Source organism: Shimia marina, from assembly GCF_001458175.1.
GTDB classification, from domain to species: domain Bacteria; phylum Pseudomonadota; class Alphaproteobacteria; order Rhodobacterales; family Rhodobacteraceae; genus Shimia; species Shimia marina.
Genome location: NZ_CYPW01000011.1, coordinates 1 through 57671, shown reverse-complemented (window position 1 = coordinate 57671; position 57671 = coordinate 1). Strand labels below are relative to the sequence as shown.

The following is a 57671-nucleotide window of genomic DNA, read 5'->3' as shown; positions in this document are numbered from 1 at the left end:
CAGCTTCCACCGACGCAACAAAGTCGGAATAGCTGGCGTCACGGCTTTGCAGAGACGATCCATCCCCGCTGAACAGATTGAACAGAGCTAGGATCAGCAAAAACAGCACGACCCAAAAAGCTACATTTCTTGCATTGCCCAAGGCAAGTCTCCCTCTCAGAACGCCTGTGACCTATCACGTAGGCGCAAACAGTTAAATAGAGATCGCTGACGCGTAATCAATGCGGTATTTGGCATTCTCTCTTGCAAGCTGTGACAAATGCCACGGATTTTCAGACCAAGCTTACTTTCCACCCATTTTTCAGCCCCGCCAGAGGGGCGGCAATCAAAGTGTCTCCACACCAGACCGCAGGCGAGGACAGCAAGCTTTGACGCGGTAGGCCAGGACTTGGCGGCGCTTCCATTTGGCGCAGCCCCTGCGCGGACAGCGCGCCAATATGCAGGCCTTCCACATCCGCACCCTCAGGCGGCTGTATCTGCCATCTGCCATCCCATATCTCTGTTACGCAGCAGCGTAGGTTTTGGATGGCCGCCCACTCCCGCGTAATGCGGAGTCCTGTCGGAGCGGGCAGGATCAAACAGCCATGCAACGACATAGGCCGCTCCGCCTGCATCGCGGCTTGCACCGCACGAAACCGGGGCCGGTATGCCGCACCGGACACCTTTGAAAGACTCTCTGCCAGCAACCGGGTCAGAAGCGCAGCTGGCAGAGTATCTGCGATGGCGCGCCGCAAAATTACGTCCCCCGCATCATGGGTCACACAGGTGTCTCGCGCCATGATCAACGCCCAACCCGCAACCTCTTTTTCACGCGCCATATGGTCTGCGGTCTGCACCAATCGATCCACTGTCAGCCCGAGCGTTCCAAGCGTGCTTAACATCTGCCGCGCCTTCACACGATCAAAGCGAGGGTCTTCATTGCTGGGATCATCGGCCCATGTGATGTACTGCTCGCGAAGATATACACGCAGGCTCTCCCGCCCGACCTCCAGCAGAGGGCGCACCCATGTGATCCCCGCCTGCTCATAGCGCGGCGCCATTGCCGCCAGACCATCAACACCCGACCCGCGCGCCAGACGCATCAAGAAAGTTTCCGCCTGATCGTCTTTTGTATGCCCCAAGGCGACGCAGCAAATGCCCTGCTCTTTGGCCCACTGAGCAATGGCTATGCGGCGCCCGTCTCTCGCGGCCTGTTGGAGATTGCCAACACCGTCCCAGGCCCATGTCAGACTGTCGTGGGACAGACCATGATCCGCCGCATAGGCCGCCACAAGGGCCAGCTCTTCTGCCGCCTCTGCCCGCAGGCCATGGTTGACGCTCACCACCTTCAGATGCGCGCCGCCCCAGCGTCGCAACATATCAAGCAATGCCAGAGAATCGCCCCCGCCGCTCACGGCCACGCCCAGCACATCGGGAGGATTCGCGCCAAAAATGTGGTCTAGCGCATGCTGTAACGCCTCTTCAGGCGGACTTAGGAACACTGCAGACTGGCCATTTCCGTCTGTGCTTCCGTCACAAATGCCCCACCTGGAAAGCGCACACCAACTTCGTTGAGTGTCACGCAGGCTTCATTGACCTGTCCCAGAACGCCAAGCGACTTGCCAAGACGGTACAGCGATTCAGGCGCTGTGCCTGCTAGCGGAGCCCCTGAGTAAGCCTCCAGAAACGCACGGGCCGCACCTGTCATATCCGCCTGCCCCTCAAGGGCCTGACCACGCCGCAGATGCGCCTCCGCCTCAAGCGGGCTACCGGGATAGGTTTGCACAAATGTGGCAAATTGATCTGCCGCTGCGCCAAATTCCCCTTCATCCAGCGCGGTCATGGCACGGCCAAAATCGGTCTCCTCGCCCACAGCAAGCTCGGCAGGCGCACCGTCACCGGAGCCGTCATCCGTTGCCCCATCCGCCAGCGAGGGCACCGCGGCTACATCGCCGCCCAGCGTGGTCGTTTCCGCCAGCTGGCTCAGGTCGCCGCCCTCCAGCTCAACAAGACGGAACTCAAGATCGCCGATCCGATTGGTGCCATCCTCTACAATGCGCTCCACCCGATACTGAAGCTGTTCGGTTTTCCCTGTGAGCACCTGAAGCTGCTTTTCGATCACATCGACCCGTTCCAGCGTCGTGGCCCCGGCCACCGCTGTGCCCGGCGCCCCTGTCGTGGACAACTCACGCTTCAGCTTTTGAATTTCCACATAGAGAACAGAAAGTTGCTGGCGCACATCTGCCAGTGTTTCCTCGCGCGTCTGCGCCTGCCCCATGATCGGAGCCATCACCAGCGCCAAAGCGCTCAGACCTGCAAAAACCTGCGCCCGCATTTTCTCTTATCCCGTCACATTGGCTGTCAACACCGTCACCGCCCTGCGGTTCTCGGCATAACAGCTCTCCTCAGAGCACACCTCAAGTGGCCGCTCTTTACCAAAGCTCACCGTGCGAATGCGATTGCCTGCAACACCCTGCGCAATCAACAGCTCCTGCACCGCGCTGGCACGGCGTGCGCCAAGCGCAAGGTTGTATTCGCGGGTGCCCTGTTCATCGGCATGGCCTTCGATCACAGCGATGTAATCCGTATTGGCGAGCAACCAATTGGCCTGCGCCAAAACCACAAGACGGCCCTCTTCACTCAGCGTGGATTGATCCACGGCAAAGAGCACCCGATCACCAACCGCTTCCTGAAAATACGCAATGGAACTCGGATCCGCACTGCTGCCCAGCCCCTCGCTGCCACTATTGGTGCCAGAGCCATAGCTGCTATCTGTGCCAAAACGATCTGCATCCGTACAGGCGCCAAGCGCCACCGCACAGCTCAGAACTGCCGCTGTTGTCCATTTCTTCATGAAATTGCCTCGCCTCTCAAACCGACTGTCTTTTTGACGTCCTTGTGCCTGTTGGGGCTCCTTTTATCACAGGAGCCCCAACAAGAAAACTTTGCCTTCCCTGACCTGCAGATCAGCATCACTGAAGCGGAGACCAACTCGGGTCTGAGCCACCACCAGAGATTTTCACAGGTTTCAGATTGCGCCCGGATACATCCACGGAATAAAGCGTGGCCGCCCCGCCCGCGCCGCGCGTTTCTCGCGTGAACATGATCACCCGCCCATTGGGCGACCATGTCGGCCCCTCATCAAGGAAGGAGGCCGTCAACAGCCGCTCTTCGCTGCCATCAGTGCGCATCACGCCAATGTGGAATCGCCCATTATGTTGTTTTGTAAAGGCAATCAGATCCCCCCGCGGACTCCAGACCGGCGTGCCATAGCGCCCTTTGCCAAAGCTGATCCGCGTCGCCTCTCCGCCCGCAGCGTTCATGATATAGAGCTGCTGCGTGCCGGAGCGATCGCTCTCAAACACAATCTTGCTGCCATCCGGGCTGTAGCTTGGCGCGGTTTCAATCGACGGTGTCGAGGTCAGACGCTGCCGTCGCCCACTGCCAATATCCATCTGATAAAGATCCGTATTGCCCGCCTCTGTCACCGACATCACAACACTTTTACCATCCGGCGAGAACCGTGGCGCAAAACTCATGGTGCCACTTTCATTGGACAGAACCTTACGCCGCACCGATCCCACATCCAGCACATAGACCTGCGGAAAGCCCGTTTCATAACTCGTGTAAAGCACCCGGTCCCCGGTTGGGGAGAACCGCGGCGCAAGCACAATGGCGCTGCTGTCGGTCAGATACTGCAAATTGGCCCCATCATAATCCATCACGGCAAGCCGTTTTTTGCGGTCGTTCTTGGGGCCGGTTTCCGCCACATAGACAACGCGGCTGTCAAAATAGCCGCCCTCGCCCGTGATCCGCGAATAAACGGCATCTGCCACTTTATGGGCCATCCGACGCCAGCCATCGACCGTGCCTTTGAAGCGCAGCCCATTGCCCAGCTCTGTGCCTGCAAAAACGTCATAAACACGGAATTTCACTTCCAGCTCATTGCCACGCACCGCAACGCCACCGGTGATCAGAGCCTGCGCATTGATGGCTTTCCAGTCGGCATATTGTACCGGACTGCCAAAATTTGTGATCGAAGAGATATGCGCCTTGGCAGGTATCTCCCGAAACAGCCCCGTGCCGTTCAAATCTTCCGCAATCACCCGGCTGATATCCTTGGCGACCTGATTGGAGCCCTGCGTTTCGGCCACAAATTCCGGCACCGCATAGGGCAAAGGCTCAATCACCCCATCCGTGATCTCGATACGCAGAGGCGTATTTTGCGCCTGCGCAGGCGCAAGCCATGGGCCAAGCGTTAGGAGTGCCATGGTCAGGGTCACAAGAAGTCTGCTCATCTGCGCCTCATATTTTCTGGATTAAATGTTATCTCAACATCCCGCCAATGGTCATATTTTTCCACTGGAAGATCATAGCCTGTCTTCTGACAGCGCAAAACTGCTCGTCTGGCGGACTGAAAGGCGGTTTGCACAGCAGTGTCATCACCGCCCTGCGCGCTCAACAGCCGCACATCGCCCTGAACTTTGCCGTCCTGATCCAACGACACGCCCACCACAACGGTCACATCCGCCGCGCGCGATCCCACATCGACAATCCAGCACTGTTGCACGGCAACGCGCAGCCCGTCTTTCTCCCCCCGTGTGAGCGGCGGACCTGACGGCCCGCGCGGCGTCTCACTGGTTTGCGTCGTAGCCGCATTGGCCTCAGCCAAAGCCGCCGCGATGGCATCTTCTGTCGCCGCAGGGCTGGGCGTGGGGGTCACTTGTGTTGGGCGCAGACGCGGGCGCAACGATCGGCTGGGTGCCGCGCTGGCAACCTCGTCTTGCTTCGGTTCAGTTGCGATCTCTGCGGAGGCGGCCTCCGGCGCGGTTTCTTCCTGCGCCTCTTCGGTTGCGGGGCCCGCTTCATCCGGTGTGGTTGCCTCCTGCACCACATCCGCAATGGCCACATCCGGCTCCGGCGGCGCAACAGGCTCTGGCGCCACACGATCTGCGGGGCGCGTCACAGGCCGCACTGGTGTGTCAGGGATCACCACCGCGGACTCAACCTCTGGCGTTGGCAATTGCGGGGTTTCCTGCGCCACATCCTGCGGCGTCACCGGCACGGGCGGCGCAACCTCTACCGTTTCAGGTACCGTGTCAGGCACAACGGGTTCCGTTTCGGCCGGCGTCACCTGTTCTGGGGTCACATCGGGCTCCGATACCAGATCAGGGGCCACCGGCACCTCCTCTGGCGGGTTGGGCAAAGCCAACTCGGTGGCCGCATCCGGCGCGGCTTGCGCCTGCAGCAGCGCCTCAAAGTCTGCCGCCGAAATCACCGACACATCCGTCACCTCCATAGGAGGCGGATCGGAGCTGAAGAACCCGCCAAGCAGGACCCAGCCGATCAGACCGGTGTGGGCCGCGCCCGAGATATAATGGCCGATATGCACCCGCGCGCCCTAGTTTTCCGTTGTTGCCATGCCATCCAATGTTGGCCCGCCCACATCCGTCACAAGCCCCACATCAGAGAAACCACCTGCATTCAGCGCGCCCATCACCTGCACCACAGCCTCATAGGGGATGGCCCCATCCGCGCGCAAATACACCCGCTGGGAATCCCGCTCCGCCGCCACTGCGCGCAGCTTGGGCACCAGCTCATCGGCGGCCACTGGTGTGGTCATAATGGTGATGCCCAGCTCCGCATCAATGGTCACGGTCAAAGGCTCTTCTTGCTCTCCCGGCAAAGGGTTGGCCGCTGTTTTGGGCAATTCCACAGGCACACCCACCGTCAACAGCGGCGCCGCCACCATAAAGATGATCAGCAGCACCAACATCACATCCACAAAAGGCGTGACGTTGATCTCACTCATTGGGGGGCTGCTGCGACGATTGCGGCGACGGCGTTTGCCGCCTCCACCGCCCGATTTTATCACACCCGCGCCCATCTCTCAGGCGTCCAGCTGGCGGCTGAGAATGGTGGCAAATTCATCGGCAAAAGCCTCATAGCCTGCCACAATCCGATCACTGTCTGCACTGAGCTTGTTGTAAAAAATCACCGCCGGGATCGCGGCAAGCAGCCCCAGACCAGTGGCAAGCAGCGCCTCAGCAATCCCCGGTGCCACAACCGCAAGATTGGTGTTCTGCTGTGCCGCAATCTCGATAAAAGCGTTCATGATGCCCCAGACCGTGCCAAACAAGCCAACAAAAGGCGCTGTGGAGCCAACGGTCGCAAGGATCGGCAAGCCATTTTGAAGCTCATCTGCCTCCTTGGCGATGGCCACATCCATCGACCGGTCAATCCGGCTTGTGGCATTGGCAATCAACCCGCCATCCTGACGATGGCTGCGTTGCCACTCGACCATACCGGCGGCAAACACCCGTTCAGAGCGCCCACCGGGTTCAGGCCCAAGCTCTTCAAAAAGCTGATCCAGCGGCTCACCCGACCAGAACGCCCGATCAAACCGCGCCGCTTCGCGCCGGGCCTTGCGATACATGATCTGCTTCTGAACAATCACCGACCAAGACCAGAAGGATGCCACGATCAGCATCACCATCACCAGTTTTACGGTCAGAGTTGCGCGCGCAAAAAGCGCCCACATCGAAAAATCGACTGCTGCGTGTTCCATATTGCCTGCTCTGCTTTGCGGCCCTCTTATGGGGCCTTGTTTGAGAGCAAACCTAGCCGGTTTCTATAGAGAAAGCCAATAAATTGCCGCGGCTCGCGGAAATTTGCCCGCTCAATGCACCATTTGGCGGATATTTGCCGGCAAACGCACCGGTTGCCCCGCTTCATTCATGCAGACCACCGTAACCATGGCGTGGAACAACACCTCTTCGCCGCGCAGCACCCGCTGCTCCATCACCAGCCGGGCGGCGGTGACATTGGCCACTTCGGTTTCCACAATCAGCTCATCGTCCAAAACGGCCGAGCCAAGATAATCCGCCTCCACACGGCGGACCGCAAACACCACACCCTCAGCCTTCATTTCCAGCTGATCCATGCCAATCTCACGCACCCATTCGCTGCGCCCGCGCTCGATAAACTTCAGATAATTGGCATAATAAACAATGCCCGCCATGTCGGTGTCTTCATAATAGACGCGGATCGGCAGGGTATAGGTCATTGGGCTTTCTCCGGTAGATGAGGTTCAGGCTCTGCTGCCATGGGTAGGCAAGCGCTAGATCTTTTGCAACTGTGCCGCGCTCAGTTTCCGTCCTGATCCAGCCGCAACCGCGCAAACAGGCGCAACGCATGGCTCGCATCCGCCGCCGCTGGCGGCATCATCCGATCATAGGCCGCAGCGATCACCGCCGCAATTTCAGGCCGCAACACGGTCGCCCCACTGTCCGGCACGATGGCCAAAGGAGATGTATCAGCAAAGGCCTGCGGCCCCCAGGTCACAATCGTCTGCACCGCCTCACCCAGCGCCAAGGCCTCCGCCGGGATCTGTGCCATTTCCTTGTTCATGCGCAAAAACACAAAGGCCGCCTGAATGGCCCCCGCATTGTCAAACCGAAACGCGCGGTACTGTGTGGCATCCGCCGCTTTCAGACGCGCCACCAAAGGCGCGAGATCCGGGATCAAACGCTCCAGATCCGGCACCGCCAGCAATTCATCCCATTCACGGAAGAAAAACATCATCAGATTGCTGCCCAGCTCCGGATCCGTCTCCGCCATCTGATGCCCGACAAGGGTCACCACGGCCTCCAGCGCGCCTTTCACCGTGCGCAACGTGGCCTCTTCCACGCCAAAAACCACCGGCGCAATGGGCCGTCCCCACCGGGCAAACCCATAGCTGCCATCTGCACGAATAAAGAGCTTTTCAACGTCCTGCGGTGTCATACGCGCCTCCTGAAACACTGCGCGCTTCATGCCGCCCTTCTGACGCCAAGGCAAGCCTTTCACTGCCCGGCCCACCTCACCCTCCTACATCGCTTCTTCTGACGGAAAATACTCCGGGGGTATGGGGGCTGGCCCCCATTTTAAATACGCGTATGGGGGCTGGCCCCCATTTAAACCTGCGTATGGGGGCTGACCCCCAGCTATGCAAGCTCACGCGCCCAAGGCGGATTGGCCCCGGCCCGCGCCACGGTCACCGCCGCCACTTTGGCCCCAAACAACAGCGCGTCTCTCGCATTCTCAGGTGACAGACTGCTGATGCGGTCCTTGCGCAGGGCGCCCAGCTCAGACAACCGCGCCAAGACACCGCTGTTGAATGTGTCCCCGGCCCCTACCGTATCCACCACCGTTGCGGGCTGTGCGGGCACCGCGACCTGTTCACCGCTTGTCAGAAAGCCCTGCGCACCCTTTGAACCACAGGTCACGATCACAAAGGCGGGCCCTTTCTGGAGAAGTTTTTGCGCACGCGCCTCAAAGCCTGCAACATCCGGCATCAACCAGCTCAGATCCTCATCAGAGACTTTCACCACATCCGCCTGTGCAAACATCCGGTCCAAACGCGCACGATAGCGCGACACGTCACGGATAAATCCGGGGCGAATATTTGGGTCGATCATCACCACCCGGCGCGCCCCCTCACGTTGCAAAACATCAGCATAGGTATTGGCACAGGGCTCCACCGCAAGGCTAATGCCGCCAAAAAACAGCGCCTCAACCTCCTCGCCGATCGGTGCCACATCCGCAGATGCCATCATGCGTCCGGCAGTATTTTCATCATAAAACGTATAGCTGGCATGCCCATCCTCAAGCTGCACAAAAGCCATGGTTGTGGGGCGCGCAGAGCGCACCAACGCGCTGGTGTCCACATGACTTTCCCTCAGGTGTGTCTCAAGCCGTGCGCCAAACTGATCCGTCGAAACACCGCTGAGCAGACCAACCTGCGTGCCCAATCGCCCAAGCCCCACCGCCGTGTTGAACACCGCGCCCCCCACATGGGGCACAAAGCCCTCGCCCCCTGCAACAGTCGGTTCAGGGATCATATCAATCAGAGCTTCGCCACAACACAGGATCATCGCGCGTTACCCCAACCACTTGGTGTAATCACTGACCAGAAGATGCATCGGCGCCACGTCTTCTTCAATCTCGGCAAAACGCCCAATGGGCGCGCGGAAAACATTGTCAGTCTCATCATCATTGACGGTGGAGACTTCCCCGATCAGCACATCCCCGCCTTCTCCCCAAAAGGCATGCCAATCCCCCGGCATCAATGTCAGGCTCTCGCCGGGTGCAAACTTTAGCTTTTCTCCGGGTGCAAAACTGCGGGCGATGCCATCACACATCACCACACCGCCGCGATCTTCGGCAAAACTTCCCACATCATCGGAGCCATAAAGCTCAACCACCAAGGTCGCACCACCCCGATTGATGATATCCTCGGCCTTGATCACATGGGTGTGCATCGGCGAGAGCTGATCCTGACGTGAAATCAACAGCTTTTCCGCATAGCACATCCCCCCGCCCCGTTGCAGATCCGCCAGGCGTCCATTACGCAGAGTGAACAGAAACAGCCCCATTTCATCAAAACGGCCATCACCATAGTCCGTGATGTCCCAACCACAGCGCGCCTCAATCAGGGCTTTGGCCTGCGTTTTCTGCGCCACAAACATGTCAGGTGTCCAATAGGCAAAAGGCGGCAGTTTGAACCCGTAAGAGCGGATCATGTCATCCGCCGCCTGCATGATCTCATTGATGGTGGAACGCTTCATCTTATCCTCCCTGCGCGCCCCTGTCCTCCACAGAATAGGCGCCAGCAAATCTGTTGTTGTACCTCAACTCACGGCAGGTGCCGCAATCCAATCTGTGCCAGCACGCCGGTGTCTGCGCCAGCGTGCTGGCCCGCCCCAAAACATGCTCAGAACTGGCGTACGTCCGTGATGGTTTCTGCTCCAAACCCGGCGCTGAGAATATGCGCCGTGATCTTATCGGCTGTATCTTGTGCCTGCGCCAACGCACCGTCGTCTTTCATGGCCTTGAACTGGTCCAAAATGGAAAAATCTTCCTCCGACGTGGCGCGGATCGTGGCCTGCATACCCGTGTCAATCACACCCGGCGCAATGCTTTCAACCTTCAATGCCGCCACTTCGTCCTCCACCATCGCGCGCGCATGCATATCCAGCGCCGCTTTGGTGGCGCAATACACGCTCCAACCGGTATAGGCATTGCGCCCTGCTCCGCTGGAAATATGGGCCACCCGACGGTCCGCCGCCCCTTGAGTGGCAGCCACAAAGGCATTGGTCAACAACAAGGGCCCCGTGATGTTCACAGCAATCGCCCGCGCCACAAGACTGGCGTCCTGTCGGCCAATCGGTGCGATGGGCTCCACAATCCCTGCATTGTTGATCAATACGGCTTCCGTCGCACCCGCCAGAAACCGCGCGAAATCCTCCCCAGACGCAAACGCAGACACAGCTGCCTCATCTGCCAGATCAAGCGCCACTTCGCTCAGCTTGCCATGGGTCGTGCTAAGCGCGCTGCGCGACACGCCAAGCACATCAAACCCGGCATGGATCAGGCTCTGTACCAGCCCCGCGCCAAGCCCTTTGGAATGCCCCGTTACAATTGCCTTTTTCATGCCAATTCCCTCGCATGCAGCGAACACAGCCCTGCGCCGTATCTTCGCGCTCTTTATCAGATGCCGCAGCAGGCGACGCAATCATCCCGTGATCAAAATGGCCCGAAAGTCATTCACATTTGTCAGCGTCGGCCCTGGCACCACCTGCGCACCAATGCGTCCAAAGAAACCATGCGCATCGTTGATCGCAAGCGCGGCCTGCGCATCTGCATCCATTTTCTCCGCCTTGGCAAGCGTGTCCGGGCCAATGATCGCGCCGGCCACCTCGGCGGCCCCATCCACACCATCCGTGTCACAGGCAATCGCGTAAATCCCGGCCATGCCATTCAACGCCACGGCCAGCGCCAGCGCGAACTCGGCATTGGGTCCACCCACACCGTCACCACGCCGCGTCACCGTGAGCTCCCCGCCTGACAACAAAACCAAAGGTCCATCGGCGCTGTGTTTGCGCGCCAGATCAGCCTGCACTGCGGCCACATCGCGCGCCTCACCCTCCAACGCATCGTCCAGAATTTCCACCCGGCACCCGGCCTCTTCCGCCACACGCCGCGCCGCCTCAAGCGATTGGCGCGGCGAGGCAAAGAGAATGTTCTCCGTTGTGGACAGGCGGGCATCCCCCGGGGCCAAAACCCCGCCATGCGCTTGAGCAGCAGCGACGATATGTTCTGGCAACTGTACGCCATACTCTGCCAGCGCAGCCAAAGCACTCTGCAGATCGCGCGGTTCGCCCACCGTGGGGCCAGACCCGATCATGCCCGGTTCATCCCCCGGGACATCGGAGATCAGATAAGAAACCACTTTGGCCGGGTAAGCCGCCGCTGCCAATTGCCCGCCTTTGGCCTGGCACAGATGTTTGCGCAGCGCGTTCATAAGCGAAATCGGCGCACCTGAGGCGAGCAGATCCGCATTGACCTGCTGCAATTCTTCCAGCGTGACCCCGGGCACAGGCACGGTCAGCAGAGAAGAGGCGCCACCGGAAATCAGACAGATCACTGTGTCCTCGGCACTCAGCCCCTGCACCAGCGCAAGCATCTCAAGCGTCGCCGCCGCGCCTGCCGCATCCGGCACCGGGTGCGCCGCAGAGGCAATGCGGATCCCATCACAGGGCCGCTCGTAACCATAACGCGTGATCACCAGCCCCTCACAAGGCCCCCATGCACTTTCAAGCGCTTCGGCCATGCGGGCACTGGCCTTTCCAGCGCCAACAACCAACACACGGCCTTTGGGTTTCTCGCCCAAAACACCCGGAAGGGCCACCATAGGATCCGCCACGGCGACAGCCTGATCAAAAAGATTTCGCAGAAAACGCTCAGGATCTTGCATCATCGTCTCTCTCCTCAGAGGGTCCCGCTTGAGGCGCGCACCATCAATTCTACTGGGGTTCGCAGCTCGCGGGCCGGTGCCGGACCATTTTGCAGCCACTCCAGCAACTGCCCGCTGATGGTATTGGCGAACTCTGGAATTCGGCAACACACAGAGCTCAGCGATGGCGCACTGTGTTGGCATTCGGCGATGTCATCGACCCCCACAATGCGCAGCCTGTGCCCCACATCACGCCCCATGGCCACGCTGGCGCTCAACAGGCCCAGCGCAACAAGGTCGTTGAAACACACAACTCCATCCACCTCGGGATACTGCGACGCCAAAACCGCGGCCTGGTCCTGGCCAAACTGACGTGTCGCTGCACCGGTGAGCATGATAGGCTCCTGCCCCTGCTCCCGCATCAGCGCAAGATCCCCCGAGGCCCGCTCCTGCGTGACCGGCCGTCCCTCAAGCCCTCCGACGAAGGCAATGCGCCGACCCCCGCGCGCGCGCAGATGCGCCACCGCCAGTCGCCCCCCCTCTTTGTAATCCGGTGCCGCAAAGGGAAATTTGTCACCGCGCATATCGCCCTGTCGAAACACCTGCATCGCAGGCAAACCCGCGCGCGCAATCTCTTCAAAGGCCGCACCGCTGTCATCATAGGTCGGGCTGATGACAAAGCCTGATACCCCATGTTCGATCAGCGCCTTGATCATCTTGTGCTGCAGAACAGGATCTTCATTGGTGTTAGCGAGAACCGCAACATAATCCTGCTGCGACAGGCTTTCCTGCAAGCACGCTGCCAATTCGGAGAAAAACGGATTGCGCAGATCGTTGATCACAAGCCCAATCAAGCCCGTGGAGCCAGAGCGCAATTTGGCGGCAGACCGATTATACACATACCCGATCCGCGCCATCACATTTTGCACATGCTCACGGGTCTGCGACTTCACAAGGGCACTGCCCTGCAACACGAGGCTCACGGTGGATTTTGACACCCCGGCCTCACGTGCCACATCTTTGATTGTCGGTCTGCGTTCCATAGCGCCTAGGTGTCAGATACCATGCAATGAAAGCAAGGCCTTCATGCGGTTTTCGGCCAGTTCTGGCGCTGCCAGCAACCCGGCCGTATCTGCCAGCCTAAAGACTTCTGCATAATGGGTGATATCGCGGCTGGCTTGAAATCCTCCGGGCATGATGAAGTGGCTCTGTGATCCATTCAGCCAGGACAGGAAGGCAATCCCAGCCTTGTAAAACCGCGTCGGCGCCCGAAAAATCTCCCGCGAAAGCGGCACGGTTGGCGACAGCAGCGCATGGTAACGATCCGTTTCTCCCAATGCGAGCGCCTCAAGCGCTTGGCTGGCGGCGGGGGCAATGGCGGCAAAAATCCCCAACAGGGCATGGGAATACTGCTCTCCATTTCCCTCAATCAACGCCGCATAATTAAAATCATCCCCGGTATAAAGCCGCACGCCTTCAGGCAGGCGGGCCCGGAAAGCTTCTTCGTGGGCCTGATCCAACAGAGAAATCTTGATGCCATCCACCTGCGCCGGGTTCTCGGCAATCAGCTCCAGCACAAAATCACTGGCCTCGGCCACATTTGCACATCCCCAATATCCGGTCAGAGCCGGATCAAACATGTCCCCCAGCCAATGCAACACAACAGGCTCCGCAGCGCCATCAATCAAGCGGCGGTAGACCTGACGATAGATCGTCTTATCCGCGCCAATCGCCGGCAAGGCCCGCGTGGCCATCAGAATCAACTGCCCCCCGGCGGCCTCAATCACTTCGGCCTGATGTTCATAAGCGGCAATAATGGCCTCTGCTGAGGTCAGCTCTGAGGGATCAACATGATCCGTGCCAGCGCCACAGGCCACGCGTGGCGCCAGCGGATGTGCTTTGGCATCGACCATGGTCCGCTCGATCAGTTCGCGCGCCGTGTCCCAATCCACGCCCATGCCACGCTGTGCTGTATCCATGGCTTCTGCCAGTCCCAGCCCCTGATCCCAAAGCCCGTGACGGAAAGCCAGAGTGGCCTCCCAATCCACCGCCGGACGCCCGGTCCAGGGATCCCGTTCAGCCAGCGGATCTGACACCACATGGGCTGCGGCAAAAGCCGTGCGCGTCAGCGCCACCTTGGGCGCACGCGGCACCAGTGGGGTGCCGCTTAACGTATAGGATTCCAAACGCCCGTCTGCAGTTGGCAAAGTCAGCATGTCATCAATCCTCTCTGCAAAACCCGTTACGCCTCGATGTCCAACACCAGCACACCGTCAAGGCCGCCCTCCGCATGGGCGACGATCTCCGCCCCCCAGCGTTTGTGTTCGGCATCGGCGGAATAGGTCGCCAGATCGTCAAAGCTGTCAAAATCAATCGAAAAGCCGTGCATATAGCCGCGTTCGATCTTTTCCGGGCTGGTCGATCGCCCGCCATGAAACCCTGTTGCGCCCTCAAGACGCTCTGTCACCCGCGCCAGACCGGCGTAGATTTCCGTGATCGTCGCTTCAGAGACATCCGCCCGAAACCGTGTGAGAACAATATGTTTGATCATGCTGTAAGTCCCTGATCTTCTTTGATCATATCGGCGGCTTTCTCGCCGATCATGATCGATGGTGCATTGGTGTTGGAAGAGTTCACCGTCGGCATGATCGAGGCATCCGCAATCCGCAGCCCCTCAAGCCCGTTGAACCGCAGCCGGATGTCCACAACCGCGCCCGCATCTACCCCCATGCGACAGGTGCCCGCACAATGATGGCTGGTTTTGGAGTGCTGACAGATGAACGCGAAAGCCTCCTGCTCGGTCTGAACCGTCGGCCCCGGCAGGCGTTCTGCCAGAATATAAGGTTTGAGCGCATCCTGAGCGAGAATGTCACGCACAAGCTGCAAACCACGCAGGGACATCTCCCGGTCATAAGGATCTGCCAGATAATTCGGGTCGATCAGCGGGGCTTTCTTTGGGTCCGCCGATTGCAGCCGCACAGTGCCGCGCGAGCGGGGCCGCAGGAAGCAGGCGTTCAACGTCACGCCTCCATTGGGCATGGCCGCAACACCCGCCTCAATGCCAGTACCCAGCCCCAAATGCATCTGAATATCGGGGGAACGCGCGGTTTCATCAGCATACCAAAAGCCGCCGGTTTCAAACAGGCTGCTGGCGACCGGCCCCTTGCGCGCCAAAAGATATTGCAGCCCGGCAAGAGCGCTCATATGCAACTTGGCAAAACGATCATAGGTATGCGGGCCGCTCACCTCACATATGGCATATAGATCAAGGTGATCTTGCAGGTTCGCCCCGACATTGGGCTGATCCAGCTGCACGTCGATGCCCAGCGCGGCAAGCTGATCCGCAGGCCCAATGCCCGACAGCTGCAACAGGCGCGGCGATCCAATTGCGCCGGAGGACAAGACCACCTCCCGCGCCGCGCGCAGCTCTGTACCATCCATCAGATCCACACCAATCACGCGCCCATTCTCCAGCGCCAGACGCCGCACCTGCGCGCCCATACGCACCGTCAGGTTCTTGCGATCGCGATTTGGTGCCAGAAAGGCCATCGCTGCCGAAGACCGCCGCGCATTGCGTTGAGTGAGCTGGTAATAGCCAACACCATCCTGTTTTTCGCCATTCACATCCTTGGTGGCCGGAATGCCCAATTGGCCACCGGCGGCAATGAAGGCATCACAAATCGGCAAAGGTGCACTTGGCTGGCTCACGCCCAGCGGGCCACCCTTGCCATGATAGCGTCCCTCATAGGTGTCATTGTCCTCAGATTTGCGGAAATACGGCAGCACATCCTCATAGCTCCAGCCCTCACAGCCCATCTGGCGCCAATCGTCATAATCCTGCGCCGCACCTCGGGTGTAAATCTGCGCATTGATCGCCGAGCCACCGCCAATCACCTTGGCCTGCGTATAGGGAAACACCTTATTTTGCATGTGTTTCTGTGGCACTGTTGTCCAGCCCCAGCTGCCGATGCCCTTGGTCATCTTGGCAAAGCCCGCAGGCAGGTGGAAAAACGGATGACGATCACTGCCGCCCGCTTCCAACAGCAACACCGACACATCAGCCACCTCGCTCAGGCGCGACGCAATGACCGATCCGGCCGATCCGCCGCCCACGACGATAAAATCAAATTCCGTCTGCATATCCGTTCCTCACAGCCGCGCAATCGACAGACCACCGTCCGCCCGGATCACCGACCCGCTGCAATAAGCCATCTGTCCCTGCGCCAGTGGCACCATCATTTGTCCGATATCTTCCGGCTGCCCCCAGCGCCCCGCTGGCACCAGCCCCTCCGCAATCCTTGCGTCATATGTCTCTTTCACACCGGCGGTCATCTCGGTGGCAATCACGCCGGGACGCAGCTCAAACACGCCAATGTTGGCCGCCGCCAGCCGCAGCGCAAACAGCTGCGTCATCATCGCCGCGCCTGCTTTTGACACGCAGTATTCCGCCCGCTCAGGGCTCGCCATTGTGGCGCTGACAGAGGTGACAAAGCTGATGGAACGATAGGCGGCGCTCTCCTGCGCCAACATGCGACGCGCCACCTCCTGCGTCAGAAAAAACGCGCCGCGCAGATTGACGTTCTGCACAAAATCCCAGTTCTCCGGCTTCAGATCGAGCAGATCGCCCCGCACGGGTGCGCCAACGCCTGCGTTATTGACCAAGGTGGTCACCGGCCCAAGCGCCGCCTCCACCTGATCCAACAGCACAGGGGCCGCCGCCACCTCCCGCACGTCATGACAAAAATAGGCCGCATCACCGCCAAGCACTTTGATCGCCTGCTGCACCACCGGTGCATCCCGCTCTGGCAGAGACGCGATCGCGATGGAAAACCCCGCCTCTTTCAGCGCTTTGGCGATGCCAAGCCCAATGCCCTGCTGCCCGCCAGTGATCAATGCCACGCCACTCATGTCGCAAACTCCGTCTCAAGAATGTGCTGCCCGGATCGCAAGGCCAGCGCCGCAATGGTCAGCGCCGGGTTCACCGCAGCGGACGTCGGCAGAACAGAGGCGTCGGAAATAAAAAGATTGGGATGGTCATGACAGCGCCCAAAGCGATCAACAACGGAATGCGCCGGATCCTTGCCCATGCGGGCCGTGCCACATTGATGCGACGGGGTGGTGCGATCAAACGCGCGGCTCAGCACCACTGGACATCCGGCTTGCCGCAGCTTCACTTTCAACTGCTTGACCAAAGCCTCATGCGCCGACCAATTGGAGCGCTGCCAGGCCAGGCTGATTTGCCCGTTCTTGACCGTCACGCGGCTGTCAGATTGCGGCAGGTCCTCGCTCATCGCGTAAAAATCAAAACTGCGGGCGGCGATCCATTGCGCAATGAAACCGGGCAATCCTGATGTCGCTGCCAAAATCGGCCCGGTGATTTTGCCAAGCATCTGAACATTGCCAAGCGGCGCCCCGCCTTGGCCGTCATCATGGTAATAGTCGTTCATCATCAGGGTCTTCTGATAGACAGCATGATTGCGCCGCAGGGGATGTAACGCCAACACGGCGCTGCAATTGTGGTTCATGAAGTTGCGGCCTACCTGATCTGAGCTGTTCGCCAGCCCAGTCGGGAAATTGTCATTGGCAGATGACAACAGCAGCGCCGCTGAGTGCACAGCCCCCGCTGCCAGCACCACCACAGGCGCTGTGATACGCTTGTCTTTGCCGTCTTGACGGTAGTGGACAGCCGACACGCGCCCATCAACACCTATTTCAAGTTGATGTACATCACAGCCCGTCCAAAGCGCGACGCGCCCATTGACACAAGCCTGCATCAAAACGGTTTCCCCATCATGTTTGCCCGCGCAGGTGTTCGGATAGGCATCCCAAGTTGTCTGCCCGTGCGCCAGCCACGTTTCGATATCCAGAGCCAATGGCAAAGAGGCAGGCTTTAGCCCCACACCTCTCAACCGCTTGCGCAAATCCGCGATATCAGGTTCATCCTGCACCGCGTCAAAAGGCAGCCTGCAGCCGCGTGCCGGATCTGTTGGATCTTCCTCTGCGGCACCGCGCACCTTAAAAAGAGCTTCGGCGGCGGTATAATCCGGCGCGAGATCAGCATAAGAGATTGGCCAGCCCGGCGTTGTGCCTTCACGATGCTCAACGGGACGAAAATCCGCTTCCCGATAGCGTAGCATCACAGCGCCATAGAATTTCGAGTTGCCCCCGACATAGTGGTAATTGCCCGGAGAGAAGGCGCGCCCCGCACCATCCAGCCAGGTCTCCCCGGATCGGAAACAGCCATCCCCAAAGATCGCTTTGGCATCGCGATCCTGCGGGCCGGGGCGCAGAGGTTCGCCGCGCTCCAACACTACAATATGCTTGCCTGACGGCGCCAGTGCCGCCGCCATGCTTGCCCCGCCAATGCCCGAGCCAATGATGACCACATCCGCGTCCATCAGGGGGCAATCCGCATTTCTGTATCCGGATCGAAGGCCACGGCCTTTTCCATATTCACCGCAAAGGTAAAGCTTTGACCTGCCACTACGGGCACATCAGATCGCATGCGTGAAATCACATCACGCCCGCCAAGCTGCATGGACACAAAGGTATCTGACCCCGCCGGCTCCGTCACATCAATGCGGTTGATCAGCTCTGCAATGTTGCTGGATTTACGGTCCGCGCTGTCTGGGTCGGTGATGGTTTCCGGGCGGATCCCCAGCAAGATCTCACGCCCCTCATAGGGTGCCAGATTGTCCTGACTGAAGGGCAAAATCGCCTGTTCACCGTCGGACAGCGTAACCAATGCCGCTGGGCGACCATTCTGCATCACAACCTGCGCCGGAACCACATTCATCGCCGGCGATCCCATGAAGGTGGCCACAAAGATATTGGCCGGTTGATCATAGATCTCCTGCGGGGTGCCCAATTGCTGCACATAGCCACCATTCATCACCGCAATCCGCGTCGACAGCGTCAGCGCTTCAATCTGGTCATGGGTCACATAGACAATGGTGGTGCCCAGTTTCTGATGCAGTTTCTTGATCTCCGTGCGCATATCCACGCGCAGTTTCGCATCAAGGTTTGAGAGCGGCTCATCAAACAGGAACACATCCGGATCCCGTACCAATGCGCGCCCCATGGCAACCCGCTGCCGCTGCCCCCCAGACAGCGCGCCGGGCTTGCGGTCCAGCAACTGCTCAATCTGCAGAAGCTTGGCCACCTCCTGCATCGCCTTTTGCCGCTCAGGCTTTGGCACGCCATGCATTTCAAGGCCAAAGGTGATGTTCTGGCCAACGGTCATATTGGGGTAAAGTGCGTAAGACTGAAACACCATTGCGATATTGCGGTTGGACGGGTGCACCCCATTCATCGCCCGATCCTTGATGCGGATCTCACCGCTGGTGATGTCCTCCAGCCCGGCGATCATGTTCAGAAGGGTGGATTTTCCACAGCCGGACGGCCCCACCAGCACAAGGAACTCCCCCTCCTCCACGGAGATGTCCACATTGTGCAGCACTTCGACAGCACCATAAGATTTGGTTGCCTTGTCAATGTCGAGAAAGCCCATGAAGTCTTATCCTTTTACAGAGCCCGCCATCAGACCGCGCACGAAGTACCGACCGGCCACGATGTAGACGAAGAGAGTGGGCATTGCCGCGAGGATCGCCCCTGCGAAATGCACGTTGTATTCTTTGACGCCCGTTGAGGACTGCACCAGATTGTTGAGCGCCACGGTCATCGGCTGGCTGCTCGCATCGGCAAAAGAGGCCCCAAACAAGAAGTCATTCCAGATGTTGGTGAACTGCCAGATCACGCTGACCACCGCGATCGGGCCAGAGCTTGGCAACAGGATACGCCAGAAGATCTGAAAGAACCCCGCCCCATCAATCTGCGCCGCCCGGATCAGCTCGGTTGGGAACACCGCATAGTAGTTGCGGAAATACAGCGTGGTGAAGCCGATCCCGAAGACGATGTGGACAAAGGACAACCCATAGGTAGACCCGGCGAGCCCCATCAGCCCCAGCATCCGTGCCATCGGGATCAGCACGATCTGAAACGGGATAAAGCAGGCAAATAGCATCAGACCAAAGAGGATCGTATCCCCTTTGAAACGCCATTTCGTCAGCACATAGCCATTCAGCGCCCCAAGTACTGTGGAGATCGTCACTGCGGGCACCACCATTTTGATGGAGTTCCAGAAATACGGTTTCAGCCCGGTTGGCTCCACCCCGATCTGCGCGCTGGCCCAGGCTTGTTTCCAGGGTTCAATCGTAAAGGCATCGGGCAGGCTCATCATGCCCCCACCGGTGATCTCCTCCAGCGGCTTCACTGAATTCACCAGCATCACGTAAAGCGGCAGAAGATAGAAAAGAGCAAAGAGGATGAGCACCACATAGATCAGCGTGCGGGTCACGCGTCCGGTGCGAATGGCGGTATCTTGTGTGGCCACAGACATCAGCGTTTCTCCCGCAGTTCGGAGTAAAGGTAAGGCACCATAATCGCGGCAATCGCCATCAGCATGATCGTGGCCGAGGCCGATCCGATCCCCATCTGGTTGCGCGTGAACGTGTAGGAATACATGAAGGTCGCAGGCAGCTCCGTGGCCCGCCCCGGCCCCCCACCTGTCAAAGCGATCACCAGATCAAAGGTCTTGATCGCCAGATGGCTCAGGATCACAAAAGCCGACAGAAACGCCGGGCGCAGCTGCGGAATGATGATCCGGCGATAAAGGTTCCAGTTGCTGGCCCCGTCCATCTGTGCGGCTTTCAGGATTTCATTGTCGATGCCGCGCAGCCCGGCGAGAAACATCGCCATGACAAAGCCCGAGGTTTGCCAGACCGCCGCCAGCACTACAGTGTAAATCGCGTAGTCGCGGTTTTTGATCCAATCGAACTTGAAGCTTTCCCAACCCCAGGTGTGCATCACGTTTTCAAGGCCGATGCCCGGATCCAGAAACCACTTCCATGCCGTGCCAGTCACAATAAACGACAGCGCCATCGGATAGAGATAGAGCGGGCGCAACATGCCCTCGCCGCGAATTTTCTGATCAAGGAAGATCGCCAGCCCCAACCCAATTGCGGTACAGAGGGTGATATACAGTAGGGCAAAGATCCCCATATTGGTGAGCGAAATTTCCCAATGGCTCAGACGCCACAGCTTGGAATAGTTCTCCCAGCCGACCCAACCATAGGATGGCAGAATGCGACTGTCGGTGAAGCTGAGATAGACGGAAAACAGGATGAAGCCGTAAACGAATACCAGGATCACCGCCAGCGATGGTGACAACACCAGCTTCGGAATCCAGTTCTGTAGACGGGTCTTAAGATCCGCGTTGGCAGACTGCGCCATTACGCGTCCTCCTTGATGGCAGGAACGAGAGAGAGGGCCAAAGGCCAAATTCAAAGGCGGGGTCTAAAGTGGCGACCCCGCCCGGGGAGGTAACTCTGAGGAAACCTAGGGTTTACTGAGCGATTTCAACCGCATCCACGAGCTCCTGCACAGCAGTCTCGCTGTCATACTCGCCGTTGAAATGCGCAGTCACCACATCGTACACCGCATTTTTAACCGACGCTGGCGCAGCATGGCCATGTGCCATGGAACCAAACAGGTTGCCGCTGGAAGCCGCCGCCGCGAGATCTTTCATGCCCTGCTTGCCGCAGGCGTCAAAATCTGCATCCGACACATCGGTACGCGCAGGCACGGAGCCTTTCACCACGTTGAACGCGGACTGGAAGCTTGGCGACAGGATCGCGCTGGCAAGCGCCGCCTGCTCGGAGGACACTTCACCGCCCTGATCAAACATCATGAACTGGTCCGCGTTGAAGGTCACCTGCTCTGCGGTCCCCGGGAAGCGGAAACACAGGAAGTCCTCACCCGGCACTTTGCCCGCGTTCAGGAACTCGCCCTTGGCCCAGTCGCCCATCATCTGGAAACCTGCCTCGCCGTTGATCACCATCGCGGTTGCGAGATTCCAGTCACGGCCAGAGAAGTTGTCATCCACATTGTCACGGATAAAGGCCATGCGATCAAAGGCGGTTTTCATCGCATCGCTGCCCAGCGTCGCGCTGTCCAGATCAATGAAGGCCGCTTTGTAGCCATCCGGGCCCAATGCCCCCATCGCAACCGCGTCAAACACAGTGGCATCCTGCCAAGCTTGTCCGCCATGCGCGATTGGGGTGACACCCGCCGCTTTCAGAGCTTCCACAGCGGAAACAAACTCATCCCAGGATGTGGGCTGTGCAATGCCATTGGCATCCAGAACCGCCTTGTTGGCCCAGACCCAGTTGGTGGAGTGCACGTTCACCGGCGCAGACACCCATTTGCCATCGGCTTTGGCAAAGGCTTTCAGCGCATCCGGCACAACCGCATCCCAGCCTTCTTTGGCCGCAACATCATTCAGGTTTGCCAAGGCCCCCTGATCGGCCCAGTCCAGAATATCAAAGCCCAGCGCCTGTACAGCAGTTGGTGGGTTGCCGGCTGTGACACGCGCGCGCAGTACGGTCATCGCCTGCTCACCGCCGCCACCGGCAACCGGCATATCCTGCCAGCCAACGCTCTGGCCTTCCAGATCCTGCTTCAGCACGTTCAGCGCCGCCGCTTCACCACCAGATGTCCACCAGTGCAGAACCTCCACATCTGCAGCCTGCGCCATGCTGGTGCTGGCCAGCAATGCGCCAACAATAGCACCCTTAGTCTTTGTGAAAACTCGCATATTGTTTCCTCCCTATCTGCGAATTTCTTTTGAATTTATGTCTCCTTGGTCACCCACCGTGCGCGGCTCTTCTCTCCCACACGCATCACAACAGATTTCACCTCAAAGAATTCCTCAAACCCATAGCGGCCAATTTCCCGCCCCTGACCTGATTGCTTAGCACCTCCAAAGGTCACCTCAGGATAGCCATCCATCCAGGTGTTGGTCCAAACCGTGCCCGCCTCCGCGCGGCGGCTGAACTCCAGACAGGTGTGCATATTGCTGCTCCACACCCCGGCGGACAGGCCGTAATCCGTTCCATTGGCCAAAGCGACCGCCTCCTCCAGCGAGTCAAATGTCATCACCGACAACACTGGACCAAAAATTTCATCTTGTGCAGCCCCCATGTCAGCGCTCACATCAATTAAAACAGTTGGTTGATAAAATTGATCACTCAATCCATCCACAACCAATGGCCCGCCCCCCAATGCCAGCTTGGCACCGGCGGCCTGCGCAGCCTGCACATGTTTGTGGATCTGCGCGTTATGCGCGGCGGTCACAATCGCGCCCACCTGCGTGGCTTCATCCATCGGGTCGCCAAAGCGCACATCGCGCGACAGGGCGACAACACGGGCCACAAAATCCTCGGCAATGTCCTTGTGCACGATGATCCGGCTTGAGCCATTGCAACACTGACCAACGTTGAAATAGGTGCCAAACACCACGGCATCTGCGGCCTCATCCAAATCCGCATCCGGGAAAATCACCTGCGCGTTCTTCCCGCCCAGTTCCAGCGCAACCTTCTTGAGGGTGTCCGCCGCCACCTTGCTGATCAGCTTGCCCACGCGCGTAGAGCCGGTGAAGCTCACCATATCCACATCCTTGTGCGTGGACATCACGCTGCCAACCGGATCGCCATAGCCGAGCACAATATTGCACACACCAGCTGGAAGTCCCGCTTCTATCAGCAGCTCACCCAGCATCACCGTGCTGGCCGGGGTCATCTCAGAGGGCTTCACAACACAGGTGCAGCCCGCCGCCAACGCATAAGGCAGCTTCTGGCTCAGGATCCAGAACGGGAAGTTCCACGGGGTGATGATCGAAACAACGCCAATCGGCTGTTTCAGCACCATCGCCACCATATCAGCGCCCAGCGTATCATGGCTGTCCCCATGCACACCACGCGCCAGACTGGCCGCATAGCGCCAATGATCTGCTGCGCCAGAGACTTCACCGCGCGCCTGCGCAATCGGCTTCCCGCTCTCCAGCACCTCCTGCAGCGTGATCCGCTCCACATTGGCCTCGATCAGATCCGCCACCTTCAGCAGGACCGCCGCGCGCTCCTTGCCGGAAATGCGGCTCCAGACACCGCTGTCAAAGGCTGTCCGCGCCGCAACTATGGCCGCATTGGCCTCCGCTTCACCGCCCTCGGCACAGCGGCTCACCACAACACCGTGGCTCGGGGACACCCGCTCAAACGTCGCCCCGCTCGCACTGTCCACCCACGCGCCATCAATCAGATGCTGCCCGGCAAACACCTCTTTGGCCGGCTCAAACCCCACCGATGCCCTAATCGACAAATCGTTCATCATTCAGTTCCCTGTGAATGTCGCGCAGCGCTTTTCCAAAAACGCCGCCACCCCTTCGTTGCGATCCTCTGCCGCTGCCGCCGCTGCACTGCCCAGCGCCTCAATCATCGCCCGGCTGTCTTCACCGCTGCCTGCAAGGATCATGGTCTTGGCAATTTCCACCGCCCGCGGCGACAGCTCCTGTTGCGCCTGCGCGATCTCCGCAGCGCGCATTTTCACATCCTCGGCGATCTCGGCCACAAACCCGCTTTGATGGGCGCGTTCCGCCGTAATCCGCCGCCCAAACAGCGCCATCTCCTTGACCAGCGGCGCATTCAACCCGGTCACAAGCCGCTGCGTGCCCGACCATCCCGGCACAATGCCCAGCCGCGCTTCTGGTAAGGCCAAAGTGGCTTTGGGGGTCATAAGGCGGATGTCGCAGGCAGCCGCGAGCTCCAAACCGCCGCCAAATGCATGCCCATTGATCGCCGCAATGGTGGGTTTGCTCAGCGTCGCGATGCGATCAAACAGACGATGCCCGTCCCGCACCCAGTGTCGCGCAAATTCTGCCGGACTTAAGTTGCCCCAGGCGGCAATGTCCGCCCCGCTGCAGAAGGCCTTCTGCCCTGCACCGGTGAGCACCACCACCCGCACCGCACGGTCTTTCTCCAAATCCACAACGTGACGCTCCAGATCAGCCAGCATCGCCATGTCCAGCGCGTTGAACTTTGTCTCATTTTCAAGCGTGAGCGTCGCAACACCCGCCTGTATGTCAAGGCGCACACCACTCACAGCACCAGCCCCATCGGCGCCTGTGCCAACAGACGCTTGTCCATCAACTGGGCATTTTCCGCCACCGTCACGCGGCCTTCGGTCACGCCGACGATATCCGCCTGCGCATCAATGCCCGGCATGATTTCCGTGGCCACAAGCCCCTGATCGGTCAGTCGGATCACGCAGCGTTCAGTGATATAGAGCACCTCTTGCCCAGTCTCCCGCGCACGCGCGCCAGAGAAGGTCACATGTTCCACCTGATCCACCATTTTGGTGAATTTGCCCGGTTTGGCTACACGCAGAGCCTCTTCGCTCAGTTCCATCTGCGCGCCCGCTTCAAACCAGCCGCTGAAGACAATCTTCTTCGCGCGCGCGGTGATGTCGACAAAACCGCCGCATCCCGCCGTCAGATAGGGTTTCTTGCCCAGCTTTGAGACATTCACATTGCCTTCTACATCGACCTCCAGGAAGGAAAGGAAAGACATGTCAAATCCGCCGCCCTGAAAGTAAATAAACTGTTGGGGGCTCGGCACAAATGCATCCGCATTGGAGGCACAGCCGAAAGCAAATCCCGTGAGTGGCACGCCCCCAACAGCGCCTTGTTCAATCGCCCAAGTGACGGCCTCAGGATGACCTTCTTCCAGCAAAACACGTGGCACCATGGCGCTGATGCCAAAGCCCAGATTGGCGGTCTGCCCCTGAGAAAGCTCCATCGCAGCGCGGCGCGCGATTACCTTTTCAACACCATACTCCGCCAGTGTGAAACTGTCCCAAGGGCGCATCACCTGCCCGGAAATCGCCGGATCATATGGGGTCTCACAGGTCTGTTTCTGATCCGGATCCAACACCACCAGATCCACCAGATGCCCCGGCACCCGCACGTCATGCGGCCGCAAACTGCCCCGCATGGTCACGCGGCTCACCTGCGCAATCACCAGCCCGCCATTGTTGCGCGCGGCAATCGCCTGTTCCAGCCCCCCCAGATAGGCACCCTCATGTTCATAAGTCAGGTTGCCATGTTCATCCGCCGTGGTCGCGCGCAGAATGCAGACGTCCGGCGCAATATTGGGAAAATGCAGCCAGGTTTCGCCGCCAAATTCAGTCCGAGACACAATCGGCGCGGCAGCGGCTTTTTCGTTCATCGCACAGCCTTCGCGGATCGGATCCACAAAAGTCTGCAACCCCACTTTGGTCAGTACGCCGGGACGGCGCGCCGCCGCTTCGCGGTGCATGTCATACATGATGCCCGATGGCACGTTATAGGCGGCCACCCGGTCCTCAACGATCATCTTCCAGATGTCCGGCATCTCAAGACTTGAGGGCCCGGAAGGATAAGAGCCCGCAATCACACGGCGCAACAGGCCATCCTGCGCGAGGTAATCCATACCTTTGACACCATACATGTCGCCCGCCGCAATCGGATGCAGCGACGTGATATTCTGCGGATGCCCTTCGGCCTCAAACCGTGCGCCAATCGCCTTGAGCACCAGATCGGGACAGCCCAGTGAAGAACTCGACGAGACAGAGACAACCGCGCCATCTCTGATCTGTGAAACTGCTTGGCTCGGAGAAACAACCTTGCTCACGCCACACCTCCATAGTCCACATCAACCGCAGCCCCCTGTGCCGCCGCGTCGCGCACAGCCATGGCAACCGCCAGTGACTTGATGCCATCCACCCCATCTGCGGCTGGGCGGCCTTCGCCTTTGACCGCTGCACAAAACGCAGCAACACCATGCTCATAGAGACTGTGACGGGACACCTCGACGTCCACACGCCCTTCCGCCGTAACCAGTTCCACATCGCCCACCGGCTCCTGTGTCATCACACCCTGCGCAAAAATAGAGCCTTCAGTGCCATGCACCTCAAGCCCACTGCCAGAATACGGATGGGTGAAGCTTTCATGACTCATCACCATGGCGCCACTGGGCATGGTCCAGACAGACATGGCGCTGTCCTCAACGCCGTCGCCCATGCCCGAAGCCCCCATCTGCGCCACAACTGTTTTGGGATCCTCCCCCAAGAGAAACCGGGTCACATCCGCATCATGCACCGTGATGTCAGGAATCACCCCGCCCCCTGCTGCGGCGTCATTGATCCGCCAGCCCTGCAAATGCGGCGGCAAATGTACCGCATGAAAAATCCGCAACGACAGCACCGTGCCGATCCGGCCTCCTGCGATCAGATTGCGCACCGCCTGATGTGTGCCAGAACACCGCAAATGGTGGTTGGTGGCAAAGGTCACCCCCGCCTCATCAGCGGCCCGCACCATGCCAACCGCATCTGACACGGTCATAGCCAGCGGCTTCTCACACAGAACGTGCTTACCCGCTGCAATCGCGGCCATCGCCTGTGGCAGGTGCTTTTCATTGGTCGAAGACACATAAACCGCATCACAGCTTGCATCCGCCAGCGCGTCTGCCAAATCCGTGGTCGCCCGCGCAACGCCATGTGCCTCGGCCCAGATCCGTCCGTGATCGGCTGAGCCACTGACCACCCAGACCACCTCATCACCCTGCGCGCGCACCGCACCCAACATATATTGAGAGGCAATGGTGCTCGCACCTACAAAAATCCAACGCATCGGCCACTCCCTCCAACATCGCTATCTGAATCAGACTTGGAACGATCCAAATTATAGCGCAGAGCGTAATTGGAACGGTCCAATAATTGCAATGAATATTTTTTGCATGACGTGTGAACAACCGTTAACCATCTAAAAACAAATGACACTTTCCTTCCCCCTTCCCTTCATCCAGCCCCTCTCTTAAGGTGACAGCGCCCCTAGCCAGAAAGAGCCCCTCTTGGCACAGATCACCTTCAAACAACTCGAAGCCTTCACCGCCGTCGCCGATCTTGGCAGCTTTCGCCGCGCCGCTGACCGCCTCCACACCACGCAGCCCAATATCTCGACCCGCATTGCGGCATTGGAATCTCAATTGGGCCATGTGGTTATGATCCGGGATGCTGGCTCTGTGCGCCTGACCCCCATGGGCGAAGCTCTGCTGAAAGAAGCCCGCAATGTGCTGCGTGCTATGGACAGATTTCTGCTAACTGCGGAAGATGACGGCCTGTTTGACGGCACCCTACGCATCGGTGTGACGGAAATGATCGTGCACTCATGGCTGGGCGCGTTTTTCACGGCACTGAAAGCCCGCTTTCCAAACATCGACGTTGATCTGACTGTGGATGTCTCAGCCAATCTGTCCCGCGCGCTGGCCGAACGTCGGCTGGACCTCGTGTTGCAAAATGGCCCTTTTGAGCGTAAGACCAGCGGAGCAGAAAATCTTGGCCCCCTGCCCATGCTCTGGGTCGCCAGCCCCCGACTGGAGCTCGGCACACATGTCCTCTCGCTGCGTGATCTGGCCCGCCACCCCATTCTAACCCATGCGCGAGGCACCATTCCCTACAACCAGATGCAGGACCATTTCGCTGCCGCGCCGGAAATTTCCGTACGCCATGTCTCCTCCTCCAATCTGGCCGCATGCCTTCAGATGACCCGCGACGGTCTGGGTGTGGCCTGCCTGCCCGAGGCGATGCTGCGCGACGATCTCCTCAACGGCACCCTGCGCCCACTGCGCTATCTGTGGGTGCCCGATGCGCTGGTGTTTTCCGCACGGTTTGACGCCGAGACCTGCCCCAGCTTTGTGCGCAGCGCCGCCCAAATCGCACAAAATGTGGCTCAGACACATGCAGAGGCGGCCATTCTACACAAATCCGCAGATCATCTCCTGTGAGGCGGCTTATAGCATAAATTTTTATTATCCAATTTATCCAATCTAATAATTGGATTTCATCTCCCGCCTGCGGATAGCCTGATCCCAACGATCTCTGGAAGGACTATCCACATGCATGCGCACCCCGCCCGTCTGGGCGTCGACATTGGCGGCACCTTTACCGATGTGGTCCTGGAAATTGGTGAAAACCGCTTTTCCACCAAAGTCTTGACCACCTACGCCGCGCCCGAAAATGCCATCGTGGACGGCATGCATCAGGTCTGTGCCAAAGCAGGTGTAACCCCTTCAGCGATTTCTCAGATCATTCATGGCACCACGCTGGCCACCAATGCGCTGATTGAGCGACGTGGCGCCAAAACCGCGCTGATCACCACCAAGGGCTTTCGCGACGTGATCGAAATGCGCACCGAAAGCCGCTTTGAACAATATGATCTGAACCTCACGCTGCCCGAACCACTGCTGCCACGCAACCGCCGCTACGTTGTGAGCGAACGCATGGATGCCAATGGCAACCGCCTGATTCCACTGGATCTGCAAGAAATAGAAGCCCTCGCCGAAGCGCTGCGCACCGCAGACTATGAAAGCATCGCCGTCGGCCTTCTGCACTCCTATGTGAACGACACCCACGAACGCCTGATTGCCGAGGTGCTGGCCGAAAAACTGCCCGATGTGATGGTCTCGCTCTCCTGTGAAGTGTCCCCGCAAATACGCGAGTACGAACGCTTCAACACCACCATCGCCAATGCCTATATCAAGCCGCTGATCAAATCCTATCTGGGCCGCCTGAAATCCCGCCTTGCTGACGAAGGCGCAGCCTGCCCCGTATTCCTGATGCACTCAGGTGGCGGTATTATGTCCTTGGAAAGTGCCGCGGATTTCCCAGTGCGCCTGGTGGAAAGTGGTCCCGCCGGGGGCGCGATTTTTGCCGCAGACATCGCCGCCAAACACGGCCTGGGCAAAGTGCTCAGCTTTGACATGGGCGGCACCACCGCCAAGATCTGCCTGATCAAAGACCAGACCCCAAAAACCGCCCGCGTGTTCGAAGTGGCGCGCACCTATCGCTTCAAAAAAGGCTCTGGCATGCCCATCTCGATCCCGGTGATTGACATGGTCGAAATTGGTGCCGGCGGCGGCTCCATCGCCCATGTGGACGCCATGAACCAGATCCGCGTTGGCCCGGAAAGCGCTGGCTCAGAGCCGGGTCCGGCCTGCTATGGGCGCGGCGGCGAAGAACCGGCGGTGACGGATGCAGATCTGATTCTTGGCAAGCTCGACCCAAAGAATTTTGCAGGCGGCTCCATCCCGCTGCATCCGGACAACTCCGCCAAAGCGCTGCACAAGGCCATCGGCCAGACATTGGAGATGGGCGCCACCGAAGCCGCTTTTGGTCTTGCCGAAGTGGTGGATGAAAACATGGCCAATGCCGCCCGCGTGCATGCGGTGGAAAATGGCGAAGACCTCAGCGACTACACCATGATCGCCTTTGGCGGGGCCGCGCCGCTGCATGCTGCACGCCTCTGTGAAAAACTTGGCGTGTCTCGTTGCCTTGTGCCTCAGGGCGCAGGCGTGGGCTCTGCCATCGGCTTTCTGCGCGCGCCTTTCAGCTTTGAGGCCAACCGCTCTGTCTTTATGCGCCTGAGCGATTTTGACCCAGCCAAAGTGCAGGCGCTGTTTGCCGATATGTCACAAGAGGCCACCCGCTTTGTGCGCAGCTGTGACGCCGAGGCCGCGATCCTGCGCGATCATAAAATCTACATGCGCTACGCCGGACAGGGCTGGGAAATTCCGATTACCCTGACCGCTGAACAGGCCGCAGCCCCCGATGCAGCCACCTTCCTGCGCCTGTTTGAGGCCGACTACGAGGCCCTTTTTGGCCGCGCGGTTGAGGGCATGGAAGTGGAAATCACCGTCTGGAGCGTCAACGCCTACACCGATCAAGCGGCCATCACACCACTCACGGAGGCAGGCGCACTCACCGCAGTCGCGACCACGGCCACCCGGCCGCTGTTTGACCCGGCTCTCGCCCAGACCGTAGAGGCCGCCGTGCTTGCGCGCACCGCCCTGCCCCCCGGTCACATCGCTCAGGGTCCAGCTCTCGTTACAGAGGATGAGACCACCGTTGTCGTGCCCGCAAGCCGCGAAGTTCTGACCCATGCCGACGGCACGCTGGACGTGCGCACCAAGGAGACATCCCAATGAGCGAACACAGCAAAGTCGCCTATCAGGTCATGTGGAACCGCCTGATCTCCGTTGTGGAAGAACAGGCTCAGGCCCTTGTGCGCACGGCCTTCTCCACCTCCGTGCGGGAGGCCGGTGATCTGTCGGCTGGGGTGTATAATGCCTCAGGCGAGATGCTGGCGCAGGCGGTCACCGGCACGCCGGGCCATGTGAATGCCATGGCCGATGCTGTGGGTCATTTCATTCGCCGCATTGGCGCAGACAATATGTTTGAAGGCGACGTTTACCTGACCAACGACCCGTGGGAAGGCACCGGCCACAAACATGACATCACCGTTGTCACTCCCTCCTTTTATGGCGGCAAACTGATTGGGTTCTTTGCCTGCACAGCCCATGTCACCGACATCGGGGGGCGCGGTTTTGGTGCGGATGCCAATGACGTCCACGAAGAAGGGCTCTACCTGCCGATCATGAAATTTGCTGATCGTGGCAGCGTGGATCAGACCCTTCTGTCCATCATCCGCGGCAATGTGCGCGAACCGGATCAGCTGGTGGGCGACATCTATGCGCTGGCCAACAGCAACGACATCGGCCACCGCCGCCTGATTGATATGGTGGAGGAATTCTCTCTCACCGATCTCACCGGCATTTCCGACTTCATCCTGACCAACTCCCGCGCCGCCACACTCGCGCGCATCAATGCGCTCCCCCCGGGCAGCGCCGCAGGCCATCTGCGCATTGACGGCTATGATGCGCCGATTGATCTGCACGTGACGGTCCACATCGAAAAAGACCGCATTCTGAGCGATTGGGACGGCACCTCAGGTCTCGATAAAAAAGGCATCAACGTGCCTCTGGTCTACACCAAGGCCTACGCCTGTTATGCGCTGAAATGTGCCATCGCGCCAGAAATCCCCAACAATGCCGCCTCGCTGGCGCCGTTCGAAATCACTGCGCCGGACAACAGCATCGTCAACGCCAAGTTCCCGGCCCCGGTGGCATTGCGCCATGTGATTGGCCATATGGTGCCTGATACCGTGTATAACGCACTGGACAAATTGCTGCCCGGCCTTGTGCCTGCCGAAGGCGCCGGCTGCCTGTGCAACTTTCAGGTCTCCCTGCGCCCGCGCACCGATGGCCCGGCACCAGCCGGTGCCACACGCGCCGAAGTGCTGACCTTCAACTCCGGCGGATCCGGCGCGCGCGCCACGCTGGATGGCATGAACGCCACCGCTTTCCCCTCTGGTGTAATGACCATGCCTGTGGAAGCCACCGAACAGGTCGGCCCGGTGATGATCTGGCGCAAAGAGCTGCGCGAAGACAGTGGCGGCGCAGGGGAATATCGCGGCGGGCTGGGGCAATACATGGATGTTGGCGCCCGCGAAGGCCATGAATTTGACATCTCCCTGATGCTCGACCGCGTGGATCACCCGGCCCTTGGCCGCCGCAATGGTCTGGCAGGCGGTGCCACCACTTTGGCGCGTTCAGATGGCGAAGCCGTACGGGGCAAGGGCAAGCAATTTATCCCACATGGCACAATTGTGCAAATGGGCTTTCCCGGCGGTGCGGGCTACGGTAACCCAAAGGCCCGCGACCCGGAATTGGTCAAACGCGATCTCGCCCTTGGCTACATCACCCCGGAACATGCGGCACAGCATTACAACCTATCCGGCGAGGTGATCGCCGATGTCCTCACACGGGCAAAACTGGGGGAGACCTTCTAATGGCAGCAGGCGCCATGGCCACAAAGCCAACCAAATCAACCTATGATGTCGTCATCATCGGTGGAGCGATCATGGGATCCTCCACCGCATGGTTCTTGTCCGACAACCCGGATTTCACAGGCTCCGTGCTGGTGGTGGAAAAAGATCCCACCTATGAGTTCAGCTCCACCGCCCACACAAACTCCTGCATCCGCCAACAGTTCTCCAACACTCTGAATGTGCAGATTTCCCAGTTTGCGGCCGACTTTGTGAAAAACCTGCGCGCGCACATGGGCGCGGATGAGCGCGTGCCAAATGTTGAGATCCAGAACTACGGCTACCTCTACCTGGCCGACAGCGAAGGTTTCGCCAACACACTCCGCGAAAACCAGAAAATCCAGCGCGCCGCCGGTGCAAAAACCGAACTTCTGACCGCAGAAGAGATCGCCGCACGCTATCCGTTCTACAATCTGGACGACATCCTGCTCGGCTCCATCAACACCAAGGACGAAGGCTATTGGGATGGTGGCGTGGTGTTTGACTGGTTCCGCCGTTCCGCGCGCGAGCGCGGGGTGGAATATGTGCAGGGCGAAGTGGTCGCCATGGCACGCGAAGGGGGACGGATCACCTCCGTCACACTGGCCTCCGGGGATGTGGTCTCCTGTGGTCAGGTGGTGAACGCCTCCGGCCCGCGCGCCGCGCGTACCTCTGAAATGGCCGGCATTCATATGCCCGTTGAGCCACGCAAACGCTTCACATGGATCTTCTCTGCCGAAGAGCCCCTACCCATGGACCTGCCGCTGACAATTGACCCCTCTGGTGTGCATTTCCGTCAGGATGGCCCAACCACCTATCTCGCAGGCGCAGCGCCGGATCCGGATCCGGCTGTGGCCTTTGATGATTTCCATATGGATCACAACCGCTGGCAGGATCACGTCTGGCCCATCATCGCCACCCGCATCCCACAGTTTGAAGCGATCAAAGTGGTGACGGAATGGACCGGTCACTACGCCTTCAACACGCTCGATCAGAACGCCATCCTTGGCCCCCACCCTGATGTGGAGAACTTCATTTTTCAGAACGGCTTCTCCGGTCACGGTCTGCAACAAAGCCCCGCAATGGGTCGCGCCGTCGCCGAATGGCTGACATATGGCGAATATCGTGCGCTGGATATGTCTCCGTTTACCTTTGAGCGTGTACTTAACAATGATCCCATTGTTGAGAAGGCCGTGATCTGATGCCCCATAACCCGTTCCTGCAAGCCCTGCGTGATGGCAAACCCCAAATTGGCCTGTGGGTCACATTGGCTGATGCACTCACCACAGAAGTGGTTGCGGGGGCGGGATATGACTGGCTGTTGCTGGATATGGAGCACAGCGCCGCTGAAATTTCCGATGTGACCGCTCAGTTGCAGGCCTGCCATGGCTACGCCAGCACCGCCATTGTGCGGCCTGACTGGAAAGATCCGGTCAAAGTGACCCGCCTGCTGGATCTTGGCGCGCCGGGCCTCCTGTTTCCGATGGTGCAAACCGCAGAAGAGGCCGCCGCCGCCGTGGCCGCCACCCGCTATGCCCCAAGGGGCACACGCGGCTTTGCCGGCACCACACGGGCTTCTGATTTCGGACGCAACACGGCCTATGCCCACACGGTTGAAGACCAGACCGCCGTGCTCTTGCAGGTGGAATCCCTGCAGGCTCTGAACAACATCGAAGCCATCGCCAACACCGAAGGCGTGGATGGCATTTTCTTTGGCCCCGATGACATCGCCGCAGACATGGGCCTGATCGGCCAGCCGATGCATGATGATGTCTGGGCACAGATCCTGCCTGCCGCCATGCGGTTGATGAGCAAAAAAATGCCCGTGGGCACCATGGTGGGTGATGTGACCTTCGCCCGCAAACTGGTGCAGGCTGGCTTTACTTTTGTCGCCTGCGGCTCAGACGCAGGCCTTCTCGCCAAGGGCGCAGACGCGCTTCTTGCACAAATGAAAGCGCCCCAATGATAAAAAAACTCGTCCTCACCGGCGCCGCTGGTCGGCTTGGATCCTACCTGCGCGAGCCGCTCACACAGATGGCAGAGGAACTGGTCTCAACAGACATCACTGATGATATCGGCGCGCTCTATGAGGGCGAAACCTATGTAAAGGCTGATCTGAGTGATCTCGCAGCCATGACAGAGGTGCTACAAGGCGCCGATATGGTTGTGCATTTTGGTGCTATTGGGGACGAAGCGCCCTTTGATGATATTTTACAATCCAACATCATCGGTGCCTATAACGTCTGGGAAGCGGCGCATCGCAACGGTGTGCGCCGTGTGGTCTATGCCAGCTCCGTGCATGCGGTTGGCATGCATCGCATCGCCGACAACATCGGTCTGGATGCCCCCCACCGCCCCGACAGCTACTATGGTCTCTCAAAATGTTTCGCCGAAGATCTGGGACGGATGTATTGGGACAAACGCGGGGTCGAAAGCGTACACATGCGCATCTTCTCCTGCGCACAGGTGGTCAGCCCCCGCTCCCTCTCCACATGGCTCAGCTACGACGATCTGATCCGTCTGGTCCGCGCCGCCGTCTCTGCACAGACAGTGGGGTGCTCCATCGTCTATGGTATCTCCAACAACGACCGCGCCCCGGTGCACAACCTAGGCGCGGGCCACATCGGCTACAAACCGCAGGACAACGCCGAGCAATTCGCCGAGAAGATCCTCGCCGAGGCAGCACCAGCCGATCCCACGGATCTGGCACAGATGTGCATCGGCGGCCCTTTCGCGACCATTGATCTGGGTGAAAGTGGCGTCGCACAGCTCACCATCATCGACGACAGCAAGAAAACCTGATCCCCCCTCCGCGCGGAGGCCGGTCCCTAGCCTGCCGTATCCACACGGGCCGCAAACATCATGCGGCCCATCGCGGCCAGAAACAGCCCCATTGCCACAATCCAGCTCAGGCTCGAAAGCGTCAGCGTGACGCTGTAAAGATCAAGCCAGACGCTCTGCCCAATCCAGCGCACAACAGCCGAGAACGCCATCGCGCCAAAGCCCCAGGCGACCGCCGCAGGCACCTGCAAAACCCGTCCCGTATGGCCCAGCACCGCCCGGCTCATCACCGCCAGTGTCATGCCGCCAACGCTGCCAATCGCCAGCACATGCAGCCCGGCAAGCTCATCGCCCAGCCCGAAGCCCGCCAGCCCCCAAAGCAGCAGGCCCAGCGCCAGAAATGCCATACCCAAATGCAGCGACCATAAAATCGGCTGGCGGCGCGTCCAAAGCCCCTTCCAGCCCGCCAACCGCAGCGCCTGCACACAGGCGGCAAAAACCGCCACTCCAGCACCCAGCCATGTCACCCCGCTCAAAACCGCCCATGGCAACAACACAGCTGAAAGAATACAGGCTTTGTCCAGCAGCGGGGCTGTCACCGGGAGCTCCTGTTTGGCCATGCCCTGCCGCTTCATCGCATTGCGCGTAAATGTCGGCGTCACACGCCCGCCCAGAACGCCGATCAACGCCGCCAAAGTCATCAAACCGCCCCGCAACCCGGCTTCTGCCGTATCTTCCGTCAGCCCGACCCACTCCAAATGCACAAGCAGATTACTACACCACAGCGCCGAAAGCATGATCAGAAACAATAGGTTCTGCGGCTTTGGCTTTTTGAGCAACTGCAGCAGCACCTGCCCGGCCAGAACCGGCAGGAACAGCAAATCCAGCACCATCACCACCATCGGCGACACAGCGGCAGCAAACAACACCGCTCCGCGCCCCAACAGCCAAAGCGCAAAAACAGTAAAAATGAATGCGCTGCCCGCGCCACGGGTGTTGGTCCAATTGGGCACCGCCGTGAGGAAAAACCCACCAATCGCCGCCGCCGCATAGCCAAAGATCATTTCATGGGCGTGCCAGTGTTGTGGCATCATCGCGCTGGTCTCCCAGAACGCATGCACATCCGCCAGCCATAACCACCACAGCGTCATCGCCAGACAGCCAAACACTCCGGCAGACAGAAAAAATATCCGAAAACCTTCGGAGAAAACCCGCAACCGATCGCCCATCTCGTGCCCCCTTTCAGGTGAAGAGATCCTCAGGCTAGGCTACCAAACACAGCGTGGCGTTGATGCACCGCAAATCGTCGCGCTACTAAGGCCAATTGCACTTGGCGCGAGGCATGGCGGTTGGTTACGCCGCGCGGGTGCTGGCAAAGATCTCTACCGGCATATCTTCATCCGCCGAACGCAAAGCAAATCCGCGCACCATTTCTGACACCTGCGCCGTGTCTCGCAACATGCTGCCCACGGCGGCAGCTGTCTGTTCTACCATCGCTGCATTCTGCTGTGTCACCCCGTCCAGTTGCGAAATGCCCTGTGCAATATCCGTCAGCCCTTCTGATTGCGCGCCACTGGACTGAGCCACATCCGCGCTCAGATTGGCGACTTTTTCCACGCCCACCAAAATATCTTCCAGCACAACGCCAGCCTGATCCACCAGTTCCACGCCGCTTTCGACTTGTTCGCTCGATTGCTTGATCAACTCATTAATTTCCTTAGCCGCCTCTCCAGCCTTCTGCGCCAGGCTGCGCACTTCTGAGGCCACCACGGCAAACCCACGCCCGGCCTCTCCGGCACGGGCTGCCTCCACCCCTGCGTTCAGAGCAAGAAGATTGGTCTGAAAGGCGATGTCATCAATCACCGTCGTGATCTGAGACACCTGCATAGAGCTCTCCGCGATCTCGCGCATCTTGCCCACAGTTTCGACCATGACATCCTGCCCGGTCTTGGCCTGCGCATGGGTCTGGCGCATCATTTGATCCGTGCGCTGCATCACATCTGCCGCCCCCTGCACACTGCCGCTGATCTCCGAAAGCGATCGCGACGTGCGTTCAAGCGTGGCCGCTTGCGTTTCCGTGCGCCGCGCCAGATCATCCGCACCATCATTCACTTCGCTGGCTGTCAGCTTAAGATCATCCGTCGCATATTTGATGGCTTTGATCACAGACCGCATATTGGATTGCAGCGTGTTGAAAGCTTGCCGTACCCGTTCAAGAGCCTCAGGGTAGGCCCCTTCCTCCGGCGGCTGAATGTCCTTGGAAAAATCCTTACACGCCATGCGCGCCATCGCCTGCTCAAGCTCTGCAACCGCCCGTTCTTTCACCGCCCGCTCTGCGGCCTGATGCGTGTCAATGATCACGCCCAGATCAAGTTGAAACGCGCGCAGCAACAGCCCGGCCTCTCGTGCCAGCCGCTTCTTGCTCGCAAATATGCCAGCGCGCTCAATCAACGCCGTCTGCATATGGGTCGCCGCCTGCGCATATCCCGCCATCACAAGCTCTTCTGAAAGGCGGAGCTGCTTGAAATAGATCTGCGACAGGGTCTGCACAGAGGCCGCATATTGCACATCAAGTCCCTGACTGAGCAAGTTCAGCCAATGCTGTTTCTGCGCCACCCGCAAGCCTGCCAGAACGGCCACATCATCCAGCTGCGCCAAAACGTCTTTCTGGCTCAGGATCAAGGCTTCAAACGGATCAAATGCCGTCTCAAGCGCCCCGGACACGCAGTCCGCCACCTGTTTCAGCTGCGCCGAACTCGCCTCGTCAAAACCGTAGTTTTTCACAAGCGTTTTCAATGCATTGACCATGTTTGAGCGCCCCCGCTGCTGATATCCCGATTCCGTGTGAATTAACCATTACCGCCCGCATGGTTAACGAAAGCCTTAGCTGGGGCGAAAAACATTAACTGCGGGCAAAATCCTCAGAGCGGCACTGAAAAGAAAGGCAAAATGCAAAACGGCCCGCACCAAGGTGCAGGCCGTTGTAAAAATTTCTGAGGTCTGGGTGGTCAGGCTTAGCTGAGCGCTTCGATTTTGGCGCCGTCAAACTGCGCCACCATGGCAGCGCCGGCTTTGGCATCCATCAGGCACAGCGCGGTGGACAGACCGTCGGCAACCGCTGCGCTTGGCGCAGACACAGACGCCAGTGCCACGCCACCTTCGGCGCCATCAGGACCAAAGATATGGGCATCCGCGCCTGCCAGAACGGTTGCCATCGGCGCAGATGTGGCCAATGCCCGATCAGACAGCTGCACACGTTCAACAATCTCGCCCGCAGGTGTGGAAACACCCGCAACCCAAGCCGCGCCATCCGCGCGGTGGCCCAGTGCAGCCACTTCACCCATGTCCATCAGCACATCGGTCAGGCCCGCATCACGCAGGATCGCAACCACACGATCCGTCACGTAACCCTGTGCCACACCGTTCAGTGTAAGCGCCATGCCAGGGGTTTCAAAACGCACGGCTTCCGCGTCAAAGGATACCGCGTCCCAGCCCACCAGAGCTTTGGCCGCATCCACATCGCCCTGACCGCCCTTGGCCAGCCACAGTGGCTGCACGGAAGCGTCAAACGCACCGCCGCTTGCGCGGTTCAATGCGGCAGAAAGTTCCAGCACGTCCAGCATTTCAGCGGAAGGCGTGCTCAGCACGCCGTTACGGTTCAGGCGGGTCAGCTCGCTGTCACGGTAGAGAGAGAAAATACCTTCCAGACGGTCCAGCTCCGCGCTCACCTGCGCAAAGATTGGTGCTGCCTGTGCATCGGTCATGCCGACAATTTTCATCTGTGCCGGCGCGCCCAGAGCCACACCGCTCCAAGTGGCGGTCTCAGTGGCCGCCAAAGCCACACCGGCTGGCAGCGCCGCACTTGCGGCAGCGATGGTCAGGAAACGACGACGATTGATGCGGGTCATGACGGGCTCTCCAGCGTCTGAATAAAACTATGGCCAAATCCGGCTGCGGCGGAGATAACACTCCTTTGCAGCTTTTCCCAGCCCGGTGAGCTGCAAAAAACACCCAAAGCGTAAAATGACCCTTACCTGACGACAAACACCCGACACAAAGCGTGCATTATTGTCGCCAGAGCCGACTATTCACTCAGAATATGGCAGTCCAACGCGTCTCCCATAGCCCCGCAACGCATAGAGATTCGCAGAATCTCATCCTTCCAACCGCTGCCCCTGCGCATCAAAGAAATGCGCGCGCTCCGGTGGGAAAGACAGCCCAACCCGGTCGCCCACTGCCTGACGTATCTCCCCTCCCGTGATACGCACCGTCACCTTATCCTCCTGTCCGACATCAAGGATCAGGAAAGTATCGGCCCCGAGGTATTCAATCACCTCCACCGTGCCATCACATTGCCCCTGCCCCGCGTCACAGATGCCAATGTGCTCCGGACGGATACCCATTTTTTCCGCCGTACCCTGCAAGCCAAAGGCACCCTTCCCGCCAACGGCCAGCGCGTACTGGCCATCGCCTGCCTGCGCGCGGCAGTTCAGTATGTTCATCTTTGGGCTGCCAATGAACTGCGCCACAAACAGATTTTCTGGCTTTTCATACAGCGCGCGCGGCGTACCCACCTGCGCAATATGACCATACTCCAAGACCACGATCCGATCCGCCAGCGTCATCGCCTCGACCTGATCATGGGTCACATAAATCATCGTACGCTTCAGGTTCTGATGCAGTTTTGCGATCTCATACCGCATCTCAACCCGCAGCGCGGCATCCAGATTGGACAACGGCTCATCAAACAGGAAGGCCGTCGGGTCGCGCACAATCGAGCGCCCAATCGCCACCCGCTGACGCTGTCCACCGGACAGATCTTTGGGCCGACGCTCCAGATAGTCGGTCAGCTTCAAAATCTCCGCCGCCGCCCCGACCTGCCGTGCAATTTCGTCCTTGGCCACGCCCGCCACCTTCAGCGAAAACCCCATGTTCTCTGCCACGGTCAGATGCGGGTAAAGCGCGTAAGACTGAAACACCATGGTCAGCCCGCGCTTGCTGGGCGGATGATCTGTCACATCCCGCCCGCCAATCTCAAGCGCGCCGCGACTGATGTCTTCGAGACCGCCAATCATGCGCAGCAAGGTGGATTTGCCGCATCCTGAGGGGCCGACAAACACCACAAACTCCCCCTCCTGAATGTCCAGATCAATGCCCTTGATCACCTGAGCCTCACCAAACCACTTTTCGACCGCTTTTAGAGTGATACTGCCCATCACGCTCTCCCTGCCCATGCCAGCCAAACCGCCGCTGTCCATGTGAAGCTACCTCCGCCTGCGGCCGCACCGCTGAACGGGTCAAAATACTCGGCAAACCCGTGCTCTTTGATCAGATGTGCGGTCTTCTTTGCCAGATCTGTGGCCTCCTCTTCATGCCCCATATCCGCAAGGCCAAGGCCGATCAGCATATTGACAATCGCCCATGTCGGCCCGCGCCAGTAGCGGCGCGCATCAAAGGTCTCTGCATCCGGATCATTGCTGGGCACAGGATAGGCCACCCGCTCCATAATGCTGCGCAGTTTGGTCAGCATGACGCGGTTTTCCACCCCGGCAAACCAGCACAGATAGGAGGCGTTGGACAGGCATCCGGCCCATTCGCCGCTGTGCACATCCCGGCTGTCAAACCCGCCAAGCTCTTCATTCCAAAGCGTGGCCGCACCGGCCTCAAGCCGCGCCACATCCGCCTCAAGCGTCTGCGTGTCTTCGCCCAGCGCTGTGCCCATTTTCACAAGATCGCGCGCCGCCCGCAGCGTGGTGAACGTCATTGTGGGATCCGCGACCCGAAACGGGCTCTGCGCCAACATCGCCGCCTGATCCCAATTCAGCCGCCGCCCCAGCTGCACAAGCGTGATGTAGCGGTCATAATCATATTTGGTCGGGCGATCCTCCGCATTCACATGGGAGGTGTCACGGCGGGTGTACTCTCCCACATCGGACGCATCCATCCGCGCCATGGTCTTGTCCCAATCCGGCGCATTGTCCCGTCCGGTTTCCCACGGATGCGTGGTGCAGACCGCCCCACGATGCAACCGCCACCGCATGATCCAGCTGTGCCATTTCACCATTTTGGGATAGAGCGCCGCCATCCGCGGGCGGCCCATCTCCGGATCCCGCTGCCAGACCAGATGCGCCATGGTCGCAGCAATCGGCGGCTGGATGATCCCAGAGGAGGGAATAGGCCCCTCACAGCCCCAGACCTCAGGCCCCGGAAAATAGCCCGGATCATTCTTGTGAAACAGGATATGCGGCACCATACCGTCGGCCCATTGCCCTTGAAACAGCGTCTCAAGCTCCACCCAGGCACGTTCCACATCAAACTGCGCAAAACCTAGCGCGGCCACGGCGCTGTCCCAGTTCCACTGATAGGGATAAAGCCCCGCCGTTGGCACGGTATAGCTGCCCCGGTCATTGGTGATCAGGACGTCCCGCGCCTGTTCGGTCAGAGAAATATCATGGGTCATGGGCTTATCCTTTGACAGACCCGGCCGTCAGGCCTTTGGTCATGAAGCGTTCCAATCCAAGGAACAGCACCATGATCGGCACGGTGGCAATCACGGCCCCGGCCATCAGATGCTGACGTGGAATTTCAGAAGAGTTGAGCATCGCCACCCCACGGGTGAGCGTGAATTTTGACGGGTCATCCAACAACATGAAGGCCAGCAGGAACTCATTCCAGGCAATCATGAACACATAGAGCGAGACGGAGGCCAGTGCAGGCAGACTGAGCGGCAAGGTGATCTTCCAGATCACCGCCAATCGCGACAGCCCATCCATCAACCCGGCCTCCTCCACCTCGGTGGGCAGTCCCCGGAAATAGCCCTGCAACATATAAAGCGCGACAGGGATGGTGGTCACCGGATAGATCAGCACGATTCCAAGGATCGAATTGCGCAGCCCCGTCATAGAGAAGGCGATGTAGATCGGTAGCGCCAGCACGATCATCGGCACCATGTAAATCAGTAGGATCGAGCGCGAAAACGCCTTCTGCCCTCTGAAACGGAACCGCGCCACCGCATAGGCACCGGGCACGCTGAACGCCAGCGTGATAAACACCGTCAGCACGGACACATAGAACGACGTCCACAGATAGGTGCCAAAATTGAAATCTCGGAACAATTCCACATAGCTGCGGAACAGCTCTGTGCCCTTGCTGATCTCAATGGAGAAATCGAGCGGGTTCTGCAGCAGCGCCTGCTGTGACTTCAGGCTGGTCATCACCATCACATAAAAGGGAATGAGCACAATCGCGGTGAAGAAAATATAGCCAAACCCGGTGAGGAAACGGATCACCGCCGCCTCATACTCATGCCGGGTCAACGCCCCAAATGGCGTGTCATGCAAGATCGCGGCCAAGCCGAAATGCAGCCCCGCCGCCAAGGCCGCCATCGCCACTACAACAGCAGAAAGCGCCATATCCGCCCCGGTGACAATCGGCCCCCAGACAGTCATCATCGCAAGCGCCATCAAGGCGTTGATCACCAGCCGCGCCACCGCATGTGGCGCCGCGAACCGCACATAAATCAGCCCCCCAACAGCGCCCCAGATCAGACACAGCCCAATCTGCGGGCGAAACGCCGCCCCAGTGGCAAACGACATCGCCACCGCCACGGTTGTCGCCATCACACAAAGCCACAGCGCCCCAAGCACAGGGCCGGTCAGATAGCCTTTGCGCATCACAAGCCCTCCTCGCGACTGATGAATTTGAAGAAGAAGAATGAGAAACACAGCAGGCACAGCAGGATCACCACGGCCACCGCCGCCCCTGCGCCAATGTTGGAGATCGCAAAGGCCTGCTCATAAACATTCACCGTCAGGGTGCGGGTGCCCGCATTGCCCCCGGTCAAAAGGAAGATGTCGTCAAACTTGTTGAACGTCCAAATGAAGCGCAGCAGGAACAGCACCGACAGGATGCCCAAAAGCTGTGGCAGGCTCAGCAACCAGAATTTCTGGAAGGGCGAGGCCCCATCCATATCCGCGGCCTCATACATGGCGGTGTCGATGCTCTGCATCCGCGCCAGTATGAAGAGGAAGGACAGCGGGAAGTACCGCCAGATTTCAAACACCGTCACCATGATCAACGCCAAGGGACGGTCCCCAAAGAAATTGATCGCCTCCTGTGTCACTCCCATCTGGATAAGCAAGGCGTTTGCCGATCCTGAAAATGGGTCAAACAATGTCACCCAAGTGAAGGCCACCGCGATCACCGGCGCCACATAGGGGAAAAGATAAAGCCCGCGGATAAAGCCCTGCCCCTTGAAGCTTTTGTTGAGCAGAAGCGCCGCAAACAGCCCCATCACCAGCGCCCCAATCGTGCCAAACACCGTGTAAAACAGGGTTATGCCAAACACAGTCCAGAATTCGCCGCCATCAAACAGCCGCTTGTAGTTCTCCAGCGACAGCTGCGGGCTGCTCAAAACACTCTGACCGCCGCCTGTGACCACCGGTGCACTGCCCTCAACGACCTCTTCCAACACGTCTTCCGCCAGATCTGTCGCAATTCGCAGCCGCAGACGCTCCCGCGCGCCGCCCGCCATCTCGCCAAAGTCACAGAATAGATCTCGCCCCTCAAGCCGACACGGCTCAGGCAAAGCCTCCCGCAGGGCCACCCCTTCAGGCAATTGATCTGACAGGGTCACTCCGCTGATCATCTCGTCCTGCGAAGAGTTGCGCACACGGTATTCAATCCGCATCTCCTCGCCACTGCCACGCAGGCTTTCACGCACAATCGGCGCAGGTGGGCGCAGATCCGACAGGGTGAAAGGTTTAAAACTGATCCAGAAAACCGCCAGCAGGGGCAAGACCACCACCAAGGCAACGCTGATCAGGGTTGGAGCCAAAAGACCCCAAGCCAGTCGCGCCTCACGTTTGGCCAATGCGCCCGTGCCTGTTGGCGGATGCGCCGTAGACATGGGAAACCTCATGCAAGAGAGGGACAGTGAAAGCAGCGGCGCCCCAAACAGGCCGCCACTGCGCTTTTAAGATTACTGCACTTTCGCCAGTGCGTCGTTCATCGCCGCAACCGCGCCTGCCGCATCAATCTCATCGTCGATATACTGACGCACGATGCGGTTGATGGCCTGACTGTTGATAATCTTAGACGCCAGTGAAAGCTGCCCCTCGGCCACACCCCAACGCTGTGCCACATCAAGGCCGCCCACAATCTCGTCAATCATCGCCTGATCATAAAGCTCACCCAATGGGGCTTTGCGATCCACACCCACAGGCAGTTTGGCCCAAGCCTCGCTGAACGCGGTTGGATTGTCGGCTGTGCCACGACGTACCGGGAACTTGCCCTCTGGCGCAATGGAAAGCGTCTGCGTGTAGCCCTCATCCATGGCGTATTTCACAAAATCCATCGCGGCATCGGTGTCTGCGTCAGAGGTAATGCCAAAATAGCGCACATCACCCCATGCCGCCCCATCCGGATTGGACGGGCCTGAGAAGTTGGTCACAATCCCGGTCATTCCCGCCAGCGCATTGGAGGTTGGATCCTCATTGATGGTGGGCGGAGCACTGTCCCGCAGGCCCGCAAGTTCATCCAGAATGAACGGTGACCAGATGATCATCGCCGCTTTGCCTGCGAAATACAGCTCACGGGATTGCTTCCAATACAGCTCACCCGGAGGCGACGCTTTGGAAATCGCCTTGTAGAAATCCAGAACCTCGGTGGTCTTGGCTTCATCCAGCGGCTGGAAGCCATCCGCCCCCACAGGGCTGACACCATTGGCAAGGAACACATGTTCCAACACCTGGCTCATGAAGTTCTCATCGACTTTGGTGGCGGCCACAAACCCATACATCTCTGGCGGGTTGTGCAACTTTTCCAGAGCGGCCAGCACATCGGCGTAGCTGCTTGGCGCGGCCAGACCGGCCGCATCAAACAGGTCTTTGCGATAGACCACCATCTGCGTCCAGCCATCCACCGGCACAGAGGCGACCTCGCCGTTGAAATCCGCCATGGCCACCGCACCCGGCGCAAAGGTGTCCACCCCAAGATCTGCGACAACTTCCGCTGCCGCTTCGGTATCCAGAATGCCAGCCTCCGCCCAAGGCAGCGCATATTGCAGCGTATGGTAGATCACATCCGGCAGATCACCCGCCGCATAGGCCGCTGTGGCGCGCGTGCCAAGATCACTTTCGGTGACCGGGATCACCTCCACGGTTGTGCCCGTCGCAGATTTGAACTGCGCAGCCATCTCCTGCTGTTTGGCCAGCCGCTCCGGCTGTTCTTCCGTGGTCCAGAACCGGATGGTATCGGCCTGAACAGACATCGCCGTCAGCGCAAGCGCCAGCGACGTGCTCATCAATAGTTTTGGTGCAAAATGACGTGACATATCAGTCGTCCTCCCTGTTATTCCTTCATCGTTCTTTTAGTTTTTTTGCCAGCGCCTCTGCGCTGCATCTCGGAGGGCCATCTGAATGCCGTTCAATCAATCTGGCCTCAGAAACCTCGCGCAGCGTTTCCGCCGCTTCCCCCCGGATCTGGCGGATCAGCAACTCCGCCAACCGCGCGCCAGCACGCCGCGTGTCCACATGGTAGGTGGTCAGACCGGGACGCACGAATTCCGACTCCGGCACGCCGTCATACCCAATGACCGACACATCCTTCCCAACCGTCAGCCCCAGATCGGCCAAAGCATCATACGCGCCCAGCGCGGCCATATCGGTGGCAAACACAATGCCTGTGGGCGGCAGCGCCAATTGCATCAGGGCGCGCACTTCTTCGGCCCCTTCCTTGCGCGTGCGGGCGCCGTCGCGCATCAGCTGAGCCTCCAATGGCAGCCGCGCCGCCACGAGCCCAGCTTTGAAGCCCTCGCGCCGCAAATGCGCGTAGTTGAAATTCAATCGACTGCCGACATACCCAATCCGTGTGTGGCCTAGACTGGCAAGCCGTGTCACCGCACTGCACATGGCCGCTTCGCCAAGAATATCATACCAGGAGCCCTTCTGCTGCCCGGCGGACAGCCCATGCTCGGTGCGCCCGTACATCACATGTGGCACGTCACGCGCGCGCAGCAACGCAACCCGTGCATCCTGCACCTCGGTGCGCGGCAGAATGAAACCATCGGCTTTGCGCTCATCAATCAACCGCCCCAACACATCCAGCATATCCGCATCAGACGTCGCCGTGGACACAGTCACCGTCCAGCCAAACCCACTGGCGGTTTCGCAGGCCCCCATCAGAAATTCCTGCAAAAAGGGATTGTGCCGATCCGGCGCATCCATCTGCAACACCAGTGCCAGCGCGCGCACACGCCCGGTGCGGATCGCTTGCGCATGGCTCAGCGGCTGATACCCCATCTTTTTGGCTGTGCGCGCCACCCGCTGACGCGTGGATTCCGAAATGTCACCATAGCCGTTCATGGCGCGCGACACCGTGCTTTTGGACATGCCAAGCTGGGCCGCGAGATCATTGATCGTCACACGCCGCCCTCTCCGGTCAGACGTCCGGGTTTTGGCATCAATCGGCGTTGGTCGAATCGCAGTCATACCGGAACTATTTTTCCCGAAACCGGTTTCGGCAACCGGTTTCGGTGGCAATTCTTCGCATCCTGCCTCAACGGAAGGCGCATTTTGGGTCCCGGCCCCCATTTTTAATGCGCTTTGATCACATCGCGCTGACCTGCCCCCAACAGCCAAAAGGCCCCCGAAACCGGAGGCCTTTCTGTGTCGATATTGCAATGTGTGGCTTAGAACTTCGCAGTCAGGAACACACTTGCATTGCGCCCCGCCCCGTCGATTTGGCCGATGGAGCGATAGGATTTGTCAAACAGGTTGCCCAGCTCCACCGACATGCTGACGGTTTCGGTCAAATCAACCGTTCCGCGCAGGTTCACTGTGCCCCAGCCTGCAGTTTCATCTGCAACAGCACCGCTTGAACTGCGCTGTGTTGCAGAGCTTTCCCCGCGCAGGAAGGCATCCCATGTGCCGCCCAAATTCGCCAGGGCCCAGTCGCCCCGCACGCCAAGATCACCGCTCCATTTCGGCGTACCGGAATCGGCGGTGGTATACCCATTGGAATAAGTGAACTTGCGCGTCACATAGGCAATGTTTGCATAGGGACGAATGCCATTTGCCCAACCCGGATCAAGCTCCGCAGCCAGTTCAAATCCATAGCTGCGTGCCTTGTTGACGTTCTGATAAACCGAGGTACGCGGCGCAACGGTCACGGATGTGATGTAGTCGTCGGAGTCGGTGTAGAAAACGGCCGCATCCAACACGAGGTTACCCTGATCAATACGCGCGCCAAGCTCGTAGTTTGTCGCTGTTTCTGGCTTCAGATCAGGATTTCCGATTACGGTGCCCCCAGCTCCAACGGATGTCAGGAACAACTGGCTCAACGAGGGGTAGGTATAGCCCTGCGAGATGCTCCCGCGCAGTACAGCCCCGTTGTGCAACTCATAGACCAGCCCAGCAGATCCCAGGAAACGATCATCCTTGTTCTGGGAAAGCGTTTGTGCTGCGCCATTCACCAAATAGCTGTCCAATGCCGCATCCACATTGTAGTAGCGCAAACCAAACGTCCCAGTCAGAGCACTGCTGAGTTCCATCTCATGCTGTGCAAAGGCCGAAAATGTTTCGATACTTGCGTCTGAAACGCGCGTTGTCGTACCTCTTGTGCTGGTCGAAACCTTGTTTGAAAACATACTGTCGTTTTCGTATTCAAAGCCGACAACCGTCCGATGGCCGGGCGCAAACTCAAAGTTGGCGGACGCCTGCAAACCATAAGTATCTTGAACATCATCAGATGTAGATGTGCTTGGGCCACCAAAGTTGCTGCTGTTGCGGAACTGTCGTTCTATCTCTTGTGTATAGGCGCTGACTTTAAGCATGGACATCCATGGCGTCAGATTTTCACCTTCATAGAACGTGCTATATTTGCGCAAATCCCGCTTCGGGAGCTCGATCGAAAAGTTCGGTATCCCCGTATACACATCCGCCGCCAGATCATAATCCTGCGCCCGCAGGCCGATGTAGTGATTGCCCATGCGATAGCCGATGAAGGCATTCAGATCCCGGTCCTCGCTGCCTGACGGGTCCAACTCGCCTTCAGGCGTCTGACGGTTGCCCAGATCAGATTGCGACAGCCCCAGACGATAGTCAAAATTGCCCAGCGTACCTGCGACGCTGGTGGAGGCCCGATAGCCTTCATTGGCCCCCAGATAGCCGCCGGACACGGTCACTTCGACCGGCTTGTCCGCGCCCCGTTTGGTAATGATGTTCACCACACCACCAATCGCGCGGTTGCCCGAGACCACAGAAGATGGCCCCCGCACCACTTCAATGCGCTCGATCTCAGTTGGCGCAATGAGGATTGGCGTGCCATAGGTCGTGTGATCAGAAATACGCTGCCCGTCAATCAGGATTGCCACCCGCTGCGAGGCTTCCCCACGGATACGGATCCGCTCAATGCCGGATTCGCTCACGCGCACGCCAGGCACACCTTTCAAAAGATTGGCCACCGAGCTGGGCGGGATCTCACGAATATCTCCCTCTTCCAGCACCGTCACCGAAGACGGGCTATATTTCACTTCAGTGGGCAGGCCCGTGCTGGTCACCGTAATGGCGCCCAGTTGAATGTCCTCATCAGCAGCGCGCGCGGCTTCTTGCGCACCAACACTACTGGCAAACACCGCACTCAAAAGCGCGCTTGATGCCAATGGCAAACGGAATACGGAAGTCTTCACTATTTTGTCCCTTCAAAAGGGGGCAGATCCCCATGTCTGATCACGAGGCCGCGCAACTGGGGGCTCGTGTGTCCTAACTACCTGGCATGTGCTGGGTCTGATGATCATCGCGGATCAATCCCCTGATCCCGCGAGTCCCACGCGGCATAATTTACCAAAGGGGAAAATACCATATCTTTTTTATCGGAAATTAACCTCTTCCTCTTGAACTGTTGCATTTTCCGCCGTACCTCCCAATTCAACCACTCTTCAAAAGCACAGCCAGACCGAGATTTTTCGTCATAGCCACTGCTTCTTCCGCGATGTGATGGAGGATGCCTATGACCACACAATCCCGCCCTACCCCCGATGCCATTCGTCAGGCCCGGATCGACAATCCCAAAATGCGCGAACGCGATCTGGCGGACAGCCTGGGCATTTCAGAGGCCGAACTGCTTGCGGCCCACATCGGTCAGGGCGTCACCCGCATCTCATCAGAACTGGACAAGCTGATCCCGGCGGTCATGGAGCTGGGCGAAACCATGGCCCTCACCCGCAATGACAGCTGTGTCATTGAAAAACATGGCGTTTATGAGGACTATCGCGGCGGCCCCCATGCCGCTCTGGTGGTCAACGAAGACATTGATCTGCGCATGTTCCCGCGCCACTGGCACTTTGGTTTTGCCATAGAAAAAGCCCTGCCAGAGGGGGGAACCCGCCGGTCGCTACAGATCTTTGACGCCGCAGGGGATGCGGTGCACAAAATCTTCCTCAAAGACCCGGCCATCGCCGACACTTGGGACGATCTACTGACCCGGCTTGCGCCGCAAGATACATCAGCGGAGATCACGGTCTCCCCCCGCAAACCCACAGAACCCGCCAAAGGGGATCCAGCCAAAGCACAGCGTCTGCGCGACAAATGGGACAAGATGACAGACACGCATCAGTTCCTGCAAATGGTGAACGGTCTGAAAATGAACCGGCTGGGGGCCTATCGACTGGCCGGTGCGCCCTATGTGCGCCCCCTCCCTCCTCAAGCGGTAGAGGATCTACTGCAAAAAGCCTGCGACACCGCCCTGCCGATCATGATCTTTGTGGGCAACATGGGCTGTATTGAGATTCACACCGGCCCCATCCATTCGCTGAAACCGATGGGCCCTTGGATCAATGTTCTGGATCCCCGTTTTAACCTGCATCTGCGTGGCGATCATATCGCCGAGGTCTGGCAGGTCACAAAATCAACCCGCCGGGGCGATGCCGTCTCTGTGGAAGCCTTCGACAAAGATGGCGCGGTGATCCTGCAAATCTTCGGTGTCCTTGCAGATCCGGACGCCGCTGCAAAATGGAATGAAACCGTCGCCAGCCTCCCAAGCTTGCCAGAACCAAGCCCAGAAGAGGAAGTATCCGCATGACACGCCCGGCCCCGATGACACGGCCCGCCCCTTTGACCCTGTTGCAATTGGCAATGACCCTGGCGCTTGGCCTTGTCACAGCCCTTGGTATTGCCCAGCGCGGCATCGCAGATGAGCCCGTCCGGATTGTCTCCGCGGGCGGTTCAATCACCGAAATTGTCTATGCTCTGGGGCAGCAAGACCGCCTTGTGGCACGTGACACCACGTCCAACCACCCGGCACAGGCACTGGAGTTGCCCAATGTCGGCTATGTCCGCCGCCTCTCTCCCGAAGGTCTGCTGTCGGTCAATCCCGATCTCATTCTGGCCGAAGAGGGTGCTGGTCCGCCGGAAACCTTCGAAGTGCTTGAGGGCAGCGGCCTGCCAATCATCACCATTCCCATGGGGTTTGACCTGCCAGCGGTACAGGAGAAAATCACCGCTGTTGCCGCCGCCCTGGACGTGCCAGCGGCAGGCGCAGCCCTTGTGGCACAGGTCACCGAAGAGGTCGAAGGCGCGCAGAAAGCCGCGGGCCTCCACAATCAGCGCATTCTCTTTGTGCTCTCCATGCAGGGTGGACGCATTATGGCCGCTGGCCGCAACACAGCCGCCGATGGCATCATCACAATGGCTGGCGCTCAGAACGCCATTGACGGCTTTGAAGGCTACAAACTGATCACCGACGAAGCCGTGATCACCGCAGCACCGGATGTCATCCTGATGATGCAATCCCACCGGCCCGGCGCGATCACCGCCGATGATCTGCTGAGCCACCCCGCCCTCTCCACAACCCCCGCTGGGCGGGATCAGGCTGTTCTGCAAATGGACGGCATGTTGATGCTTGGTTTCTCGGTGCGCACCGGACAGGCCGTGACCGAACTCGCCAACGCGCTCGCTACGGCAGGTCACTGATCCATGGCCGTGATCAGCCCAGATGCGCCCCTGATCTCTGCCGGGGATCGCGCGCCCCGCGCACGCAGTCTGACGTTGGGTCTCTGTCTGACATTGCTGATCACCTCAGTGTTTGGGCTCGCCGTCGGTGCCTCTGACACCTCACTCTGGCACGCGCTTTTGGATCTGGCCGCTGGGCGTGAACTGTCTTTGCGCGATGAAATCGTCCTTTGGCACATCCGCCTGCCACGCCTGTTGACTGGCTTGCTGGTCGGTGCGGCACTGGCCACATCTGGCGCTTTGCTACAGGGGCTGTTTCGCAACCCGCTGGCCGATCCCGGCATCATTGGGGTGTCCGCAGGTGCCAGTCTTGGCGCTGCCAGCGCGATTGTCTTTGGGGCAAGCCTGCCCATGGCGCTACAGCTCGGCTTTTGGCTGGTGCCGATGGCCGCCTTCACCGGCGCATGGGGGGCGACGCTGCTGCTCTACCGCATTGCCACGCGCGATGGCCGCACCTCGGTGGCCACCATGCTGCTGGCGGGCATCGCCCTCTCTGCGCTGGCCATGGCCTTCACCGGGCTGCTGACCTTTCTGGCCGATGATGCGCAGCTGCGCGACATCTCTTTCTGGAACCTCGGCTCACTCTCTGGGGCCAACTGGGCCAAACTGAGCCTTGCCGCGCCGCTGATCCTGCTGTGCCTCGGGCTGGCACGGATCCTGGCGAATGGGCTCAACGGTCTTGCTCTGGGTGAGGCCGCCGCCCGCCATATGGGCGTGCCTGTCCAGACCGTCAAACGCCTCACCATTCTCTGTGTGGCCGCCGCCACAGGCCTCTCCGTGGCGATCTCCGGTGGCATCAGCTTTGTCGGTATCGTTGTGCCGCACCTGCTGCGCCTGATCGCCGGACCGGATCACCGCTATCTGCTGATCAACTCCGCCTTACTGGGCGCCATTGTGCTGGTGATCGCAGATGTGATCTCCCGCGTGATCATCGCCCCTTCTGAACTGCCCATCGGCATTCTGACAGCCATTCTCGGTGGTCCTTTCTTCCTTTGGATTCTGCTGCGCCAACGCGGCATCGTGGATCTTTAAGAGGCTCTCATGTCGCTCACCGCCGACCAGATTAATGTCTTCGCAGGCAAAACGCAGCTCCTGCAGGAGCTGTCGTTCAAAGCCATCCCCGGTCAACTCACCGCCATCGTCGGCCCCTCCGGCGCGGGCAAATCCACCCTGCTAAAGGCCCTCTGTGGGGACATTGCCTATCACGGCAGCGTGCACCTCAATGGGCGGGATATCTCGACCGAAGACGCCGCCACACTGGCCGAACAGCGCGCAGTGCTGGCACAAGCCACCCCGCTGGCCTTCCCCTTCACTGTCTGGGAAATCGTGCGTCTGGGGCTGCGCGGGGATGCCAGCCCGACCTTGATCAATCAGGCCCTGCACAGCGTCGATATGGACGGCTTCTCAGGCCATTTCTATCAATCCCTGTCCGGCGGAGAACAACAGCGGGTGCAATTGGCCCGTGTGCTCTGTCAGAGCTGGTCCGCCACCCGCGATCTCGGGCCGCGCTGGCTCTTGCTGGATGAGCCGGTGTCCAGCCTCGACATCGGCCAGCAGCTGCGCGTGATGCACATCGCCCGCCAATTTACTGAAACCGGCGGCGGCGTTGTCGCCGTCATGCATGATCTGAACCTGACCGCCATGTTTGCAGACTCCGTGGCTCTGATCGCCAACGGCCGACTGGTGGCGCAGGGCACACCACAGGACACCCTGACCTCTGAAGCCCTTAGCGCGATATACGGCTGCAACCTGCAAGTCGGCGCTGCGCCCACAAACGGCCCCTTTGTGATGCCCCAAATGGCCTCCCTCTGAACCGCCCCCTTGCCTGCGTGGCATGCACACGTGGTGCAGGCAAGCCTCTGCGCAAACATCCCCGTGATTTAACTTGGGTCACAGCCCCTCTCTGTCTATATAGGCCCCATAAGGTCGCAAACGCCGTCATTTTGGAGGTGCGCGCGGCTTGGGCTGCGACATCGTCACGGTCTGTTCACCACAAAATCTGCCAGTATCTTGCAACTGCGGGATCTTTGGTATACATCCGCATACAAACAGCTTCCCGAGCTCTGAATCATCTTCTGAGACTCGGCGTTCATGCTTAAGCCAACATCAAATCGCTAGGATCATCATGAGCTTGTACACCGACTATTTGAATGAGATTGAAACGCGCAAAGAGCAGGGTCTTCACCCCAAGCCGATTGACGCGGGCGACCTTGTCAGCGAACTGATCACCCTGATCAAAGACAGCGGCAACGAACATCGCGACGATGCGCTGAACTTCTTTATTTACAACACCCTGCCCGGCACAACCAGTGCGGCGGGTGTGAAGGCTGCTTTCCTCAAACAGATCATTCTGGGCGCAGAGAGTCTTGAGGAAATCACCCCAACCTTCGCCTTCGAACTGCTGTCGCACATGAAAGGCGGCCCCTCCGTTGAGGTGCTTCTGGATCTCGCACTGGGCGATGACGCCAGCATTGCCACACAGGCTGCCGAAGTCCTGAAGACTCAGGTCTTCCTCTATGAAGCCGATACAGATCGTCTGGACGCCGCTTACAAAGCCGGCAACGCCGTGGCCAAAGAGCTGCTGGAAAGCTATGCCAAGGCAGAGTTCTTCACCAAGCTGCCTGAGGTCGAAGAAGAAATCAAAGTTGTGACCTATATCGCCGGTATTGGTGATATTTCGACCGACTTGATGTCACCGGGCGCCGAAGCACACTCGCGCGCAGACCGTGAACTGCACGGCAAGTGCTTCAGCACCCCTGAGGCCCAAGCAGAGATCCGCGCCCTGCAAGAGGCGCATCCTGACGCCCGCGTGATGATGATTTCTGAGAAAGGCACCATGGGTGTGGGCTCCTCCCGTATGTCGGGGATCAACAACGTGGCGCTCCTGATGGGTCAGCAGGCCAGCCCCTATGTGCCCTTCATCAACATTGCTCCTGTTGTGGCAGGCACCAACGGCATCTCGCCGATCTTCCTGACCACCGTGGGCGTGACCGGCGGTATCGGCCTTGATCTGGAAAACTGGGTCAAGAAAACCGATGCCGATGGCAACGTGGTTGTGGATGAAGACGGCGAAGCGGTTCTGGAAGAGGCCTATTCGGTGGCCACCGGCACCGTGCTGACCATCAACACCAAGTCCAAGACCTTGCAGGATGCGGATGGCAACGTGCTGAAAGACGTGTCCGCCGCCTTCCCCCCACAAAAGGTGGAGTTCATGAAGGCGGGCGGCTCTTACGCCGTGGTCTTCGGTAAGAAGCTGCAAACATTCGCTGCCGAAGCTCTGGGCCAGGAGCTGAAGTCGGCCTACGCGCCCTCCAAAGAAATCTCTGTCGACGGCCAAGGCCTGACCGCCGTTGAGAAGATCTTCAACCGCAACGCCCGTGGCGTTGCGCCCGGCAAGGTGCTGCACGCTGGTTCTGACGTACGCGTCAAAGTGAACGTGGTTGGCTCTCAGGACACCACAGGCCCGATGACCGCGCAGGAGCTGGAGGCCATGGCGGCCACCGTGATCTCCCCATCCGTGGATGTGGGCTATCAGTCCGGCTGTCACACCGCCTCTGTGTGGGACAAGAAAGCACAGGCCAACATCCCCAAACTGATGAAGTTCATGAACGATTTTGGCCTGATCACCGCGCGTGACCCTTTGGGCGAATATCACTCCATGACTGACGTGATCCACAAGGTGCTCAATGACATCACCGTGGATGACTGGGACATCATCGTGGGCGGCGACAGCCACACCCGCATGTCCAAAGGCGTGGCCTTTGGCGCGGACTCCGGCACCGTGGCGCTTGCGCTGGCAACCGGTGAATCCGCCATGCCAATCCCTGAGTCCGTGAAGGTCACCTTCAAAGGCAAAATGGCCGATCACATGGACTTCCGCGATGTGGTGCACGCCACACAGGCACAGATGCTGGACCAGCATGGCGACAACGTCTTCCAAGGCCGCATCATCGAGGTGCACATCGGCACGCTTCTGGCGGACCAGGCCTTTACCTTCACCGACTGGACCGCAGAGATGAAGGCAAAAGCCTCGATCTGTATCTCCAATGACGAGACACTGATCGGCTCGCTGGAGTTGGCCAAATCGCGCATCCAGATCATGATCGACAAGGGCATGGAAAACCGCACCAACACATTGCAGGGCCTGATCGACAAAGCAGACCAGCGCATCGCAGAGATCAAATCGGGCGAAAAGACTGCTTTGATCCCAGATGCGGACGCCAAATACTTCGCCGAAGTGGTGGTGGATCTGGATCAGATCGTCGAGCCAATGATCGCCGACCCGGACGTCAACAACGAAGACGTGTCCAAGCGGTACACCCACGACACCATCCGCCCCGTGTCCTACTATAAGGCTGAGAAAAAGGTGGATCTGGGCTTTGTGGGCTCCTGCATGGTGCACAAAGGTGACATCAAGATCGTCGCCCAGATGCTGAAAAACCTCGAAGCAGCCAATGGCAAAGTCGAGTTCAACGCCCCGCTGGTTGTCGCGGCCCCAACCTACAACATCATTGATGAGCTGAAGGAAGAGGGAGACTGGGACATCCTGCAGAAGTACTCAGGCTTTGAGTTTGACGATCTGTTCCCCAAAACTCAGGCGCGCACCGAGTATGAGAACATTCTCTATCTTGAGCGTCCGGGCTGTAGCCTCTGCATGGGCAACCAGGAAAAAGCGGAAAAAGGCGACACCGTGCTGGCCACCTCAACCCGCCTGTTCCAGGGCCGTGTTGTGGCCGACCTGCCAGAGAAGAAGGGCGAAAGCCTGCTGGCCTCCACCCCGCTGGTGGTGCTCTCCGCCATTCTGGGCCGCACGCCCACATTGGAAGAGTACAAAGCAGCGGTGGAGGGCATCGACCTGACCACCTTCGCCCCACCGCTTGAAATCCCTGCAAACACCAAGTCCGCACATTTCTAAAGCGCCGACAAACCATCAAAACGGGCCGCCTCTCGCAAAAGAGGCGGCCCGTTTTGATGTGCTTTTGCATAAGGGGCTGTGGACCATTTGCGTGCAGGCGCGGTCAAAAACCTCTGAGGAGTACGGCTTGCACTAGGGACAGGATTATAAAGTGATGCAGGCGGCGCAAATCGGCCGTTCATGCGAAATACGTCGAGTGACCACTCCCAGCCCAAAGGAGACATGATTTCTGGTATTCGTGTGGTCAATCCGAATGGCCGCAATGCACAATATGGTCGCCTTTAGCTGATTGACTCTATATTCGCGTAACATTTCCATGTTCGGGCCCGGCACCTCGCCCCAGAGTATAGTCCAAACGATTTTGCTCCCTCTTGCCAGCGAGCTCTCTCAGCCCGATAACTAGGGGAAAACGTGCGAGGCCGGTTTTGCAATCTCCGAAGTTTCAGTTTCTGAAAAGTGATATTCAGGACGTTTTCGATGTGAAACTCTTACGGGAGGAGTGGAAGAAACGCACAAAGCCGCAAATTCGGAAACAACTCGTTTTTGACGCGATCGAGTATCGAGACATTGACCAAGATTTGACACGCCTTCTTCACCGCTTTCGCAGAGAAGTCAGCGAAGGTAACTACGTGGTACGAATGCCAAAGAGATATCTAACAGAGAAATCTCGCGGCCTTTGTCGTCAAATGACCTTGATACACCCGCGAGACCTTCTTGTTCTAGAGAGGCTCTCCAGATCAGTTTACTTCGAGTTGAGGCGTAAAGCTCCGAGCAAATCGGCATTCTTTGAGCCGGACGATGGCAAGTTTGCGAAAGGTTTTAAGCAAAGTGATTTTGAGTATGGATCATTTGCTAGTTGGAAGAAATTCCAGAAGAGCATCTTTGGCTTTGCCAAAGAAAACGACTTCATCGTGATTACTGACGTCGCGAATTTCTATGACTTTATCAACTTCCAACATCTAAGAAATATTGTCTCGTCGCTTGCAGAGATCCGGGAGTCGACTCTCGATCTACTAATCCATGTTTTGAATCGCCTAACATGGACGCCAGACTTCATGCCTTTGACCCAAGTGGGCATGCCTCAGATCGAGACATCAGCCACACGTGTTTTGGCGAACGCAATGCTCTACGAGGTCGACAAGTTGTGCGAGCATTCAGCAGTCTCCAACTACGCAAGATTCATGGATGACATGGATGTAGGCGTGGAATCCATCCAAAAAGCGAAAGCCATTGTTCGAGATATGGATCTGACACTGCAATCGCGCCAACTCAGGCTTAATTCGTCGAAAACTCAAATTTTGTCGCAAAAAGATGCCTTTAAACATTTTTGCATCTCAGAAAACCTGTCGCTGAATCGGATAGAAACATTCGTCGAGAAAGGGCGCTTCCTTAAATTTGCTAGTAGGATACTGACCGCAAAATATGAGGCTTGGCTTGATCGGTCCGTTGCTGGTGGGCCGGGGGAGAATTCACTCTTCATCAAGGGTAACGGGTGACCCAGCCCCTTGATCCGGGCCGTTTGGATGTAGAATCCGTTCCTGTTTCTTTCTTGTGATTAGGTTGCGGTCAAGGCCTGCTGAGCGG

The 57671-nt window shown here is 58.9% G+C and carries 50 protein-coding genes (1 of these 50 running past the window's edge); 12 read left to right on the top strand and 38 right to left on the bottom strand.

Annotation, left to right across the window (positions count from 1 at the left end; translation table 11 throughout):
* The 28 genes from ftsH to SHM7688_RS07215 form a co-directional block, all read right to left on the bottom strand.
* Positions 1 to 142, bottom strand: the 5' end (the start) of a protein-coding gene (gene ftsH, locus SHM7688_RS07350; protein WP_058239291.1) for an ATP-dependent zinc metalloprotease FtsH. It extends 1778 nt beyond the left edge of the window; 142 of the gene's 1920 nt are visible here — the first part of the coding sequence; it begins with the start codon at positions 140 to 142; its stop codon lies beyond the left edge, outside the window.
* 130 nt (positions 143 to 272) lie between these two features.
* The gene (tilS, locus tag SHM7688_RS07345) at positions 273 to 1481 is read right to left on the bottom strand and encodes a tRNA lysidine(34) synthetase TilS (RefSeq protein ID WP_083498980.1); all 1209 of its coding nucleotides are present in this window, start codon (positions 1479 to 1481) and stop codon (positions 273 to 275) included.
* Complete coding sequence (locus tag SHM7688_RS07340; protein ID WP_058239290.1) at positions 1472 to 2314, bottom strand: tetratricopeptide repeat protein; 843 nt, start codon at positions 2312 to 2314, stop codon at positions 1472 to 1474. The genes tilS and SHM7688_RS07340 overlap by 10 nt, the downstream gene beginning before the upstream one ends.
* A gap of 6 nt (positions 2315 to 2320) precedes the next feature.
* On the bottom strand, positions 2321 to 2833 hold the full coding sequence (gene pal / locus SHM7688_RS07335; protein ID WP_058239289.1) for a peptidoglycan-associated lipoprotein Pal: 513 nt from the start codon (positions 2831 to 2833) through the stop codon (positions 2321 to 2323).
* 118 nt (positions 2834 to 2951) lie between these two features.
* Entirely contained in the window at positions 2952 to 4250 is a 1299-nt protein-coding gene (gene tolB, locus SHM7688_RS07330) for a Tol-Pal system beta propeller repeat protein TolB (protein WP_223229281.1), read from the bottom strand.
* A 23-nt stretch (positions 4251 to 4273) separates the two neighbouring features.
* Positions 4274 to 5371 carry a cell envelope integrity protein TolA gene (gene tolA / locus SHM7688_RS07325; protein ID WP_058239287.1) on the bottom strand — a complete coding sequence of 366 codons (1098 nt, stop codon included), beginning with the start codon at positions 5369 to 5371 and terminating at the stop codon, positions 4274 to 4276.
* Positions 5372 to 5380: 9 nt separating this feature from the next.
* Positions 5381 to 5866 carry a protein TolR gene (gene tolR / locus SHM7688_RS07320; RefSeq protein ID WP_058239286.1) on the bottom strand — a complete coding sequence of 162 codons (486 nt, stop codon included), beginning with the start codon at positions 5864 to 5866 and terminating at the stop codon, positions 5381 to 5383.
* 3 nt (positions 5867 to 5869) lie between these two features.
* The gene (gene tolQ, locus SHM7688_RS07315) at positions 5870 to 6547 is read right to left on the bottom strand and encodes a protein TolQ (protein WP_058239285.1); all 678 of its coding nucleotides are present in this window, start codon (positions 6545 to 6547) and stop codon (positions 5870 to 5872) included.
* A gap of 111 nt (positions 6548 to 6658) precedes the next feature.
* Complete coding sequence (ybgC, locus tag SHM7688_RS07310) at positions 6659 to 7045, bottom strand: tol-pal system-associated acyl-CoA thioesterase (protein ID WP_058239284.1); 387 nt, start codon at positions 7043 to 7045, stop codon at positions 6659 to 6661.
* Between the two features lie 80 nt (positions 7046 to 7125).
* Positions 7126 to 7764 carry a hypothetical protein gene (locus tag SHM7688_RS07305; protein ID WP_083498981.1) on the bottom strand — a complete coding sequence of 213 codons (639 nt, stop codon included), beginning with the start codon at positions 7762 to 7764 and terminating at the stop codon, positions 7126 to 7128.
* A gap of 200 nt (positions 7765 to 7964) precedes the next feature.
* Positions 7965 to 8894 carry a carbohydrate kinase family protein gene (locus SHM7688_RS07300; RefSeq protein ID WP_058239283.1) on the bottom strand — a complete coding sequence of 310 codons (930 nt, stop codon included), beginning with the start codon at positions 8892 to 8894 and terminating at the stop codon, positions 7965 to 7967.
* A 6-nt stretch (positions 8895 to 8900) separates the two neighbouring features.
* Entirely contained in the window at positions 8901 to 9587 is a 687-nt protein-coding gene (locus tag SHM7688_RS07295) for a D-lyxose/D-mannose family sugar isomerase (RefSeq protein ID WP_058239282.1), read from the bottom strand.
* Between the two features lie 146 nt (positions 9588 to 9733).
* Positions 9734 to 10453 carry an SDR family oxidoreductase gene (locus SHM7688_RS07290; RefSeq protein WP_058239281.1) on the bottom strand — a complete coding sequence of 240 codons (720 nt, stop codon included), beginning with the start codon at positions 10451 to 10453 and terminating at the stop codon, positions 9734 to 9736.
* A gap of 81 nt (positions 10454 to 10534) precedes the next feature.
* Positions 10535 to 11776, bottom strand: a complete 1242-nt coding sequence (locus tag SHM7688_RS07285) for a glycerate kinase type-2 family protein (RefSeq protein WP_223229282.1) — start codon at positions 11774 to 11776, stop codon at positions 10535 to 10537.
* 14 nt (positions 11777 to 11790) lie between these two features.
* A complete protein-coding gene (locus SHM7688_RS07280) occupies positions 11791 to 12798 on the bottom strand; it encodes a LacI family DNA-binding transcriptional regulator (RefSeq protein ID WP_058239279.1) in 1008 nt (335 codons plus the stop codon).
* 12 nt (positions 12799 to 12810) lie between these two features.
* On the bottom strand, positions 12811 to 13971 hold the full coding sequence (locus tag SHM7688_RS07275) for a dihydrodipicolinate synthase family protein (RefSeq protein WP_058239278.1): 1161 nt from the start codon (positions 13969 to 13971) through the stop codon (positions 12811 to 12813).
* 26 nt (positions 13972 to 13997) lie between these two features.
* Positions 13998 to 14306 carry a Dabb family protein gene (locus SHM7688_RS07270; protein WP_058239277.1) on the bottom strand — a complete coding sequence of 103 codons (309 nt, stop codon included), beginning with the start codon at positions 14304 to 14306 and terminating at the stop codon, positions 13998 to 14000.
* Positions 14303 to 15895: a GMC family oxidoreductase gene (locus SHM7688_RS07265; RefSeq protein WP_058239276.1), complete on the bottom strand. Its 1593-nt coding sequence runs from the start codon at positions 15893 to 15895 to the stop codon at positions 14303 to 14305. The genes SHM7688_RS07270 and SHM7688_RS07265 overlap by 4 nt, the downstream gene beginning before the upstream one ends.
* A gap of 9 nt (positions 15896 to 15904) precedes the next feature.
* Positions 15905 to 16663 carry a 3-ketoacyl-ACP reductase gene (locus SHM7688_RS07260; RefSeq protein WP_058239275.1) on the bottom strand — a complete coding sequence of 253 codons (759 nt, stop codon included), beginning with the start codon at positions 16661 to 16663 and terminating at the stop codon, positions 15905 to 15907.
* Positions 16660 to 18153, bottom strand: a complete 1494-nt coding sequence (locus tag SHM7688_RS07255) for a GMC oxidoreductase (RefSeq protein WP_058239274.1) — start codon at positions 18151 to 18153, stop codon at positions 16660 to 16662. Before SHM7688_RS07255 ends, SHM7688_RS07260 begins: the two co-directional genes overlap by 4 nt.
* Entirely contained in the window at positions 18153 to 19265 is a 1113-nt protein-coding gene (locus SHM7688_RS07250; RefSeq protein WP_058239273.1) for an ABC transporter ATP-binding protein, read from the bottom strand. Before SHM7688_RS07250 ends, SHM7688_RS07255 begins: the two co-directional genes overlap by 1 nt.
* A 6-nt stretch (positions 19266 to 19271) precedes the next feature.
* A complete protein-coding gene (locus SHM7688_RS07245; RefSeq protein ID WP_058239272.1) occupies positions 19272 to 20153 on the bottom strand; it encodes a carbohydrate ABC transporter permease in 882 nt (293 codons plus the stop codon).
* Complete coding sequence (locus SHM7688_RS07240) at positions 20153 to 21046, bottom strand: carbohydrate ABC transporter permease (RefSeq protein ID WP_058239271.1); 894 nt, start codon at positions 21044 to 21046, stop codon at positions 20153 to 20155. The genes SHM7688_RS07245 and SHM7688_RS07240 overlap by 1 nt, the downstream gene beginning before the upstream one ends.
* 112 nt (positions 21047 to 21158) lie before the next feature.
* Positions 21159 to 22409, bottom strand: a complete 1251-nt coding sequence (locus SHM7688_RS07235) for an ABC transporter substrate-binding protein (RefSeq protein ID WP_058239270.1) — start codon at positions 22407 to 22409, stop codon at positions 21159 to 21161.
* A gap of 35 nt (positions 22410 to 22444) precedes the next feature.
* Positions 22445 to 23977, bottom strand: coding sequence for an aldehyde dehydrogenase family protein (locus SHM7688_RS07230; protein ID WP_058239299.1), 1533 nt, complete (start codon positions 23975 to 23977; stop codon positions 22445 to 22447).
* 3 nt (positions 23978 to 23980) lie between these two features.
* Positions 23981 to 24748 carry an enoyl-CoA hydratase/isomerase family protein gene (locus tag SHM7688_RS07225; protein ID WP_058239269.1) on the bottom strand — a complete coding sequence of 256 codons (768 nt, stop codon included), beginning with the start codon at positions 24746 to 24748 and terminating at the stop codon, positions 23981 to 23983.
* Complete coding sequence (locus tag SHM7688_RS07220; RefSeq protein WP_058239268.1) at positions 24745 to 26316, bottom strand: acyl CoA:acetate/3-ketoacid CoA transferase; 1572 nt, start codon at positions 26314 to 26316, stop codon at positions 24745 to 24747. The genes SHM7688_RS07225 and SHM7688_RS07220 overlap by 4 nt, the downstream gene beginning before the upstream one ends.
* On the bottom strand, positions 26313 to 27314 hold the full coding sequence (locus SHM7688_RS07215) for a Gfo/Idh/MocA family protein (protein WP_058239267.1): 1002 nt from the start codon (positions 27312 to 27314) through the stop codon (positions 26313 to 26315). Before SHM7688_RS07215 ends, SHM7688_RS07220 begins: the two co-directional genes overlap by 4 nt.
* Positions 27315 to 27534: 220 nt before the next feature.
* Here SHM7688_RS07215 and SHM7688_RS07210 point away from each other — a divergent pair, with 220 nt between their 5' ends.
* From SHM7688_RS07210 to SHM7688_RS07185, 6 genes are all read left to right on the top strand, one after another.
* Positions 27535 to 28467, top strand: a complete 933-nt coding sequence (locus SHM7688_RS07210) for a LysR family transcriptional regulator (protein ID WP_058239266.1) — start codon at positions 27535 to 27537, stop codon at positions 28465 to 28467.
* Positions 28468 to 28578: 111 nt separating this feature from the next.
* A complete protein-coding gene (locus SHM7688_RS07205; RefSeq protein WP_058239265.1) occupies positions 28579 to 30666 on the top strand; it encodes a hydantoinase/oxoprolinase family protein in 2088 nt (695 codons plus the stop codon).
* Positions 30663 to 32369, top strand: a complete 1707-nt coding sequence (locus SHM7688_RS07200; RefSeq protein WP_058239264.1) for a hydantoinase B/oxoprolinase family protein — start codon at positions 30663 to 30665, stop codon at positions 32367 to 32369. Before SHM7688_RS07205 ends, SHM7688_RS07200 begins: the two co-directional genes overlap by 4 nt.
* Positions 32369 to 33586 carry an NAD(P)/FAD-dependent oxidoreductase gene (locus SHM7688_RS07195; protein WP_058239263.1) on the top strand — a complete coding sequence of 406 codons (1218 nt, stop codon included), beginning with the start codon at positions 32369 to 32371 and terminating at the stop codon, positions 33584 to 33586. Before SHM7688_RS07200 ends, SHM7688_RS07195 begins: the two co-directional genes overlap by 1 nt.
* Entirely contained in the window at positions 33586 to 34350 is a 765-nt protein-coding gene (locus tag SHM7688_RS07190) for an HpcH/HpaI aldolase family protein (RefSeq protein ID WP_058239262.1), read from the top strand. Before SHM7688_RS07195 ends, SHM7688_RS07190 begins: the two co-directional genes overlap by 1 nt.
* Positions 34350 to 35186, top strand: a complete 837-nt coding sequence (locus SHM7688_RS07185) for an NAD-dependent epimerase/dehydratase family protein (RefSeq protein WP_058239298.1) — start codon at positions 34350 to 34352, stop codon at positions 35184 to 35186. Before SHM7688_RS07190 ends, SHM7688_RS07185 begins: the two co-directional genes overlap by 1 nt.
* Positions 35187 to 35212: 26 nt before the next feature.
* Here SHM7688_RS07185 and SHM7688_RS07180 read toward each other — a convergent pair whose 3' ends face one another.
* The 10 genes from SHM7688_RS07180 to SHM7688_RS07135 all read right to left on the bottom strand — a co-directional run bounded on the left by SHM7688_RS07180 (position 35213) and on the right by SHM7688_RS07135 (position 48852).
* Positions 35213 to 36394 carry an NnrS family protein gene (locus SHM7688_RS07180; protein WP_058239261.1) on the bottom strand — a complete coding sequence of 394 codons (1182 nt, stop codon included), beginning with the start codon at positions 36392 to 36394 and terminating at the stop codon, positions 35213 to 35215.
* A 124-nt stretch (positions 36395 to 36518) separates the two neighbouring features.
* Positions 36519 to 37973, bottom strand: a complete 1455-nt coding sequence (locus SHM7688_RS07175) for a methyl-accepting chemotaxis protein (protein ID WP_058239260.1) — start codon at positions 37971 to 37973, stop codon at positions 36519 to 36521.
* Between the two features lie 206 nt (positions 37974 to 38179).
* Positions 38180 to 39073: an FAD:protein FMN transferase gene (locus SHM7688_RS07170; RefSeq protein WP_058239259.1), complete on the bottom strand. Its 894-nt coding sequence runs from the start codon at positions 39071 to 39073 to the stop codon at positions 38180 to 38182.
* A 246-nt stretch (positions 39074 to 39319) separates the two neighbouring features.
* Positions 39320 to 40381, bottom strand: a complete 1062-nt coding sequence (locus SHM7688_RS07165) for an ABC transporter ATP-binding protein (RefSeq protein WP_058239258.1) — start codon at positions 40379 to 40381, stop codon at positions 39320 to 39322.
* The gene (locus SHM7688_RS07160) at positions 40381 to 41625 is read right to left on the bottom strand and encodes an MGH1-like glycoside hydrolase domain-containing protein (RefSeq protein WP_058239257.1); all 1245 of its coding nucleotides are present in this window, start codon (positions 41623 to 41625) and stop codon (positions 40381 to 40383) included. Before SHM7688_RS07160 ends, SHM7688_RS07165 begins: the two co-directional genes overlap by 1 nt.
* A gap of 4 nt (positions 41626 to 41629) precedes the next feature.
* Complete coding sequence (locus tag SHM7688_RS07155) at positions 41630 to 42838, bottom strand: carbohydrate ABC transporter permease (RefSeq protein WP_058239256.1); 1209 nt, start codon at positions 42836 to 42838, stop codon at positions 41630 to 41632.
* On the bottom strand, positions 42838 to 44073 hold the full coding sequence (locus tag SHM7688_RS07150; protein ID WP_058239255.1) for a carbohydrate ABC transporter permease: 1236 nt from the start codon (positions 44071 to 44073) through the stop codon (positions 42838 to 42840). Before SHM7688_RS07150 ends, SHM7688_RS07155 begins: the two co-directional genes overlap by 1 nt.
* Positions 44074 to 44145: 72 nt before the next feature.
* Positions 44146 to 45498: an ABC transporter substrate-binding protein gene (locus tag SHM7688_RS07145; protein ID WP_058239254.1), complete on the bottom strand. Its 1353-nt coding sequence runs from the start codon at positions 45496 to 45498 to the stop codon at positions 44146 to 44148.
* A 25-nt stretch (positions 45499 to 45523) separates the two neighbouring features.
* Positions 45524 to 46654, bottom strand: a complete 1131-nt coding sequence (locus SHM7688_RS07140; RefSeq protein ID WP_058239297.1) for a LacI family DNA-binding transcriptional regulator — start codon at positions 46652 to 46654, stop codon at positions 45524 to 45526.
* A 200-nt stretch (positions 46655 to 46854) separates the two neighbouring features.
* Entirely contained in the window at positions 46855 to 48852 is a 1998-nt protein-coding gene (locus SHM7688_RS07135; protein WP_083498979.1) for a TonB-dependent receptor plug domain-containing protein, read from the bottom strand.
* Between the two features lie 320 nt (positions 48853 to 49172).
* Here SHM7688_RS07135 and SHM7688_RS07130 point away from each other — a divergent pair, with 320 nt between their 5' ends.
* From SHM7688_RS07130 to SHM7688_RS07105, 6 genes are all read left to right on the top strand, one after another.
* Positions 49173 to 50243, top strand: coding sequence for a hemin-degrading factor (locus SHM7688_RS07130; protein ID WP_058239252.1), 1071 nt, complete (start codon positions 49173 to 49175; stop codon positions 50241 to 50243).
* On the top strand, positions 50240 to 51133 hold the full coding sequence (locus tag SHM7688_RS07125; RefSeq protein WP_223229279.1) for a heme/hemin ABC transporter substrate-binding protein: 894 nt from the start codon (positions 50240 to 50242) through the stop codon (positions 51131 to 51133). Before SHM7688_RS07130 ends, SHM7688_RS07125 begins: the two co-directional genes overlap by 4 nt.
* Positions 51134 to 51136: 3 nt before the next feature.
* Entirely contained in the window at positions 51137 to 52204 is a 1068-nt protein-coding gene (locus SHM7688_RS07120) for a FecCD family ABC transporter permease (RefSeq protein ID WP_058239251.1), read from the top strand.
* 9 nt (positions 52205 to 52213) lie between these two features.
* Positions 52214 to 52984, top strand: a complete 771-nt coding sequence (locus SHM7688_RS07115) for a heme ABC transporter ATP-binding protein (protein ID WP_058239250.1) — start codon at positions 52214 to 52216, stop codon at positions 52982 to 52984.
* A 313-nt stretch (positions 52985 to 53297) separates the two neighbouring features.
* Positions 53298 to 56087: a bifunctional aconitate hydratase 2/2-methylisocitrate dehydratase gene (locus SHM7688_RS07110; RefSeq protein WP_058239249.1), complete on the top strand. Its 2790-nt coding sequence runs from the start codon at positions 53298 to 53300 to the stop codon at positions 56085 to 56087.
* Positions 56088 to 56566: 479 nt separating this feature from the next.
* Complete coding sequence (locus SHM7688_RS07105) at positions 56567 to 57583, top strand: RNA-directed DNA polymerase (protein WP_144432517.1); 1017 nt, start codon at positions 56567 to 56569, stop codon at positions 57581 to 57583.
* The last annotated feature ends 88 nt before the right edge of the window (positions 57584 to 57671 follow it).

Excerpts from the sequence above, each read along its gene's own strand:
- SHM7688_RS07340 (WP_058239290.1), bottom strand. The coding sequence starts at position 2,314 with ATGCGGGCGCAGGTTTTTGCAGGTCTGAGCGCTTTGGCGCTGGTGATG.
- pal (WP_058239289.1), bottom strand. The coding sequence starts at position 2,833 with ATGAAGAAATGGACAACAGCGGCAGTTCTGAGCTGTGCGGTGGCGCTT.
- tolB (WP_223229281.1), bottom strand. The coding sequence starts at position 4,250 with ATGGCACTCCTAACGCTTGGCCCATGGCTTGCGCCTGCGCAGGCGCAA.
- tolR (WP_058239286.1), bottom strand. The coding sequence starts at position 5,866 with ATGGGCGCGGGTGTGATAAAATCGGGCGGTGGAGGCGGCAAACGCCGT.
- tolQ (WP_058239285.1), bottom strand. The coding sequence starts at position 6,547 with ATGGAACACGCAGCAGTCGATTTTTCGATGTGGGCGCTTTTTGCGCGC.
- ybgC (WP_058239284.1), bottom strand. The coding sequence starts at position 7,045 with ATGACCTATACCCTGCCGATCCGCGTCTATTATGAAGACACCGACATG.
- SHM7688_RS07305 (WP_083498981.1), bottom strand. The coding sequence starts at position 7,764 with ATGACACCGCAGGACGTTGAAAAGCTCTTTATTCGTGCAGATGGCAGC.
- SHM7688_RS07300 (WP_058239283.1), bottom strand. The coding sequence starts at position 8,894 with ATGATCCTGTGTTGTGGCGAAGCTCTGATTGATATGATCCCTGAACCG.
- SHM7688_RS07295 (WP_058239282.1), bottom strand. The coding sequence starts at position 9,587 with ATGAAGCGTTCCACCATCAATGAGATCATGCAGGCGGCGGATGACATG.
- SHM7688_RS07290 (WP_058239281.1), bottom strand. The coding sequence starts at position 10,453 with ATGAAAAAGGCAATTGTAACGGGGCATTCCAAAGGGCTTGGCGCGGGG.
- SHM7688_RS07285 (WP_223229282.1), bottom strand. The coding sequence starts at position 11,776 with ATGCAAGATCCTGAGCGTTTTCTGCGAAATCTTTTTGATCAGGCTGTC.
- SHM7688_RS07280 (WP_058239279.1), bottom strand. The coding sequence starts at position 12,798 with ATGGAACGCAGACCGACAATCAAAGATGTGGCACGTGAGGCCGGGGTG.
- SHM7688_RS07275 (WP_058239278.1), bottom strand. The coding sequence starts at position 13,971 with ATGCTGACTTTGCCAACTGCAGACGGGCGTTTGGAATCCTATACGTTA.
- SHM7688_RS07270 (WP_058239277.1), bottom strand. The coding sequence starts at position 14,306 with ATGATCAAACATATTGTTCTCACACGGTTTCGGGCGGATGTCTCTGAA.
- SHM7688_RS07265 (WP_058239276.1), bottom strand. The coding sequence starts at position 15,895 with ATGCAGACGGAATTTGATTTTATCGTCGTGGGCGGCGGATCGGCCGGA.
- SHM7688_RS07260 (WP_058239275.1), bottom strand. The coding sequence starts at position 16,663 with ATGAGTGGCGTGGCATTGATCACTGGCGGGCAGCAGGGCATTGGGCTT.
- SHM7688_RS07255 (WP_058239274.1), bottom strand. The coding sequence starts at position 18,153 with ATGGACGCGGATGTGGTCATCATTGGCTCGGGCATTGGCGGGGCAAGC.
- SHM7688_RS07250 (WP_058239273.1), bottom strand. The coding sequence starts at position 19,265 with ATGGGCTTTCTCGACATTGACAAGGCAACCAAATCTTATGGTGCTGTC.
- SHM7688_RS07245 (WP_058239272.1), bottom strand. The coding sequence starts at position 20,153 with ATGTCTGTGGCCACACAAGATACCGCCATTCGCACCGGACGCGTGACC.
- SHM7688_RS07240 (WP_058239271.1), bottom strand. The coding sequence starts at position 21,046 with ATGGCGCAGTCTGCCAACGCGGATCTTAAGACCCGTCTACAGAACTGG.
- SHM7688_RS07235 (WP_058239270.1), bottom strand. The coding sequence starts at position 22,409 with ATGCGAGTTTTCACAAAGACTAAGGGTGCTATTGTTGGCGCATTGCTG.
- SHM7688_RS07230 (WP_058239299.1), bottom strand. The coding sequence starts at position 23,977 with ATGAACGATTTGTCGATTAGGGCATCGGTGGGGTTTGAGCCGGCCAAA.
- SHM7688_RS07215 (WP_058239267.1), bottom strand. The coding sequence starts at position 27,314 with ATGCGTTGGATTTTTGTAGGTGCGAGCACCATTGCCTCTCAATATATG.
- SHM7688_RS07205 (WP_058239265.1), top strand. The coding sequence starts at position 28,579 with ATGCATGCGCACCCCGCCCGTCTGGGCGTCGACATTGGCGGCACCTTT.
- SHM7688_RS07200 (WP_058239264.1), top strand. The coding sequence starts at position 30,663 with ATGAGCGAACACAGCAAAGTCGCCTATCAGGTCATGTGGAACCGCCTG.
- SHM7688_RS07195 (WP_058239263.1), top strand. The coding sequence starts at position 32,369 with ATGGCAGCAGGCGCCATGGCCACAAAGCCAACCAAATCAACCTATGAT.
- SHM7688_RS07190 (WP_058239262.1), top strand. The coding sequence starts at position 33,586 with ATGCCCCATAACCCGTTCCTGCAAGCCCTGCGTGATGGCAAACCCCAA.
- SHM7688_RS07180 (WP_058239261.1), bottom strand. The coding sequence starts at position 36,394 with ATGGGCGATCGGTTGCGGGTTTTCTCCGAAGGTTTTCGGATATTTTTT.
- SHM7688_RS07175 (WP_058239260.1), bottom strand. The coding sequence starts at position 37,973 with ATGGTCAATGCATTGAAAACGCTTGTGAAAAACTACGGTTTTGACGAG.
- SHM7688_RS07170 (WP_058239259.1), bottom strand. The coding sequence starts at position 39,073 with ATGACCCGCATCAATCGTCGTCGTTTCCTGACCATCGCTGCCGCAAGT.
- SHM7688_RS07165 (WP_058239258.1), bottom strand. The coding sequence starts at position 40,381 with ATGGGCAGTATCACTCTAAAAGCGGTCGAAAAGTGGTTTGGTGAGGCT.
- SHM7688_RS07160 (WP_058239257.1), bottom strand. The coding sequence starts at position 41,625 with ATGACCCATGATATTTCTCTGACCGAACAGGCGCGGGACGTCCTGATC.
- SHM7688_RS07155 (WP_058239256.1), bottom strand. The coding sequence starts at position 42,838 with ATGCGCAAAGGCTATCTGACCGGCCCTGTGCTTGGGGCGCTGTGGCTT.
- SHM7688_RS07150 (WP_058239255.1), bottom strand. The coding sequence starts at position 44,073 with ATGTCTACGGCGCATCCGCCAACAGGCACGGGCGCATTGGCCAAACGT.
- SHM7688_RS07145 (WP_058239254.1), bottom strand. The coding sequence starts at position 45,498 with ATGTCACGTCATTTTGCACCAAAACTATTGATGAGCACGTCGCTGGCG.
- SHM7688_RS07140 (WP_058239297.1), bottom strand. The coding sequence starts at position 46,654 with ATGACTGCGATTCGACCAACGCCGATTGATGCCAAAACCCGGACGTCT.
- SHM7688_RS07130 (WP_058239252.1), top strand. The coding sequence starts at position 49,173 with ATGACCACACAATCCCGCCCTACCCCCGATGCCATTCGTCAGGCCCGG.
- SHM7688_RS07125 (WP_223229279.1), top strand. The coding sequence starts at position 50,240 with ATGACACGCCCGGCCCCGATGACACGGCCCGCCCCTTTGACCCTGTTG.
- SHM7688_RS07120 (WP_058239251.1), top strand. The coding sequence starts at position 51,137 with ATGGCCGTGATCAGCCCAGATGCGCCCCTGATCTCTGCCGGGGATCGC.
- SHM7688_RS07115 (WP_058239250.1), top strand. The coding sequence starts at position 52,214 with ATGTCGCTCACCGCCGACCAGATTAATGTCTTCGCAGGCAAAACGCAG.
- SHM7688_RS07110 (WP_058239249.1), top strand. The coding sequence starts at position 53,298 with ATGAGCTTGTACACCGACTATTTGAATGAGATTGAAACGCGCAAAGAG.